This window comes from Micromonospora radicis (assembly GCF_003583405.1).
In the GTDB taxonomy this organism is placed as follows: domain Bacteria; phylum Actinomycetota; class Actinomycetes; order Mycobacteriales; family Micromonosporaceae; genus Micromonospora; species Micromonospora radicis.
Map to the genome: position 1 here is coordinate 1 of NZ_QXEC01000032.1, position 57,671 is coordinate 57,671.

Sequence of the window (57,671 nt, forward strand, 5' to 3'; positions counted from 1 at the left end):
GGCCCACGCCCGTAGTAAGCGCTACGGCGGCTATCTGGGTGTAGACCAGGGCGAGGAAGCCCTCCAGGTCCCGCCGATCGCCGTCGGTAAGGGGTGTGGTGCCGGGTAGCAGCGACGCGCTGACGGCGTCGGCGAACTCGATCGCGCTTACCGCATTCTCACGCGCGCCCACGCCCAGGTTCTCGTTCAGCCAGGTCCGATCTCCGAGCTGCTCGATGAACGACCGCAGGGCCGCCACGGGCACTCCGACGGTGTGGTGCACGTAGAGGTCCGGCAGGTCGCCGGGCGGTACCGGGGTGTAGGTCAACTGCATGGCCTCGGCGGCGATGATCCACCCGTCGTTCGGCCGGAACAGCTCCGTGATCGGGATCGCGTCGCGCTCACCCCGCCGCACCGCCGTGGAGAGATACTCCAGCCGGTTCAGTGACTTGCGGATCCGATCCAGCGCCGGCCCCCTCGGGTCGCCGCCCTGCTCACCGGGAATCTGGTTGATCGGACTGGTGACGAACTCCAGGATGCGCGACACCTGCATCTCGCCGCGCTGCTCGACAAACGGCTGGTACTGCTCGAAGCCCGGCGGCTGGTCCGACGCCACGAAGCGGCCCCTGTCCAGGGCCACCTCCACCCCGTCGTCGGCGTGTCGGGCCAGCGAGTCCACCAGGTCGAAGTCGACATCGTCCGAGCCATCCAGGAAGCCGCCGTGCACCTCGACCTCGAAGCCGGTGCGGCCGTACCGGCGGTCGGTGGGGGCGTCGATGAGGGCTTGCGCGGTGGAGGCCGATTCCATGGTCGGCCGGGGTGCCGCCCCACCCTCACGAATCTCCCGTCCCTGTGCGTCCAGCACCACCACCCGCACCGAACCGGCCGGTCCCAGATGCCGGCGCAGTTCCTGCCAGTTGCGGCCGAAGTCCATCAGCCGCTGGCCAGGCGGATTCTGCGGCTCGATCCACTGCAACGGTTCCTCGGCGTCGGTCGTGTGGTGCAGCGCAAACGCATGCCCCACACCACGCTGCTGCTGCCGGAGCACCAGGGCGGTGCTGCCCGGCCCGGCAGCGCGGACGGCCCGTTCGATCTCCCACCAGGAGTCCACTCGGGTCCAATCGGCTCCTGGCGCAAGCCGATCCCGGGCGCTTGCGGTGCCGATGGCCGAGTCGTCAATGGTGGTCGCCGCCGCGGCGGTCCCGCTCGGCCGGTCGTAGATCTTGCCCTGTAGCGCGGACAGCAGATCGACACACTGGCCCGGGTCGAGTTCCGGGCGTTCCTGCTGATCACGCCCGCGCGGTGCGTCGGCCACCTCGTCGACGCGACGCGAGAGCCCCGACCGGTCGAGCCGGACGGGCGGCCTCGGCCCGAACCGGCCCGCGAAGGTCGTACCGACCGGGTCAGCCGGGGCGGTCGGATCAGTGACCTGATCCCTCGACGGCGTAGCGGCCGGCTCCTGGATACGCGGCGGTGTGGCGTCCGCGGCGACGGGTTGCGACGTCGGCAACGCGCCGAGGTCCCTCGCCGTTGCCTCTGCCGCGACGACCCCCACCGGTTGGTGCGTGGTCGCCCCGGATGTGCTGACGGCGCGGGTAGCGTTGTCGGGCGTGCCGCTCGGCTGGCTCGGGGTGCCGCGTCCGTCCGGACTGGCCCAGGCACCGAGCTGAGTTGCGTTCTCGACGGCCGTCGGACCGGCAACGTCCGACGCCGGCTGGCCGAGGCTGCCGTTCTCCGTCACGCCCACCGGCTGCGGCCCCGCAGCGGTGGTGCTGCCGTCCTGACTCGCGCTGGTGGCGTCCCGTCCCAGCGCACCTGTCGTCTTCCCGGACTCGGGAGTCATCGCGCCCGGCGGCCGTGTCCCGCTGGCACTGCGGTTGCCGTCGCCAGTGGTGGGCGCCCCCGCCGGTGCCGCGCCGGCCGACGAGACCGGCACGGACTCAGCCGGCGAGGACGACGTCGGCACCGCATCAGCCGGCACCGCATCAGCCGGCGAGGACGACACCGGCCCGGACTCGACCGACGACGGCGCCTGGCCGGGCGGGGCTGGCGCGGGCTGCGCCGAGGTGGACTCCGCCGGTGTCGACGGCACCGGCGCGGATTCAGCGGACGAGGGTGTCGCCGGCGCGGAGTCGGCCGGGGCGGGCGTCACCGGGGTGACCGGTGCCACCGGAGGGTTTGTGGTGCTGGTCGGCGGCGGCACGGCCCGCTCCGGCGTGGCCGGCGGGGCGTACGCGGGCGGTTCGGTGTTCGACGTCGCCGACGTCGGCGGGCCGGGGTAGCTGGGCAGGACCTCGGGTGAGTACGCCGGCAGCTGCTCGGGCTCGGTGGAGGTTTGCGGCGAGGACTTGTCGGAGTCCGATTTCGTGCTGCCCGGCTTTGTCGGATCAAGCTTGCCCGGGTCCGATGCCCCGGGCGCTTCGGCCGGGTTCTTCGACCAGGACGGCGCGTACTTCTCGTTGAGTTTGTCGCCGAGCGCTCCACCGCCCATCTCGACGAGGGTGCCGGAAACGCCACCGATCAGCACCGCCGCGCCGACGGTCCAGCCTTCACCGGTCATCAGGCCGTAGAAGCCTTCGGTGAGGTACTCGACCATCGCGCCACCGACGATGGCACCGCCCACCCCGCCCGCGGCCAGCCAGGCGGCCTGGTTTCCGAACCCGGTCGGTGCCGGCGAGGGCGCGGCCGGCTTCGGCGCCGGCTTCGCCGGGGACGGCGGTGCGGCCTGCGGGCTCGGGGCCGGCTTGGGGCCCGGGGTGGGATCCGTCGGCGGCTTGACGTTCCTCGTCGGAGTCGGCGTCGGGTCGGGCTTGGGGGTCGGCGTCGGCTCAGGCGTCGGAGTCGGCTTGGGCTTGGGCGTCGGGGTCGGCGTCGGGGTCGGCTTGGGCTTCGGGGTCGACGTGAGGTCCTTCGGGCCGGTCAGCGGGGGCGGCGAACCGGGCTTGTTGAACAGTTTCGAGAAGAACGAGCCGAGGGCGTCCGGCCCCATCCCGAGTAGTGCGCCGAGCGAACCGATCGCCGCGCTCGCGCCGAGCAGGTTGGTGTCGAATTTCGGCCGGGTGCCCATGTCGATCTGCATGCGCTGCACGATCAGATCCAGCAGCACCTCCATCGCCACGCTGATGAGCTGGGCCAGCGTCACCGCGTACAGGATCCGGTTCAACAGGCTACGCATCAGCAGCTGCATCACCAGCCGGGCGACCGCCATGGCACGCAACGGCCCGGTCGGATCCAGCCAGGAGAACGCGGCCGCGATCATCATGTCGAGCATCATCTGGATCGCGCCACCGATGATCATCAGTTTGGCGTACTGCACCTCCATGCCCAGGTTCCGGTGGGTGTCGGCGAACTCTTTGGCCGTTTTCACCGCGGTTGGCAGGTAGGCCGGAGAACTGGACACATAGGGGTCGACCGAGCGGACGAAGGCGTCCACCGAGGGTCCGCGCGCTGACCGCCGCACGCTTTCCACCGCCGACCGCAGCAGTGAGTCGGCGCTGTTCAGGTCCCGGGACAGCTGGTCGTAGGTGTCCGACTGCCCGAACAGCTTATCCTCGTTGGAGGCGGGAAACTGTTCACCTGTCAGCCCGAGTAGAAGGTTCGACACTTCCTGCGAGGCCTCGACTGCCATGGCGCACTACCCCTGCCCTCGTCTTTCACCGCGGCGGTGCCCGGAGGCGGTCGGCAACCGATCGCATCCGGGCACCGGGATCTATCTCGAATTCCCAGTACCGAAGCGGGTGGCCTGGTCCATTGCGGCTTCCTCCTGCCGGTCGAGCACAGACCGCAACTTCTTCACCCGTTCCTCGTCGAGCGCCGGCATGTTGGCGAACTCCCGCAACGTCTGCCGGGCCGTCTCCGCCGACGGGTCGACCGCCTTCGCCACGGCGTCGTCGAGCTCGCCCCGCCGATGGGTGACCACCGGAAGGTTGCTGTCCAGACCACTGCGCAGTCGGGCAGACGTGTTCTCCAGGTGCGCGATGAAGTGCTGAAACGGCTCGGGAAGCGTCCCGTCCTTGCTCCACACGTCACTCATGGCGGCCTCCACCACGGCCGTTGAGGATGTCGTCGAGCCGGTCGTCGTTCATCATCCGGGCGGCCCGGGAGAACATCGCCTCGATGTCCAGACCGCCCTCGCGCGGGTCCATGGTGGCGAACGCGTCGGGCAGGACCGACCGGTACCGTTCCATGGCCTCCGCCGAAGCGCGGGTTCGTGCCGTCTCGATGGTCTCCACGATCAGGTTTCCCAACTCAGCGGCGGGCATGGTCCGGTACGCGGAGGTCGGGAACTTGATCGAGGTGACTGCCGAGCGGCCGTTCACGGTCACCGCGACCGCCCGGTTCTTCGACGTGACGGTCGTCTCGGCTCGGTCCGATTCGTCGCTGATCGCGGTCAGTGCGTCGCGCTGGCGGGCGAACTCCGCGTACGCCTGCTCGATCTGGTTGTGCAGCGGTGCGGTCATCCGTTATCTCCTTTTCAGACCCGGCCACGAGTGGCCCTGGTCGGTTCCTTTCGGGTCGGTGCGTAGGGCGAGCCCGACGTGACGGGCGCATCCGGCCGCCGGACCTCCGGCTCGACGTCGGCATCGGGCAGCGGTTCGCGTCCCAAGACGGCGGTGGCCTCACCGGAGTCGGTGCCCCAGACCTCCTCGTCCTCGGTAAGCCAGGTCTTGCGCTCCCGGTCCTCCTGCTGCTTGCCGCCGTGCGGCGAACCCATGCCGCCCATGGGTGGCATGAACGGGTAACCGCCGCCGAGGCCAAGCCCGGAACCGTCCGCCGACTTGGCGGCCAGGTCCTTTGCGGCCGTGTCGGCGCTCAGTTTCCCGAGGTCCTGATAGCTGTCGATGCCGTCCGGCGCGACTCCGATGAGGCCGCCGCCGTACGGCGTGGCCGACAGACCACCGATCTGCTCAATGACCTCCTCGCCCACTGCCTCTGGGCCACCGACGCCGATGACACCGGTCCCGCTGCCGCTACCGATGCCGCCCGGGCTGGCACCGACGCCACCCAGGCCGGGCGGCCGGATCACGCTGGGGTTGTTGCCCGTCCCCGGACTCGTGATGCCGCCGATCCCCCGCACCGGTGGCGGGACCGGGCTGTTGATCCCACCGACACCAGTGCCGGGCCCGGTGATCCCACCGATACCGCCGACCCCACCGGGGCCGTTGATCCCACCGATACCGCTGCCCGGACCGTTGATCCCACCAATGCCGCCGACCCCACCGGGGCCGTTGATCCCACCGATACCGCTGCCCGGACCGTTGATCCCACCAATGCCGCCGACCCCACCGGGGCCGTTGATCCCACCGATACCGCTGAACCCGACGCCGGGGGCGTTGACTTCGCCGATACCACCCCCGCCGCCGAGGGCCGGCGGTGGGGACCCCGCCAGCGAATTCGGGTCGAAGCCACCCCCACCGTCGAGGGTGGGCGGCGGAGAGGCGCCTCCGCCGCCGAGGTCGAGCGGCGGTGGGGCGCCGCCCAGGTTGAGCTCCGGCGGGTTGTTCAGGTTCAGGTTGTTCGGGTTTTCATTACCCGCCACGTCGAGATCCTGGACCCCGGTCGGGTTCCGCAACGAGATGCTTTCCAGCTTGGGCACCAGCTTGTTCGGCACCAGCGTCTCGGTGATCTTGTCGAGATCCGTCTTGATGCCCTTGACCCAGCGCAGCTTGGCCAGCGCGTCGATGGTCCGCCAGGAATCGCCGTGCAGGATGTCGACGGTACGGATGAGCTCCGGATCGTCAGCGTTCAGACTGAAATTGAATGTGACGTTCCAGTCGGTCAGCCCGAACGGCGTGCCATCCACCGACTTGGCACTGTCCCAACTGCCGTCGAGGCTGTTGAGCACCGCCTGGTAGACGCTGCGCTCGGAGGTGCGCTCCATCAGGTCCGGCCCGGTCTGCGGCGGCAGGGTCAGCCAGTTTCCGTAGATGATGCCGTCCGGGCCGATCCAGTTCGGCTTGCTGTACCAGGCCGCCCGCATCTCCTGGGAGAACTCACCGATGGCGTCGGCACCCTGTAGGAGCATGGTGCTCCAGGCACTCGGGCCCTGAAGACGTTTGTTTGTGAAATCGCCGTGCAGGTCCGTCAGGTCCCGGTGCAGGTTGTTCAGGTTCGTGTGGAACGCGTCGGCGGCGGATCCGGAAAACCCGGAGGCATCCGTGTTGATGTTGTCCATCTGCTGCTTGACCATCGCGCCGGTGCTCAGCAGCCACTGCTCCACCAGATGGAAGTTGTTTGCGGCATCCACGAAGGACTGTCGGTCGAACACCGGGTGCGAACGCTGTTCGAGCAACGGCCGAACGGCCTGATAGGAGCCGTGCGACCACTGCTGCCACTTCGGCAGGTACTCGTCCCGGTTGATGCGAACCTTGACGATGACGTTGTCGACAACGGTGGCCATGTTGGTTCTGACCCACCGGTAGAAGTGGATGACGTTCGGCTCGGTGTTGTAGCGCCACGGCTTGAGATCCCGGAAGGCCCCCTTGACATACGCGCTGTCGCGCCAGGTCGCTTCGTGCTCGATCCAGTTGACGCTCTGCACGTCCAGCCGATCGACCGGACCGTTGGGGCCACCGCCGAGGATCTCATTGATCGTCCGGTCCCAGTCCCACACCCCGTTGCCGCTGCTGGCCCCGGGGTTGTTCGCCCCGTTGCCGGTCGTCTCGTCTCCAGCAGGCACGCGCTACTTCCCCGTTCCCTCTTCGTCGATCTCGTAGAACGTCACGTGCTCCTGCAACTTCAGGGCGGTGACGTTGTTGATGTCCTCCAATGTGTCGTTCTCGGCCAGGAACGCGTCGAGGTCAAGCGCGTACTGGTCCATCCGATCCCGCAGCTTCATCAACCGGCTGAAAGCCGCCGGTGCTGCGGTCGACACCGACCTGGCCACAGCGGCGCCGGTGGCGAATTCCGGCGCCCCCGCAGCGACCCGGACGTTCTCCACGTCTGGCAGCAGGGCACGAGGGCCGAGGGAGTAGTCAGTGGTGGAGATCCGGTCATCCGCAGGCAGCGTGACGCCCGCGTCGTCGACGAACCTGGCGCCGTACATGACGTTGTCGCCGCCGACGGCCGCGTTCTTCAAGCGCAGACCAAGATTCTTGATCACCGCATGGTCGATGGTGATCGGGTTGCTCTCGCTCGGCATCGTCCCCTACCTGCCTTTCTGAAGGTGCCGACCGACGCTCAGCGCCCGCCGGAGAAGATGGCCACCCCGGTCTGCTGGCCCTGCTGGTACTTCTCCAGGATCGCGCCGAGGCTGGTACCGGCCTGGGCAAGGCTCAGCCGCATCTGCTCAAGCCCGGCGTTCCAGTTCGCCTGGGCGATGGTGTACTCCTCGACTGCGGCACCCGCGTTGGCCACGACGAAGTTGTTGACCGCGGTGTTGAGCTCCGCCATGGCGGAATCGATCTTGGTCTGGATCGAGTTGATCTCACTGATCGTGTCGAGCATCGTGTTGGGCCGTACGCTGAAATCAGTCACTGTCGTGCTCCTCGGTAAGTGGGATGGGGAATCGTTCAGGTCCAGCTGGCGGTCGGGGTGGTGTTGCCCGTGCCGGGCGGCGTCGGGCCGTTGCCGCTACCCAGCCAGTTCCCCGCGTCGATGAGAACGTCGTCCTCAGTGTTCTGGTTGCTGCTGGCGAACTGGGCCATGTTGTCCTGGAGGCCGGCAAGGGCGTTCTGCACCTTGCTCAGGCCGTCCATCCAGGACGAGATGCTGTTGCCAAACGTGGTCGCAGCCGCCCCGCTCCACCCACTGGACAGCATCGCCGCAGCGTTGCTGACCGCGGTGGCGGCGGAGTGATTCTCCGACTGCGCCGTCATGAAGGCGTTCAACAGGTCGGTAGTGGTTTTGGAATTGACGTCGATCGTCATCGTTACCTCCGGCCGTCGGATGTGACTTCTTGTTGGTGAACTAGCCCCGATGATTCGCCGGTGACGGCCGCTGGTTCGACCAGGCCCGCAGTTATCGACAAATGTTGATGGAGTGCGTGGTCTGGGTATGGTGGTGGGCCGTCTGTCGCGGCGGTGGGCGTGGTCTCCTGGGGTTCTCCGGTCGTGGGGTCGGGGGCTGACCGGGGTCAGCCGGGTGCGGGGATCGCCGCGATCCGGGTGAACGCGGCGGACAGTTGGGTGGCCCAGGGCCAGGTGGCCGGGATGCGGAGCCAGCGGCGGCGTTGGCCGTGGGTCAGGCGGGCGGCGGTGTGCAGCAGCCGGTAGCGCAGCCGTTTCGGTTCGGCGCGGGCGAGGTCGCCGTCGAGGGCGTGGATCTGCAGCCAGGCGATCAGGTCGGCGGCGATCGCGGCGGCAACACACCAGGCCTGGTTGATCGCGAACTCGCGGGACGGGAGTCGGCGCAGGCCGGTGTCCTTGGCGCAGCGGATCCGGTCCTCGACGCGGGCGTGGGCGCGGTGTCGGGCTTCGAGCCACTGCAGCGGGCCGACCTTCGTGTTCGTGACGAACGCGGTGTAGCGCCAGCCGTCACGTTCCTCGAACAGCGATAGTTGAGCGCCGGGATGGGGCCGTTCGCGGCGGACGATGACCCGCATCGTCTCCGGCCAGCCGGCCAGGGTGAGCAGGCCGGTCAACTCGGCCACCTCGGCTTTCTCGCGCACGCCGCCGTCAGCGGCCAGCGCCGGCGTCCACGCCGTGGCGGGCAGCGCATTGATGGCGGCGCGTTCGGCCTCGCCGACCGACCAGCCGATGGAGTACTCGACGGTGCGGCGGCGGGTGTTCTGGCCGGTGAGCCAGTCCAGCACGACGTGGGTGCCGGCCGCGCTGTCACCGCGAATCAGCAGATGTCGGCGGTGCTGCGCGGGGATCTGCGCGATCGCGTCGGCCAGCACGCTCAGATGGTCGGCGGCGGTGTTCGCCCCGGCGTTGCCCGGCCGCAGCTTGATGGCCAGTAGTTCGCTGGTGTTGTCGCAGGTCACCAGGATCGGGTGGAAGCCGTAGGTGTGCTTGTAGGTCGCCGCGGCGTTCTCCTTGTCGGAGTGCGCGATCAGGATCGTGGAGTCCACGTCCAGCACGACGACCCCGGCGCCGATGTCCCGCCCGGCGGCCCGGGCAGCCGGTGGACCGCCGAACATCTGCCACAGCCGGGCACGGACCTTCGCCCTCGCCACCGCGATGCGCCGCAGCCGCGCAGGACCGATCTCGTCCAGAGCCCGCCACACGGTCGTGTCCGAGGCGACCGGCCCGAACACCTCACCCTGATGCCGCAACACGTCGATGTCGCATAGCGCCTCACCACCGTCAGCGATCATCACCGCCAGATCGACCAGGACCCGGCCCCGGTCATGAACCGGGAAGACGCCGGGCCGCGCGAGCGCGGCCGACAGAGCGCCGGTCAGCCCGGCCCGATCTGCGAGCATCCGCAGCAACGCCGTGCCGACATGCGACACCACACCAGTTCCGTCCGCGGTGACCCGCAGATCCTTCGACCACACCGTAGACTGCACGCCGGAAGTGCCTCCCTCGCAGCGAAACCTGTAGATGTCGCAATCACAAGTTTGCCCTGCCAGAGAGGCACTTTCGTCTATTTACACGCCGAACGGGCCCGCCAGTTGATGATCACCTTGAATCACCCGGGCTAGGAGCCTCGGATGAGGGCAGGGTCGAGAGCAGGCCCCTCGGGCAGGAGCCGCAGCCACTCCGGCGCCACGACGACCGCCCCTGAGGGCTGGTAGCCGAGCGCCTCGGCGGCCTCGGCGCTGGGCACCGGGTAGCGCAGGCCGGCGTCGGTGACCAGGTACATGGGCCCGCCAGCCGCCTGACCGGGCCGCCCGGAGCGGACCAGCCCGCCAGCCGCCGGCGCCATCCGGACCGACTCGGCGCTGTCTGCCCCGGCCGGATCGGCCGGCAGCAGCCCACCCACCTGCGGCAGGTCCGCGACCACCTCGACCACGCCGGTCGGGTCCTGCCGGACACACCAGGTCCGTCCGTCGGTGGCCACCCCGACTGGTGGTGGCACCGCCGGCACCGCGTCCGGGAACAACCGCAGCTGCGACACCGGCACCTGGGCCAGGGCTGCCGGCCCGACCTGGATCGGCGTCACCGTCTCGCCGGGGTATGCCTGAGCGGTCCGGGGGTCGGCCGCCACGATCGCGTACCCGGTGGCGGTGAGCGGACTCAACCCGTCGGGCAGCAGCACGTAGTAGCGGTCCTCGGCACCGGCGAGGCGGACCACGAAAAGTTGGCCGATCCGGGTGTCCCGGCCCTGCACCCTCGGACCGGGATCGCCGAGACCCGACACCTCGACCGGGTCGATACCGGCACCGGCCGGCACGAGGTCGAGCCATCGGGGATCGACCTGCTCGGTGGGCCCGTCGTACCCGAACACCCGCGCCATCCAGGACGCGCCGAGACGGTACCGGTGGCCCTGCCAGATCAGGTGGCCGGCACGATCCGCCGCACCACTGTCGGGGCGTACCACCACCGCACGCTCCCCGAGCGGCTCGCCGGTACGCGTGGCCGACACGGTCAGGAACAGGCCGGATCGCTCGTCCGCACCCGCCGGGCCGACCGCACAGGACGTCCAGGACGCGTCGGCGAGCCCGTCGGCCGGCGGCAACGCGTCCGGTGCCGCCGCGATGCCGACCGGCAACCCCCGGGTCACGGTGGTCAGCGACCGGCTGGAGACCGACACCCGCGGCGGATCCTCGCCGAACAGCAGGCGTACCGACGCGTAGTTGAGCACCGGGCGGAGCTGGCCGCCGGCGTACACATACCGGCTACCGGTCTCCTTCTCCAGCACCAGCGTGCCGGGCTTGCGCCAGGCACTCGACCCGCCCGGTCGCAGGTAGCCGTAGACCCCGAAGCCGGCCACGAGGAGGCCGGCGATGAGCACGCCGCAGACGACACCGACGAGGGTGCGCCGATGCGGATTCTCCGACCGTTCCGGGTCGCCGGCCACCAGCGCGGAGGTCAACCGACCCAGCACGTACGACTGGGCCTGGACCTGGTCACGACGGGACTGCACGGCTCACCCACCCAAGCCCAGGGCGTACTCGTACAACCCGAAGACGGCGAGCAGCACCGGGATCGTCGCCACCGTCGCCACCGTCTGGGTCACATCGCCGATCCGCCCCCAATAGGGCATCAACCGCCGGTCGGGAAGCAGCCGGGCCGCGACGGCGAGCAGCCCGGCGAGGAGCAGCACACCGACCACCGCGTACGGGCGTGGTTCCGGGGGCGCGGCGATGAGCGCGCCGATCGTGGCGGCGCAGAGGCCGAGCGCCGCCGGAGCCCCCTGGGCCAGCCGATGCCACGCGCTTGTCATCGGGCGCAGCGAGAGCAGCCGGACCAACGCCACCAGCAGGGCCAGCGTCAGGGCGCCCCAGTGTGGGGTCAGGCCCAGCACGACAAGTCCCACCGCGGTCGGTACGGCCAGGCCGGTGTAGAGGGCGGTCATCGACCGGTCGGCCAGGGCCGCGCCGGCCAACACCGGCCCCCCGGGCTCGGGGTCGATGTCCTCCTGGAGGTGCTCCGGTTCGGTGGGCAGCGGCTTGAGTCGCAACCGGGCCATCCGGAACGCGGCCACCGGCACCACCGTGGCAGCCACCGTGCCCGCCACCGCGACCAACCCGGCCGCCGCAGTGACCGGGCTGCCGGCGAAGGCGACCACCGCCGCGCCCACCGCGCTCAACGCGGTCGCGGTCAACACTGCGGTGACGAAGAGCCGGGCGGCCCCCACGGCCAATCCGGTAACCAGCGCACCCACTCCGATGGTGACAGCGGCCGTGAACACCTGCGGTCCCTCCGCACGCAGCGCGCCGACCGGCAGGGTGACATCCGGCAGGCTGAGACCGGCCACGGCGGCGTATCCCACCGCCCCACTGCCCAGCACGATCGCCATCGACCGGTCCCCCACGGCCCGCCCGGCCGCCGCCGCGGCGGCGGTGAGCACCAGGGCGGCGAGACCGGCGGCGACCGCACGGTGCGCCGGGACCGCCGGGAGCCCCAGCGCCACCACCCCGACCAGCAGCAACAACACCAGACAGCCCAGCGCGGCCCACCGGGTCATCTCCGGTCGCCAGCGACCGCTGCGGGCCGCCATCCCGACGGCCACCCCGTCGATCAGATCATCGAAGGCGACCGGCGGGATCTGGTCGGCACGTGGTCGAAGGTGTACGACGTCGCCGTCGCGCAGGCCGACCGAGCTGACACTGCCGTTCTCGTCCAGGGCGGGGGCACCCAGGCGTTGCAGGACCCAGCCACCGTGTTGCAGGCCGGCGTCGGCCAGATTGTCACCGAGTTGGCCTAGCAGTACGGGTAGCAGGTCCGCGATGACCACCTGCTCCGGCACCGCCACGTCGATCTGCCGGTCCGGTCCACACACGACCAGGCGGCACATCTCGCCCGTCACCTCACCTGCCACGACGGGTACTTCGGGCGGGACCGGCCACCAGTTCACATCCGAACCAAGATTTGCTGACCCGATCCGGCCACTGCGCCGTAGTGGCGAGGGACGGATTTCCGCCCGCGCACAGAAAGGCGAACCCCATGGCGACCGTGATCTTCAAGCGGCCGGCCCGGCGCAGCGGACCGGAGACCCCGAGTGGCGAACTGAGCCTTCAGGAGCCGCCGGAACTTGCCGAGCAGCAGTCCAACGCCCTGCGCATGGTCCTGATGGTGCTACCGATGGCCCTGATGGGTGGCGTGATGGCGCTGATGTTCACCGGCGGGTCTTCCCGGGGCCCGATGAGCTGGATGATGTCCGGGATGATGGTCGTGGCCATGGGCGGCATGATGCTCGGCCAGATGGCTGGCGGTGGCGGTGACCGCAAGACACGCACCGGCGCGGAACGCCGCGACTACCTGCGGCACCTGGCCCAGCACCGGCGACGCGTCCGGCAACATGTCGAGCAGCAACGTGACGCGGCGCTCTGGCGGGACCCGGAGCCCGCCGCGCTGTGGTCACTGGCGATGACGTCGCGGCGCTGGGAACGTCGGCCCAGCCATCCCGACTTCCTGGAAGTCCGCATCGGCAGCGGCGAGCAGCGGCTCGGGGTACGGATCACCCCGTTGCAGACGAAGCCGATCGAGGATCTGGAGCCGCTTTCGGCCAAGTCGCTGCGCCGGTTCATCCGGGCCTACAGCAAGGTCCAGGACCTGCCGGTGGCGATCTTCCTGCCCGGCTTCGCCGAAATCCGCCTGGGTGGGGACGTCACCCAGGCGCGGGCGTTGGCCCGTGCCCTGGTCGCGCAACTTGTCACGCTGCACGCGCCCGAGGAGGTGACTGTCGCGCTCTGCGTCGGCACGGACGGCGCGGCAGCCTGGGAATGGGTCAAGTGGCTGCCACACCTGCAACACCCGAGCGAGCAGGACGCCGCCGGCCACGTCCGCCTGGTGGCCGACGGTGTCGATGGCATCGAACGCCAGCTCGGCGAGGATTTCACCCAACGCCCCCGCTTCGAACGCCAGTCCCGGGTCACCCGCGACGAACCGTACGTGGTGGTGATCCGCGACGGTGGTCGGCTGCCCAACGGTGCCCGATTCACCAACGGCGGCTACCGCAACGCACTGCTCATCGACCTGGACACCCCAACGCCCACCATCGACAAGCAGGTGCTCTGCCTGCATGTCGGGCAGGACACGTTGGAGATGGTCAGGCTCGACCGCATCGGCAGCCCGGTGCACACCCAGCTCGCCACGCCCGACTCCCTCGGTGTCCCGGCGGCCACCGCGCTGGCCCGGCTCCTCTCGCCGTACCGCCTCGCCCTCGCCACCGAGCCGGACCGGGAGGCGATGAGCACCGATTTCGACCTGCCGACCCTGCTCGGCATCCCCGATCCCCGGGCCCTGGACCTCGGTGAACTGTGGGGGAACCGTCCGGTCCAGCAGCGGCTGCGGGTGCCGATCGGGATCGACCGCCACGGCACCCCGATCGAGTTGGACATCAAGGAGTCGGCGCTGGGCGGCTCTGGACCGCACGGCATGCTCATCGGCGCCACCGGCTCCGGCAAGAGCGAGCTGCTGCGTACCCTCGTGCTGGCGTTGGCCACCACACACTCGTCGGAGACCCTGAATTTCGTCCTGGTCGACTTCAAGGGTGGCGCCACCTTCCTCGGCCTGGACGAACTTCCGCACACCTCCGCGGTGATCACCAACCTGGCCGACGAGGCGGCGCTTGTCGGCCGGATGCGCGACGCCCTACAGGGCGAACTGGTCCGCCGCCAGGAACTGCTGCGGGCCGTCGGCGGCTACAGCTCACTGCTGGAGTACGAGCGGGCGCGAGCCCAGGGCGCCGCACTGGACCCGCTGCCCACCCTGTTCATCGTGGTGGACGAGTTCAGCGAACTACTCGCCGCGCACCGGGACTTCATCGACCTCTTCGTCATGATCGGACGGCTCGGCCGGTCGCTGGGGGTGCATCTGCTGCTGGCCAGCCAGCGGGTCGACGACGGCCGGATCGGTCAGTTGGAGTCACACCTGTCGTACCGCATCGGGTTGCGCACCTTCTCGGCGTTGGAGTCCCGCTCGGTGATCGGTGTACCGGACGCCTACGAGCTACCCTCTGCGCCCGGCAACGGCTACCTACGTACCGACGTGTCGACGCTGGTCCGGTTCAAGGCGGCGTACGTGTCGGGCGCGTACCGGCCGAAGGCCGCCCGGGTGCGGCAGGAGGTCATCCAGCGGCAGGTGGTGCCGTACATCCTGGACCACGTACCGCACCGGCACGCTGAGCCGCTGCCCGCCGAACCCGCCACCGAGCTGCCGGACGAGGCAGAGGAGCAGAGCGTCAGCGTCATGTCGGTGCTGGTGTCGCAGCTGGCCAACCAGGGGCCGCCGGCCCACCAGGTCTGGCTGCCGCCGCTGGACGTCGCACCGACGCTCGACCAGCTCCTGCCGGCCCTGGAGCCGGATCCTCGGCGGGGCCTCAGCGCGGCGCAGTGGCCCGGCAACGGCCGGCTGATCGCCCCGGTCGGATACATCGACAAGCCGGCCGAGCAGGTCCGGGATCTGCTCGCCATCGACCTGTCCGGCGTCGGCGGGCACCTCGGGGTGGCCGGCGGACCGCAGAGCGGCAAGAGCACCCTGCTGCGCAGCGTCATCTGCTCCCTGGCCCTGACCCACAGCCCGAGCGAGGTGCAGTTCTACTGCCTCGATTTCGGTGGCGGCACCCTCGCTTCCATTGCCGAACTGCCACACGTGGGCAGTGTCGCCGGTCGGCTCGACGAGGACCGGGTGCGCCGCACCATCGCCGAGATCACCGCGTTGATCGCGCGGCGGGAGCGGATCTTCGCCGAACGCGGTATCGACGGGATGGCCACCTACCGGCGGCAGCGCGCCGCCGGACAGATCACCGACGACCCGTACGGCGATGTGTTCCTGGTCGTCGATGGCTGGTTCACCCTCCGTCAGGAGTTCGAGGCGGTCGATGTCGCGGTCCGGCAGATCACCGCGCGCGGCCTGAACTTCGGCGTGCACCTGCTGCTCACCGCCGCCCGCTGGTCGGAGGTGCACCACGGGATGCGCGACCAGATCGGCACCCGGCTGGAACTGCGGCTCGGCGACCCGGTGGACTCCACCATCGACCTACGGCTGGCCGCCACCGTGCCGCAGGTGCCGGGGCGTGGGTTGACGCCGGACAAGCTTCATTTCCTCGGCGCGTTGCCGCGCGTCGACGGCGTCACGGACGCCGACTCGGTCTCGGCTGGCGCCCGGGACCTCGCCGCCTCGGTGGCCGACTTCTGGACCGGACCTGCGGCCCCACCGGTACGCACCCTGCCGGCGGTGCTCGACGCGGCCAGCCTGCCGGAGCCCGAGGGCGACCTGCGGGTGGCGCTCGGGCTGGACGAGGAGCGGATGGCGCCGGTGTGGCACCACTTCGGCGAGGTGCCGCATCTGACGATCCTCGGCGACGCGGAGAGCGGCAAGTCGAATCTGCTGCGCCACCTGGCCCGGTCGATCGTCGCCCGGTTCAGCCCCGAAGAGGCGCGCATCCTGCTCGTCGACTACCGACGATCGCTGTTCGACGCCATTCCGGCGGAGTACCGGCTCGGCTACTCGGTCTCGGCGGACTCCACCCGCACCACCGTCGCCGACGCGCTCGCCGGCCTGAAGCCGCGGGTGCCCGGCGCGGACATCACCCCCGAACAGCTGCGTCGCCGGGACTGGTGGACCGGTCCGCGCCTGTTCGTGCTGGTGGACGACTACGAGATGCTCTCGGGCATGGACAGCCCGTTGCAGCCACTCGTCCCGCTCCTGCAGCAGGGCGCCGACATCGGCTTCCATCTGGTGCTGAGCCGTGGCGCGGCGAACCTGTCGCGGATGTCGATGGATCCGCTGATGCGGCGCCTCCAGGAGACCAACAGCCCGGACGTCGCGCTGTCCTGCCCACCGACCGAGGGTCCGCTGCTCGGCTCGACCAAGCCCCGCCATCTGCCGCCGGGGCGGGCGCTGCTCTGCACCCGCCGGGGCAGCAGACTGATCCAGACGGCGTGGTCCGAGCCGATCACGGCCACGGTGGGCGCCGCCGACGGGCCGACCGTAGGGTGAGGACCAGCGCGGCGAGCACGACCGCGCCACCAAGCAGCACGGAACCGGCCAACGCGGCGATCCGGATCGCCGGGTCCGTGCCCGGCGGGGCGGGCAGGCGCACCGGCTGGGCCTGCGGCGGCGGCACGGAACGTGCGGCGGAGGCCACACCGGAGACCGCGGCGTACGCGTCGACGGTGCCGACATCGCTGCTCACGACCGGCTCGGCGGTCGAGACGAGTCGGTCGCGGACCTGCGACCACCGCAGGCCGGGATGGTACGACCGGACGAGCGCCGCCGTTCCGGCCACGTACGCCGCGGCGACGGCGGCCCCGCCGACCCGGTAGTGCCCCGCACCGGCGGGGCCGATGCTGTGTCCGCCGGCGGCGGGAGCGGTCAGGTCCACCTCGTCCGTGCCGGCCGGCAGCCCGTCGGCACCGACCGCGGCCACGGCAAGCACCTGCGGGTAGGCAGCCGGATACGTCGCCCGCGCGGACTCGTCCGCACCGGTCACCGCGGCCACGACCAGGCTGTCGGCGGCGACGGCGGCATCCACCGCGGCCCGCAGGTCGCCACTGTCGGTCGAGGTGCCCGTGCCGACCAGGATGACCGTCGCCCGCTCGGCGGCGGCGGCGCGGATGCCGGCGGCCAGCGCACCAGGTGGGATCCGACCGTTGGCGTCCACCACCCGGATCGGCAGGACCGTCGCGGCCGGCGCCATCCCGGCCATCTCGCTACCCAGAGCCGGCCGGGCGGCCACGATCCCGGCGAGCGCGGTGCCCCGGCCGAGGCAGTCGTCGGTGGCCGGGGCACCGGTGAGCACGTCCCGACCGGGCCGCACCGCCCCGGCCAGGGCCGGTGCCGCGCGGCTCACGCCGGTGTCGACGATCGCGACCACCACCTCCTGCCCCTGGGTCAGTGGCCACACCAGCTGCGGTGCCATCCGGCCCTGCGGCCACGAGGTCGTGGCGACCTGAACTGGCGAGGCGCCAACGCAGGACCGGCCGTCGGGTGCCGGCAAGGGCGGCGGCGTCTCGGCAGCCGGCACCAAGACGGACCCACCCACCGTCATGATCAATGCCAGCATGCCCGCCGGCCCACTCAACCTCATGGACCTGACTACGGCCCGCGCCCGGACCTTGTTCACTCACCGTCCGCATCGCCGGGGCGGTGCCGGTGCCCCGGCGCGTCAACCGATCGTTGATCCATGGCCACTACTGTCGGCTATCTGACGTGCCGATCTTGGAGGGAGACCGTGGTGCACGACCGGAACCGCCGTCCCCTCGGCAGTACCACGGCGTTCGCCTGGCCTGATCTCGACAGGCACGAGGAGATCGACGACGTCACCCGGGCACTCGAACTGTTCCAGGACGCCGCTGCCACGGTGCCTGCCTACCGGGACTTCCTGAGCACCCACGGCCTGGACCCGGCAACCATCCGGACGGCCGAACAGTTCGCCGGGATCCCGCCCTTGTGCCGGGACACCTACCAGGACCGCTACCCGCTGCCGCAGCTGTGCCGTGGGGGTCGGCTGGACGGCTGCGACATGGTGGCCGTCTCCGCCAACGCCTCCGGGCAGAGCACGGCCTGGCCACGCTCGGTGCTGGACGAGATGGTGGTCAGTCAACGGTTCGAGCAGGTCATGCAGGGCAGCTTCCAGGCCGACCGACGACGCACCCTCGCCGTGGTCGGTTTCGCGATGGGAAGCTGTGTCAGCGGGATGTACACCGCCGCCTGCTGGCGACACCTCACCACGCTCGGCTACCCGCTCACGATCGCCACGCCCGGCGCCAACGTCGCCGAGATCCTGCGGGTGGTGACCGAGCTGGGGCCGCACTTCGAACAGGTCGTCCTGGCCGGGTGCCCCTCCTTCGTCAGCCTGCTCGTCGCCGCCGGCGCCGAGCAGGGGCTGGACTGGCCCCGATACTCGGTCCGGCTGATGCTGGCCGGCGAGCCGGTCGACGAGGAGTGGCGTGACCAGGTCTGTCGGACCGTGGGGATGACCGATCCGACAGTCGACTCGGCGTGGATGTACGGCACCGACGACGTCGGGGTGCTCGGCAACGAGACTCCGCTCAGCATCGCCATCCGTCGGTTCCTGGCCGGACACCCGCCAGCGGCACGGGAGCTGTTCGGCACCGGCCGGCTGCCCACGCTGGTGCAGTACGACCCCACGACCCGCTACCTTGAGGTGCAGGGGGGCCGCCTGTTGGTCAGCTACGACGGCGAGGTGCCGCTGATTCGTTACCACCTCGGCGCCACGGGCGGGATCGTGCCGTACCACCAGATGCTTGACTTCTGCCGCGAGTGGAACTTCGATCCATCGGCCGCGCTCCGGCCGACGCAGGCGACGCTGCCGAACGGCCGCGGCACCCCGCCGCGTGGCCTGGCGCCACTGCCGTTCGTCTACGTCTGCCAGCCCACGATCACCAGCTGACAGATGCCGTCAGGTCACGTCGAGTAGTCATCTCCGGAGATCGCAGTGGCGAGATCGACCCGGGAGGTGATGCCCAGCTTCGGGAAGATGCGGTACATGTGCGTGCGTACGGTCTGCACCGACACGAAGAGCTTCTCCGCGATCTCGGCATTGGTCAGCCCCTCGGCTGCCAGCATCGCGATCTGACGCTCCTGCGGGGTGAGCCGGCCCGACGTCACCCGGGGCCGACGCGGAGACTGCTCGCCGGAGGCGCGGAGCTCCCGTGCGGCCTGGTCACGCCATGGCGGCATGTCCAGGGCGTCGAACAGGTCCTGCGCGTTTCGCAGCGCCGCCCGAGATTCGGTGACCCGCCGGCCGCGCCGCAGCCACCTGCCGTAGGCCAGCAACGCCTTGGCCCGATGGATCGGCCACTCGTTGGTGATCTCACCGAGTGCCACCAGGTACGCCGCTCGCGGGTCGGTGGCCAACAGCGCCGTGGTGACGGCGGCGTTGACGACGAGGTGCGGCGAGCCCGAACGATCGGCCTGCGCCACCCACTCCTGGTGCAGCTCACGGACCCGATCGAGCCGCCGGGCGAGAACGGCCGACTCGGTCAGCTCCACCATCGCGTGTGGAGTCATCCGCGAGTGGTGGGCGATGTCCGACGGATCGAAGATGCGGATCAGGTGGTCGTAGGCGGCATCGAACCGACCGGCGGCGAGCGCGGCCGTCCCCCGCACCAGCTGCACCATCGCGAGCATCGGGTGCGCGGCGGCGCGCAGCAGGACGGCCTCGACCTCGGCCGCGATGCTCTCGGCCTCGGCCACCTCGCCCCGGCGGGCGGCCAGCATCGCCTCGGCGAGTCGGGCAACCTGGAAGGTCCGCACCGGACCGCTGCCCGGCACCAGCGCCTTGCACTCCGCGGCGGCGGATGCGGCCGCTCCGCTGCGCCCGAGCAACTGTGCGTTCCACGCCCGTCCGGCCAGGACCTGGGCGAGCAGCGCCAGATGGCCATCGGCACGCAGGAGGTCCATGGTGTCCGTCTCCCGCCGGAACGCCTCGGGCAGGGCACCCAGCACCGAGAAGACGGCGCTGGTGCGGACCAGTTCGTGGGTCATCCCGGCGTCGTCCCCCGCCTGCTTGCGGACCGTCCGCAACAGCTCGGCGTCCTGCTCCCCGGGCGCCAGCATCGTGAGCAGCAGGATCAGTCCGGAATCGTCCGCCGGAACCGGGAGTGACCGGGCCGCCCGCACCGCCGGTCGGCAGGTGTCGACGCTGGCGTCGGCCCACCACGCGGCGGTCGCCGCGACCATGAGGGCGACCATTGCCGCCTCGGTCGCACCCGCCGACTGGAAACGACGAGACGCGGTGGTGACCGTGGCGATGACCTCCGTGCCGAGCCAGTCACCTTCGGTGAGCTGCCGGTAGAGGCCGAGGTAGCTGCGGATCGACGCGTCGGACAGCAACCCCACCGACTCATTGGCCAGCCGAGACGCGTCCTCGTACGCACCGCTGGCGGTGCGTACGTGCGTCGCGGCGATCAGTCGACGACCCCGTACGGCCGCGTCGCTGGAGAGGCGGGCCGCGCGTTCCAGCGCTGCGGCTCCACTGGCCGGGGAGGCGCGTTGCAGCAGTCGCGTCGCGAGCCGCTCCAGTTCGTCCGCCATCGCGTCGTCGGTGCCCTCGCTCGCGTCGGCACGATGCCAGATGCGGCGTACCGGATCCGCGGCGACGACCTCGGCCAACGCCGCGTGGAACTCGCGCCGCCGCGCGGCGGGCTGGGCCTGTCGGATAGCGGACTGCACGAGCGGATGCCGGAACGACAGCCGACCGTCCACGACGGTCACCATGCCGCACGCCTCGGCGGGCGCGAGATCGATGAACCCGATGTCCATCCCGGTGACCCGCGCCGCCGCCGCAATCGACTCGGCGACACTGCCGCTGTCGTTGAGGGATGCCGCCACCAGCACCGCCTGGGTGGCCGGGGGCAGGTCGCCGACCTGGTCGCCGAAGGTGCGTTCGAGGTGCGCGGTAAGCGGCAGGACCGTGTGCGGGGCCGGATCCGCTGCCCGCTGATGCCTGGCCTTGGGCAGTTCCACCAGAGCCAACGGGTTTCCGGCGGCAAGCGTGAGCAACTGGCGCAGCGCGTCACCGGGCAGGTTGCCCACCCGCTGCCGGACCAGCGCGACCGCGTCGGGTTCGGGCAGCGGGCCGAGCCGGACCAGCGGTATTCCGATCGAGGTGAGCGGGTTGTCGGCCAGGTCGCGGTCGCGTCCGGCAGCGATCAGTGCCACCGGGTCGTGGGCCAGCCGACGGGCCACGAAGGCCAGCACGTCGCAGGTCGAACGGTCCAGCCAGTGGGCGTCGTCGACGGTCATCAGCACGGGTGCCTCGGCCGCGTACACCGTGATCAGTTCGAGCGTGGCCAGGCCGACCCGGAACTGGCTCTGCACGGCGTCGTCGGTCAGCCCGAACGCCGCGCCCAGGGCCGCACGCTGCGCGGGTCGCAACCGGTCGGCCAGGCCGAGGATCGGATGCAGGGCCTGATGCAGGCCGGCGTAGGGCAGGTGGGTCTCGGTAACCGAACCTACACATCGCAGCACGCGCATCCGATTCCTGACGGCACGGGCGGCGGCCGCAGCGAGCAGGGCCGATTTCCCGACGCCCGGGTCGCCGACGAACAACAACGCCGCGTCGCCACGCCCCGCCCGACCCAACACGCCATCGATGATCGAAAGTTCGCAGTCTCGTCCGACCAGCGTGTCGGCATCCGCTGCCGGCTGATGGTCGTCCGCCGGATCGGCCGCGTTCTGCGGATCGAGTGCCATGACCGCCTTTGCCAGATGGAAGTTCGAGAACCGGTGAAATTTCACCACACCGATCGACAGCCGATGGTGCCACGCCGCCTCCATTGATCGTTCGTTGATGTCACATTGATCAGCGGCTGCCACGGTACGGAGCGGTGCACACGCCGACGAGCAGGAGGAGGAGGAGGAGGCAGCGTGGCCGACCGGCAGCCGTTGCCACCCGTTCCTCAGCAGTTGGTCGCCGATCGCTACCGGCTGGTCCGGGCACTCGGCCAGGGCGGGATGGGTCGGGTCTGGCAGGCTCGCGACGAGGTCCTGCAACGGGACGTGGCCCTCAAGGAAGTGGTGCCGCCGGCCGGGCTCGGCGACGAGGAGCGCCGCGAGTTGCGCGAGCGGTCGATGCGCGAGGCACGGGCGGTGGCCCGGCTGGACCACACCAACATCGTCCGAGTCTTCGACGTGCTGCACACCGACGGCGATCCATGGATCGTGATGGAGCTGGTGCCGTCACGTTCGCTGAGCCGCGTGCTACAAGCCGACGGCCTCCTGCCGCCAAGCGAGGCCGCGCGGATCGGACTGGGCCTGCTCGACGCGCTGCGCGCCGCTCACCAGGCCGAGATCCTGCACCGTGACGTCAAGCCGGCCAACGTGCTGCTCGCCCAGGACGGCCGAGTGGTGCTCACCGACTTCGGGTTGGCCACCCTGCTCGGCGACCCACACATCACCCAGGCCGGCGTGGTGCTCGGCTCACCCTCGTTCCTCGCACCGGAATGCGTGACCGATGGCGCGGTCGGTCCCGCGGCCGACCTGTGGTCCCTCGGTGCCACGCTCTACGCTGCCGTCGAGGGACGCACCCCGTTCCCCCACCGGTCCCCGATCGCCACGCTGGCCGCCCTCGCCACGGAACAACCAGCACCGGCGCGGCGAGCCGGAGCCCTGCTGCCGCTGCTCGACGGGCTGCTGAGACGGGATCCAGACCAACGGATCCGGGCCGACGAGGCGGAGCAGTTGCTCCGCGCGGCCCGCTCCGCCGAAGACACCGCGGCAGCCCTCGGCGAGGCTCCCTCGCTGCCCCGCATCCCGCTACCGCCGCCCAGCGCCGGCCCGGTCGCCTCACCTTGGGCAGTTGCCTCTTCGGCACAGCCCGCCCAGCCCAGGCCCGATCCCCTACCGGCCGGCGAACCGGTCCCGACGGACGAACCAGTCCCGACGGACGCCGGGACTCAGGATGAGGTGGCTGGCGCGCCGGATGGCGCTGCCGAGAACGTGGGCCACGACGAGAGCCCCGGCAGCTCGGCGGAACCGTCGCCGCGCCGGCGACGCCGGAGCCTGCTGGCCGGGTCGCTCGGTGGTGCGGCGTTGGCGCTCGCCCTCGTCGCGGCGATGGGGACCGCGGCCAGTGAGCAAGCCGAACCGGTGACCGCCACCCCCTCGGGCGGGGCGGAGACGCCGGCCGCTCAGGTACTCCCGCCGCCCGGCGGGTGGCACTACGAACGGGACGACCCCGACTTCGTGCTGCTACTGCCCAATGGCTGGCAGGCGCAGCGCCGTGGCAACCGGACCGAGTTCCGCGACCCGGCAGGCGCTCGGCTGCTTGTCGTCACCACCCTTGGTGGGGCGCCCGCCGACCCGGTCGCCGTCCTACGCGTGGCCGAGACGGCCGCGCAGCGGCAGCACACCGACTACCAACGCATCCGCCTCACCAGGGTCAGCCACCAGGTCCGCGCCGCAGAATGGGAATGGACGTACACCGCCGGGGACGGCACGGCCACGCGCAGCTTGTCGCGTACCTTCACCACCGCCGACACGCGCGGGTTCACGATCGCCTGGACCGCCCCGGCCGCCCGGTGGCCGGATAGCGTGCCCACCTTCTCGCTGATCACTGACAGCTTCCAGGTCGTCCCGCCCGGAGCGAGGAACCCGGCCGCCTCCCCCAGCCGCCCGGCGTCGAACGAGGCCCGGCCCACGTCCCGGCCCGGCGGCACCGGTTCGAAACCGTCGGCCACCGTTCAGCCCGGCACCGCACCACCACCCACCACACCCGCTGCGCCCTCGCCGAGGGCGACCACCGCTGCGGCGGCCAGCAACCTGATCGTCGGGGTCGGCAGTGGCCGTTGCATCGACATCCCGGACGGAAACGCCAACACCCGCGCCGCCCTGCAGATCTGGGACTGTCAGCGCAAGCCGGGTCAGTTGTGGACCTTCGGCGCCGACGGAACCCTCCGCGCCCTGGGAAAGTGCCTGGCGGTCGCCGGTGGCTCGACCGCCAACGGAGCCCTGGTCCAACTCACCGCCTGCACCGCCGCAACAGCCCAGCGTTTCCACCTCAATGCCGCAGGCGACCTGGTGAACACCCAGGCCGACAAGTGTGTCGACGCGATCGACGGCAGCCAGGCGAACGGCACCCGGTTGCAGATCTGGGAGTGCAACGGAAACGACCACCAGAAGTGGCGTCGTGGGTGAGCTGATCCGCACACCTGGGCCCGACGGCCACGCCACGACCGGTTGTCGAATCGTCGACCCCTTGTTGATGCCAGGCTGCGACGGTGCAGCAGTGCGCAGCGACAAAAAGAAGGAGGCCGCATGACCGACCGGCTTCCGCTCAACTTCTCCGCCGGGCCAGCGGCGTTGCCGCCGCCGGTGCTGGCCCAGGCGCAAGAGGCGCTGGTGAACTTCCGCAACACCGGTGTGAGCGTCATGGAGGTCAGCCATCGCTCACCGGAGATCGAGGACCTGCTCGCCGAGACCGTGGAACGAAGCCAGCGGCTGCTGGGGTTGGGGGACGAACACGAGGTGCTGCTGCTTCAGGGCGGCGGTTCGCTCCAGTTCGTCATGGTGCCGCTGAACCTGTCCGGCGTCGGTGACCGAGTCGACTACGTGGACACGGGCTACTGGTCCAGCAAGGCGATTGCCGAGGCCAGGACCCTCGCAAGGGACGTGGCGGTGGTCGCCGACTCAGCCGGGGACGGCTATCGTTCCGTCCCCCCCGTCGAGAAGATCACCGCCCGACCCGATTCGCGGTATCTGCATCTGGTGACGAACAACACAGTGGAGGGTACCCAGTTCCGCCGGGCACCCCGGGTGTCGGTGCCAGTCGTCGCGGACATGAGCTCAGACCTCATGTCGGAGCCGTTCGCCGCGTCCGAGTATGACCTGGTCTACGCCCACGCGCAGAAGAACATCGGCATCGCCGGGCTGACGCTTGTGGTGCTGCGCCGGTCACTTCTGGCCGGGGTGCCCGACGGGCTGCCCGCCATCCTCAACTACCGGACCCACGCCACGCACCGCTCCAACTACCACACCCCACCGACCTTCGCGATCTACGTCACCTGCCAGATGCTGCGCTGGTTGGCGCAGGAGAACGGCGGTCTGGCCGGGACGGCAGAGCGGACCCGGCGCAAGGCCGAGCTGCTCTACGACTTCCTGGACACCACACCGTTCTACCGGTGCCCGGTCGAGCCCGACTCACGGTCTCGGATGAACGTGGTGTTCACCCCGACCTGCCCGGAGCTGCTCGGGCCGCTGCTGGACGCCGCGACGCGGGCCGACATCATCGGCCTGGCCGGACACCGGTCGGTCGGCGGCTGCCGGGCGAGCATCTTCAACGGGGTCTCGACGCAGGCGGTGCGGCAGCTCGTCGACTTCCTCCACGACTTCGCCCACGAACACGGCACTACGGCGTCCGCCACAGCACGGACCGAGCAAGGGGACCTCTGATGAAGGAAGGTAACGCCATCAGCGACGCCCACCAGGTGACGGCTTGGCCACCGATCCGCAATCTCGTCAGCGACATGCTCGCGATCTCGCAGCGCACCCACAACGGGTACGGCCTGTTGGAGTTCGACGTCACGACGCCTCTTGCCCGGATCGCCGAGCACAAGACGCGGATGCCGGACGGGATCTCCTTCACCGCCTTCCTCGCGTACTGCCTGGGGCACGCCATCGGCGAGCACCCGGGGGTGCACGCCTGCCGCCAGGGTGGCCGTCTGGTCGTCTTCGACGACGTCGACATCAGCACCCTGCTGGAGAAGACCAAGCCGGACGGCGCCCGGGTACCGGTGATCTACATCGTTCGGGCAGCCAACCGCAAGAGTCTCGCCGAGATCAACGAGGAGATCCGCCGGGCGGTCCGGGATGACCTCTACGACGACCCGGCCGTACGCCGCCGACGCCGGATTGTTCGGATGCCCGCTCTGCTTCGGCGCGGTGTGTGGTGGTGGATCCGCCGTGATCCGGTCCGCCGGAAGCGGCAGTGGGGCACGGCGGTGCTCTCCAACGTCGGCTCGGCCATCGACGCCCGCCCGTCCTGGGGCCTGGTGCAGTCGTTCCTGCCCTGCTCCGTGACGGTCGGTGGAATCTTCGAACGGGTGTGCTGGCGCAACGAACGCGCCGAGCCACGAAAGATGATGAGCGTCACCGTCGCCGTCGACCACGACATCGTCGACGGTGTGCCGGGCGGGCGGTTCGTGGCCCGTTTCGCTGAGCTGGTGGAGGCCGCCGCGGGCCTGGACGAGGAGTTCGGCACGTCGGCTGGGGACCGCGCCGAGGGGCAGAGCCGGTGAGCCCGCGTAGCCGCCGCCCGGTCCACCAGAAGCTCTCGGCGCTCAAGGCCGACCTGCTGGGATCGCACCGACGTCTGCTCGCCGCGCATCACGGCTTCGTTCGCTTCCGGGTGCTGCGACGGACATACACACTGGTGTCCGAGCCGGAGGCAGTCCACCGGATCCTGGTCACCAACGCGTCCTCGTACCGGCGGGGATTCCAGCATGGAAACCTCGCGCTCGGCATCGGCAACGGGCTGCTCACCAGCGACGGCGAGGTCTGGCAGCGCCAGCGGCGGTCGACTCGACCGGTCTTCGACCGCGCCCTGCTCGGCCGGGTCGTGAAGATCGCGTCCGCGATCAGCAGCGACGTGGTCGACCGCTGGCATGCCGCCGGGAGGCGCGGCGAGACGGTCGACGTGCTCGACGACATGCGGGAACTCTCGCTGCGGGTGATCAGCCAGGCGATGTTCGGCGAGGAGCTGCCGGATCAGGCCGGCCTCTTCGTGGCAACCACCCGGGCGAGCCTCGCGGTGGCCTTCCGCCGCAACATCATGCCGCTGTCGCCACCGTTCTGGGTACCCACCCGGAGGCACCGCAACCTTCGGCGCTGCCTGGCCGAGGTGGATCGGTTCGTGTACGCCCGGATCGCGGACCGGCTGGCCGACGACCGGGAACACGGCGACATGCTGGCCGGGCTCATCCGGGCCTTCGGTGACCGGCCCGACTCGATGCGCGAACTCCGAGACCAGATCGTCACGCTGTATTTCGCCGGCTTCGAGACCACCGCCTCGGCCCTGGCCTGGACCCTGCTGATGCTGGGCCGCAATCCCGAGGTGGCGGACCGGTTGCACGCCGAACTGGTCGCGGTGCTCGGTGACCGCACGCCGACCTACCGGGATCTCGCCGCCCTGCCGTACACCCGGCAGGTCCTCCAGGAGTCGATGCGGCTGCACCCGCCGGTCTACACCCTGCCCCGCACGGCCGCCGCGGACGAACAGATCGGCGATATCGACCTACGGCAGGGGGACAACGTCGTCGTGCCGATCCATGTCTCGCACGGCAGCGACACGGTCTGGGAGAAGCCCGCGCAGAGCTGCCCGGAGCGGTTCGCGCCAGGTCGACTGACTCCACAACAGCGCCGGGCGTACCTGCCGTTCGGCGTCGGTCCCCGCAAGTGCATCGGGGAGAGCTTCGCCATGGCGACGATGATGAGCGTGTTGGCGGTCGTTGGACGCCAGGTGCGCCTGCAGATGGTGGACGGGCACCCGGTCACGCCAGCCACCGAGGTGACCCAGTACCCCGGCGCCGGGCTGCCGATGCACGTACGCCCGGCGCCCCCGGCATGACCCCCACCGACGTCCGGAGCATCCTCGATCACCACGATCCGGCCCAGGTCGAACACTACGAGCGGACCTTCTACACCGCGTACGCCGGATTGGCCGACAATCGTCTTGTCCGGCTGATCTGGGACTTCGACCACGACCGGCGGCTGCTACGGACCCGCGTCCCCTACCGCGATCAGATCATCTACCAGTGGGCTGCGGCCGGCGCCGCGATGCCAGGCTGCTATCTGGCGGTGAACATCGATCCCCGCGGCAGGTTCCAGTCCGCGCGCTTCGGATTCGCGCCCGAACCGTTGGACCTCGACCACTGTTGCGAACTGCTCAACCTGATGACGCCAGCGCCACTCCCGGAGGCAGCCGGGCTGTTCCGCCGGCTACTTGACGAATTCGTCGCTCCAGACCTGCGGTCCCGGGGGTTTGCCGTTGCCTATGCCACGTGTACCCGACGCCTCGTCCAGCCCTACCTGCGGCTCGGCGCCCGGCGCGTCCACCACGTCAGCCTCCATGGCGAGGAACGCCATCTCATCCGGTTGTCACTCGACAGGCCGGCGCCGGGGCCTCAGACCAGTTCGTCATCGACGCGGCCGGATGGCGTACCCGCCGCCCGACACATCATGCGCTGACCGGTTCTGCTGTCATGGCCCGCAACGTGGCCCGCACCGACTCGGCGCGCGGGTGGGAAAGTCGGTTCAGGATGTCGAGCGCCCGGCTGAGGGATCGTCGGGCCTCGGTGGTCTCTCCCACCACGGTCAACCGCTCGCCGAGACCGACCAGCAGCCGGGCTGCGGCGTACTCATCGCCCAGCCGTCGGCAGAGGTGCACTGCGTGATCGTTCGCGGCGAGCGCCGCGGTCACGTCCCCACGCCCGACCTGGATGGTCGCCAGCGTGTGCCAGGCGGTCGCCTCCCGGTGGTTTCCGGCCTGGTCGAGATGTCGCACCGCGCGCAAGGCGTAGTCCAGTGCCGTGTCGTATCGGCCGAGTTGGCCGTAGACGTACGCGAAGTAGTCCGGCGGCACCGATCCGGGGCGGCATGCCTGCACGCGGTGGTAGAGCGACAGGGCCAGCTCGAACTGCTCGCGTTCCGCTGGCCGGCCCCGCCACTGCCGGGCCAGGGTGCGGTGGGCGTGCGCCTCGGTGAGCAGGTCGCCCGCGCCTGCGCAGAGGCGGATGGCCTCGCGCAGGTGCCGCTCGGCGTCCTCCGGGACATTCAGCATCGGCTCGGAGTGCACGTATCCCAACGCATGGTGCGCTATGCCCTGCAGGGTGGCGTCCTCCAGTCGTTCCGCCGCGGCCAGCGCCTGGTACAGCGTCATCTTCCAGTCTGCCCAGTACTCGTACGACCGCAGCATGCTCTCCATCGCCGAGACGAGGCTCCACACGTGCGTGTCGGCGCCGAGCGCGACCGCAAGGTTGATCATGGCGAGCAGGGTCCGCCGTTCGTTGGTCAGCCAGGTGGACGCACTCCCGCGTTCCGCAAAGGACTCGACGGTAACGTCCGGTACCGGCCGCAGGACCGGGGCTCTGGCGCGGTGGATCTGTTCCGGATCCCGCAAGGCCAGTGCGGCAAGGCTGCTGAAGAGATAGTGGTCCAACAGCCGCTGGCTGGACTCCCGCTGCGCCGCCGGCCCGTCGAGGTGGGCGAGTTCGGCCGAGTAGGAGCGCACCAGATCATGGATCCGGAACCGGCCAGGCTCACACTCCGATAGCAGGTTCGCCCGCGACAGCTCACCGAGCAGCGCCCGGCCCTGGCCCGGGTCGGCGCCGAGCAGGCTCGCGGCGGCGGCGGCACCGAAGGTATGGCCCGGGTGCAGGGCGAGCAGCCGGAACAGTCGCGCGGCATCCGCCCCCAACTGCTCGTACGACCAGGAGAAGACGGCGCGTAGGTCAGGGTCGCCGTCGGCCTGCTCGAAGGAGTCCAACCGGCGCACATTGAGTTCGGCGACGAGATGCCGCAGGGTGAACTGTGGATGTAACGCCGCCCGGGCCGCGAAGATCGCCAACGCGAGCGGAATGCCGGCGCAGAAGCTGATTACTTCCCGGACCGCATCCGGCTCGGCGGCCAACCGGCCCGGACCAAGGCGGTGATCCAGCACCGCTTCGGCCTCCTCGTCAGCGAGCAGGCCGAGGACGATCGGCAGCACCCCCTCCTGCACCACCAGGCCGACGAGTGGGTCCCTGCTGGTCACAATCGCCGCGCTGCCGGGAGCACCAGGCAACAACGGGCGGGCCGACTGCGCGTCGCGGGCGTTGTCGACAACGACAATCATCCGACGACCCGCGATCAGGCTCCGGTAGAGCGCCACCTGAGCCTCGAAGCTGGCCGGCAGCTGTTCCTCCGCCAGACCGAGGGCGTTGAGGAAGGACCGGATCGCGTCCTGCGGCTTGAGGGCGACCCCGGAGGGATCGAACGCTCGCATGTTGACGTAGAGCTGACCGTCGGGAAACACGGCGGCGAGCCGGTGCGCGCAGTGCACCGCCAGGGTCGTCTTGCCGATGCCGCCCATGCCACTGATCGCCACCAGCCGGGCCGTGGACGCCGAGCCGCCGAGGTAGCCCGTCACGCGATCGAGGGAGTCGCTCCGGCCGGCGAAGGTCGGCAGGTCGGCGGGAAGTTGCGCCGGACGGACCGGCACCGAGGTGACCGCTGGACGGCCACCGGACGGCGGTCGATCAGGCAGCGACGCCGGGACCACCGGCGCGGCACACAGGATCTCGTGGTGGGCGGCAGCCAGCGCAGGCCCCGGCCCGACCCCGAGTTCGTCGGCGAGCCGGCGCCGGAAGGCGTCGTACTGGGTCAGCGCCTCCGCCGGGCGATCAGCGGCGGCCAGCGTACGCAGCAGCGCTGCCTGGAGTGACTCGTCGAAGGGAGCCAGCGCCGTCGCGCCACGCAGCACCGGCAGGACCCGCTCCGAGTTGCCGGTGACGAGCGCGAGGTCAGCGGCGCGCAGCACCGCCGACACGTACTCGCCGTTGACCTCGGCGAAGATTGGTGCCTCCCGGATCACGTGGCTCACACTCGCGGCCACCTGGCCGTACCACAGCCCCAACCCCTTCATCAGCAGTTCCAGCGCGCCATCGGGATCGTCGGCAGCCGCCTCGGCGGCAGCGGCCAGTCGGCGACGGAACACCAACAGGTCGACCCGGTCGGCATCGAGGTTCAGCCGATAGCCTCCCGCGCAGCGCACCAGGGCATCGACGGGCAGTACCCGGCGCAGCCGGCTGATGTATCTCTGGATCACATTCACCACGGTCGACGGTGGGTGCTCGCCCCAGATCACATCGATGATCTCGGTCATCATGACCGGCCGTCCGGCACGGGCCAACAACACCGCGAGCAGCGCCTGCTGCTGCGGTGGCCCCAGTTCCACCTCAACCCCGTCGCGCCAGACACTCAACGGCCCAAGGATCAGGAACCGGTCGCCAGGATCGCCTGTCATCGTCTGCTCACCCCGAGACAGCCCGGTTCGGCACCATGCTGTCGTGTCGCTCGCTGGTCACCCGGTCACGATAGGTCGGACGGCAGCACGGTTCGTACGACACGTGACCTACGGCGAGGCTGAAACCGGGTCATTTCTTCAACCTTTTCTACTCTCCGTAGTCGTCGGCCACTATCGCCGCAGCCAATTCGGCGGCGACGGTGGCGTCGCTGCTCACCGGCCCGGGTGGGGTGGCCGGGGCGCCGTACGAGTACCGGCGCCCCGGCAAGCGTTAGCGGACGGTGTGGGTGAACCGGAACAAGTTCTCCGGGTCCCACTGACGCTTGAGGTCCACCAGGCGTTCGTATACCTCGGGCGGGTAGGCGGTCGCCACATGCTCCGGACCACCGTTGCCGGGGGTCAGGAAGTTGGCGAAGGTGCGATGGGTGTCCGTGTCCGCCACGACGGCGATGATGCTGCCGTGATACTCCGCGTGCCGCGGCACCTCGTCCGGCGCGGCGACGCTCGCCACGAAGAGCAGGAACGCGGCATCGCGATTGGCCACCGCGTTCGGCTCTTGCGGCGGCCGGCGCAGCGCACCGGCGAGATGACGGATCTCCACCATGGTGACCGGCACCGTGGCGGTCTCCCCGGCGAGCCCGACGATCCGGTCGAGCTGCGCCGGGGTCAGCTCCCGCAGCAACGCCGATCGCTCGCAGATCGGCAGCGGGGTGACCGGGTCGTTGTGGATCGACGCGACCGCCGCGTACGGCAACTCCGCCACCGTGTCCAGCAGGAGTGTCCCCGCGCGGCGCAGCGGAGCGACGAGCTGCTGCCCCGCCTCCTCGGTCCCAAGGTAGGCAATCCGCACATGGACCACCAGTTGGCCACGAAGGGGCTCCGGCAGTTCCTCCAGCGGCGGCAGCCGGACCAACGCCACCGAAGAGGTCAACTCGTCCGGCGTGTCCTCGATCCAGGATCGCCACGCCGGCAGCACCGCCGCCGCCTGCGCGCCGGGGAAGAACAGACCGCCACCGTAGAGCCGTGCCTGCGGGAAGAGCCGGAACTCGATGGCGGTCACCACACCGAAGTTCGCCTTGCCGCCGCGAACGGCCCAGAACAGATCGGGTTGCGAGGTCGAGGTGAGGGTGTGGAACTCACCGTCGGGGGTGACGATGTCGATGGCGGTGACATGGTCTGCGGCGTAGCCGTGGCTACGTCCCAGAAACGGGCTGTGCCCGCCGCCGAGGGTGTAGCCCACCACACCGACGGTGGGCGACGAGCCGTTGATCGGCGCGAGGCCGTACTTGGCCGCCTCGTCGATGACGCTCTGCCAGCGGACACCGGCCTCCACCCGGGCGGTGGCCCCCTCGGGATCCACCACCACCCCGGTCATCCGGCTGGTGTTGATCAGTACGCCTCGGTCGGCCGGTGCGCCCACACCGTGTCCCGTCGCCTGCACCGCCACCGGCAACCCGTGGCGTCGGGCGAAACGAACCGTCTCCCGCACATCGTCGACACCGAGCACGCCGACGGTCGCCGCCGGCTGCTGGGGCGTCAACAGGTTGTAGGTCGCGCGGTCGACGTCATAGTTGTGGTCGTCGGGCCGGGAAACCGAGCCGGCCACGGCGGCTCGGAGTTCCGCGACCTGTGCCGCGTCGAGCATGTCGAAAACAGTTGGGCCAGATTCCATACGGCCAGCGAAGCCAGCACAAGTCGACATCGGATCGACTTACGGTTGATGCCCGACACCACCGGGTCCCCCTGCGGTGCGCTCGCCGCGGTGCCAAAACCGGTGTGCCAGTCGTGCTGGCCGCCGTGCACGACGGCCGCCACGACTGGCGCGAGGCCGCCGGCCACGCCTTTCTCACCAGGCCCCAACTGATGAAGCCCGAGATACGGCACCGCATCGGCAGCACCACCAAGACGTTCGTCGCCACCACCGTGCTACAGCTCGTCGACCAGGGCCACCTCGGCCCGACGACCCGATCGGCACCTGGCTGCCCGACGTCGTGCCTGATGAACTCGGGCCAGGTCACCGTCCGGATACCGCTATACCACACGAGCAGCATACGAACGAAGATCAACCACCTACACGATCAACCTCCACTCTGCTGGGCGCACGGAAAAGGCTCAATGCCATGACTCTGCGCAGAGGATCGCGTCCTTTTTACCCTAGAATCATCCACCGTTAAGCGGTCCAGCGATGTCCTTGACGACGTCGATTCAGTACGCCCAGTAGGCGATTCACAGCGGAGGCAACCAAGACCGGCTCACTAAACCACCCGAGTTAAGGGTTCCAGCAGCGCCTCACACACCACTACATCGAGACAGGGCTATGAAAAGAGGGCTCCCGCAAGTCTCTGACCTGCGGAAACCCTCTCGCTGTCGGGACGGCCGGATTCGAACCGACGACCCCTTGACCCCCAGTCAAGTGCGCTACCAAGCTGCGCCACGTCCCGATGCCACCGTGGGCCGTTGCCCGCGACAGCCGCTACAGCTTAGCGCAGCATCTCCCTCCCGTCGCACAGCCCCTACCCCCGTCTGGCGCACTTGTCGATCACCCCACCATCGCTAGAGCATCCTAGGAGGGTGGGGCTCGGGTGGGTCGTCATGGGGACGTCCACCCGAGCCCTGAGGGGATCGGATCAGCCGTGTGCCTTGCCGCGGCCGCCGGGGCCGAGCTTCTTGCGGGGGCGTACCGAGATCTCGATGGGGCTGCCCTCGAAGCCGAACTCCTCGCGGAGCTTGCGCTCGACGAAACGCTGGTAGCCGGCGTCCAGCGGGCCGGTGGTGAAGAGCACGAACCGCGGCGGTGCGACACCCGCCTGGGTGGCGAACAGGATCCGCGGTGCCCGTCCCCCGCGTACCGGGTGGGGGGTGGCCTGGACGAGGGCGGTGAGCCACGCGTTGAGCTGCGCGGTGGGGATCCGGGTCTCCCAGCTGTCCAGCGCCCGGTGCAGGGCGGCGGCGAGCTTGTCGACGGCCCGGCCGGTCTTCGCGGACAGGTTCAGCCGGATCGCCCACGGGATCCGGCGCAGCTCCCGGTCGATCTCCTTGTCCAGGTAGTACCGGCGGTCGGCGTCGACCAGGTCCCACTTGTTGAAGGCGATCACCAGTGCCCGGCCGGCCTCGGTGACCATCGACAGGATCCGCTGGTCCTGTTCGCTGATCGGCTCGCTGGAGTCGAGCAGCACGACCGCCACCTCGGCGGCCTCGATCGCGGAGGCGGTACGCAGGCTGGCGTAGTACTCGGTGCCGCTGGCCTGGCCGACCCGTCGGCGCAGCCCGGCGGTGTCCACCAGTTGCCAGGTGTCGCCGCCGATGGTGACGAGGCTGTCCACCGGGTCGACGGTGGTGCCGGCGACCGAGTCGACGACCGCCCGTTCCTCGCCGGAGAAGCGGTTGAGCAGGCTGGACTTGCCGACGTTCGGCCGGCCGACCAGGGCCACCCGTCGTGGGCCGCGCGGGCGGTCCTCCACGATCTTCGGGGCTTCGGGCAGCGCGTCCATGATGGCGTCGAGCAGGTCACCGGAGCCGCGACCGTGCAGCGCCGACACCGGGCGGGGTTCACCGAGGCCGAGTGACCACAGCGCGGTGGCCTCCAGCTCGATGTTGGTGTTGTCGGCCTTGTTCGCGACCAGGATCACCGGTTTGGCGCTGCGCCGCAGCATCTTGACCGCCGCCTCGTCGACGTCGGTGGAGCCCACCGTCGCGTCGACCACGAACACCACCACGTCGGCGGTGGCCACCGCCGTCTCGGCCTGTGCGGCGATGGCCGCCGCCCGGTCCTTGGCGTCCGGCTCCCAGCCGCCGGTGTCCACCACGGTGAAGGTCCGGCCGGCCCACTGCGCGTCGTACGGGATGCGGTCGCGGGTCACCCCGGGTACGTCCTCGACGACCGCCTGTCGACGGCCGATGATTCGGTTGACCAGAGTGGACTTGCCGACGTTGGGGCGGCCGACCACGGCGACCACCGGCTGCGGACCGGTCGGCTCCTCGATGTCGAGGTCCGGTTCCCGTAGCTCTACCCAGCCGTCGTCGCTACTCATGCCACTGACCGTTCGGCGAGTAGCGCGTGCAGCCGGGCCACGACCTCGTCGATGCCCAGCTCGGTGGTGTCCAGCACCACGGCGTCGGGTGCCTGGGCCAGCGGGTCGGCCTTGCGCGACGAGTCCAGCTGGTCACGTCGGGCCAGGTCGGCGGCGGTGGCGGCGACGTCGGCGGCGTTCTCGGCGCTGCGCCGCGCGGCGCGCGCCGCCGCCGAGGCGGTGAGGTAGACCTTCAGGTCGGCGTCCGGGGCGACCACCGCGCCGATGTCGCGGCCCTCGACCACGATCCGACCCGCCTTGGCGATCATCTCCCGCTGCCGGGCCACCAGCAGCGCCCGCACCGCCGGTACGGCGGCGACCGCGGAGACCGCGGCGGTCACCTCGGATCCGCGGATCTCGGCCTCGACGTCCACGCCGTCGGCGGTCACGCCGTAGCCCGCTGGGTCGGTGCCGATAAGCAGGTCGACCTCGCCGGCGACCTTCGCCACCGCCGCGGCGTCGGTCAGGTCGACGCCGGAACGCAGCACCGCCCAGGTGATCGCCCGGTACATCGCGCCGGTGTCCAGGTACCGGGCGCCCAGGCTCGTGGCGAGCCGTCGGGAGACGGTGGACTTACCCGAACCGGACGGCCCGTCCACAGCGACCACGCAGCGCCCGGCCGGTACGTTTTCCTCCACCGTTGTCCTCCTCAGCCCGTACCTCACGATCCGCCGCCTTCGGCGGACGCGAGCGGTTGCCCACACGTGTTCAATGATGCCCGGCGGCGATGAGCGCGGCCCGCCGGGCCGCCAGGGAGCCTACCCCCAGCCGTACCCGCGACCGCGCGGTCAGTCACCCACCGCTTTGAAAAGGGCGGCGACCTCCGCGTTGGTCAGCCGCCGGGTGCGCCCGGCACGCAGGTCGCCGAGCCGGATCGGCCCGATCGCGGTACGCACCAGCCGGCTCACCGGGTGTCCGACCTCGGCGAGCAGCCGCCGTACGATGTGTTTGCGTCCTTCGTGCAGGCTCAGCTCGACCTGGGCGGTACGTCCCAGGCTGTCCACTACCCGGAAGCCGTCGACGCTGACCGGGCCGTCCTCCAGTTCGATCCCGGCGGCGAGCCGTTTGCCGAGGTTGCGGGGGATCGGGCCGGCCACCTCGCACAGGTAGGTCTTCTGCACGCCGTAGGAGGGGTGCATCAGCCGGTGCGCCAGGGTGCCGTCGTTGGTGAGCAGCAGCAGGCCCTCGCTGTCCGCGTCGAGCCGCCCGACGTGGTAGACGCGCTGCTCCACCCGGTTGCCGAGGAAGTCGGCCAGGGCGGTGCGGCCCTTCTCGTCGGCCATCGTGGAGACCACCCCACGCGGTTTGTTCATGGCCAGGTACACCAGTCGGGTGTCGGCCTGCAGCCGCTCGCCGTCGACGTGGATGACGGCGGTGGCCGGGTCGACCTTGTCGCCGAGCTGCGCCACCCGCCCGTTGACCGTCACCCGCCGCCGGAAGATCAGGTCCTCGCAGGCGCGCCGGGAGCCGACACCGGCGGCGGCGAGCACCTTCTGCAGGCGTTCGGGGCCGGTGTAGACCGGCGCGTCGGGGGACGGGGTGCGGTTATCGCGTGGCATCGGCAAGCTCTTCTACGTCGTCAGGGAGGAACGGGGCCAGCGGTGGCAGGTCGTCGAGGCTGTTCAGGCCGAGTTTCTCCAGGAACATCGTGGTCGTGCGGTACAGGTAAGCCCCGCTGTCGGATTCGGTGCCGCACTCCTCGACCAACCCCCGCGACACCAGGGTACGGATCACCCCGTCGCAGTTGACGCCCCGGATGGCGGAGATCCGTGACCGGGTCACCGGCTGTTTGTACGCCACCACCGCCAGGGTTTCCAGCGCGGCCTGGGTCAGCCGGACCGACTGCCCGTCCAGCACGAACCGTTCGACGTAACCGGCGTACTCCGGCCGGGTGTAGAGCCGCCACCCGCCGGCCGCCCGCCGCAGCTCGAACCCGTGTCCGGCGGCGGTGTAGGAGGCGGCGATGTCGTCGAGCATCGGGCCGATCCGTTCGGCGGGCTGCTCCAGCACCTGGGCCAGCACCAGCTCGCTGACCGGTTCGTCCACGACCAGCAGGATCGCCTCGAGCGCGCCGCGCAGTTCCGTGTCGTCGATCACCGGCGCCGGTTCGGGCTCCGCCCGCGCCCGCCCGCCGCGCTGCCGGTGTACCGGGGTGCCGGTACCCGCAGGTTCGGTCGGCCCTTCGGGATCGGTCGGTTCGCCGGCCGGGTCGGGGTGGAGATCGTGTCCGTCGGCCGTGGCCTCGCCGCGAACCTGTGCCGGCACCACCGCGGCGACCACCGAGGCGCTGTGCGCAGGATCACCCGACTCGACCGCCGCCCGGTCGTCGTTCCCACCGGAGTCACTCGCGCTCGGTGTGGCGTCGGTGGTTGTGCTGCCGGTACGACCCTGGCGGGGCAGTTCCGTACCAAGGTCGGCGGAGGCGGCCTCGGCAGCGGCGTCGGCGGCGGGTGCCCGGTCGTGGGCAGCGGCGGGGGCGGGGCGTTGCCAGGGGGGAATCCAGGCGGCTGCCTGCTCGGCCAGCGAATCCCGGCTTTCCTCGGTGCTCATCCGGCTTGCTCCTCCGTCGTTGCCGTCCCATCCGCCCCGTCGGCCGGCGCCGATCCGCCCGCCGCACCCGACCCGTCCGGCACACCCGACCCGACGGGTGGGTCCGACCCGGCCGGCGGGTCCGATCCGGCCGGCGCCGTCGGGGCCTCGGCCGCGTCGGCGGGGGCGCCGGCGTACTCGTCGATGGTCAGGGTCGGGCTGCCGTCGGCGGGGCCGGTCCAGCGTACGGTCAGCTCCTCCAGTGCCTGTTCCTGGACGAAGACGACCACGCCCTGCCGGTACAGCTCAAGCAGGGCGAGGAACCGGGCGACCACTTCCAGGGTGGCCTCGCAGTCGGCGCAGAGCAGGGAGAAGGTGGCGATGCCGGCGCGGCGTAGCCGCTCGGCGATGATGCCGGCGTGTTCGCGGACACTGACCCGGACCATGTGTACGTGCGCGATGGAGACCTCGGGGATCGGCTTCGGGGTCATCGCCTTCACGGCCAGCTTGAGCAGCCGTTGCGGGCCGATGCCGAGCACGAGGTCGGGCAGCGCCTCGGCGTAGCGGGGTTCCAGGGTGACCGCGCGGGGATAGCGGCGTCCGCCGACCTCTTCCAGGGCGGCGATGTGCGCGGCCGCTTCCTTGTACGCCTTGTACTGCAGCAGTCGGGCGAAGAGCAGGTCCCTGGCTTCGAGTAGCGCCAGGTCCTCCTCGTTCTCCACCTCGGCGGAGGGCAGCAGCCGGGCGGCCTTGAGGTCGAGCAGGGTGGCGGCGATGAGCAGGAACTCGCTGGCCTCGTCGAGGTCCCAGTCGTCGCCCATCGCCCGGATGTAGGCGATGAACTCGTCGGTGACCTGGTGCAGGGCGACTTCGGTGACGTCGAGCTTGTGCTTGCCGATCAGTTGCAGCAGCAGGTCGAACGGGCCGGTGAAGTTGGTCAGCCGTACGGTGAACCTGCCGCTGTCGCCCGGTTCTCCCTGCCCCACGGCGCCGTCGACTCCGTCCTCGGTGGCAGGGTCGGGCGCCGTCGGACCGGCCTCGGCGCCGTCGACCACGGGCGGGGCGTCCGCGGCGTCGGTCGGGTCCAGGGGCGGGGCGGTCACGCCGACGACCGTAGTCCACGGCCCGGACACGGCAGCGCGGAGCCTAGCGCTCTGCCTGCGCGGCGATCACCTCGCGGGCGAGCTGGCGGTAGTTGCGGGCGCCGGAGGAGGCCGGGTCGAGGGTGGTGATCGGGGCGCCGGCGACGGTGGACTCGGGGAACTTGACGGTCTTGGTGATCACCGTCTGGTACACCTTGTCGCCGAACGCCTCCACGACCCGTTGCAGCACCTGCCGGCAGTGGGTGGTGCGGCTGTCGTACATGGTGGCGAGGATGCCTTCGAGTTCCAGGTCGAAGTTGAGCCGCTCGCGGACCTTGTCGATGGTGTCCAGCAGCAGGGCCACGCCGCGCAGGCTGAAGAACTCGCACTCCAGCGGGATGAGTACGCCGTGTGCGACGGTCAGCGCGTTGATCGCCAGCAGGCCGAGGGACGGCTGGCAGTCGATCAGGATGTAGTCGTACTCCTTGCGGACGCTCTTGAGCACCCGCGCCAGGGCCATCTCCCGGGCAACCTCGTTGACGAGCTGTATCTCGGCGGCGGAGAGGTCGATGTTGGCGGGCAGCAGGTGCAGTCCGGCCACGTCGGTCTTGATCAGCACGTCCTCGGCGGTGACGTCGTCCTGCATCAGCAGGTTGTAGACCGACAGGTCCAGGTTGTGCGGGTTGACGCCCAGGCCCACGGAGAGGGCACCCTGCGGGTCGAAGTCGACCAGCAGCACCTTGCGACCGTACTCGGCCAGTGCGGCGCCGAGGTTGATGGTCGTGGTGGTCTTGCCGACCCCGCCCTTCTGGTTGGCCATCGCGATGATCCGGGCCGGTCCGTGCCGGTCGGTGGGCATCGGCTCGGGGATCGGCTTGCGCATCGTGTAGGCGGCCGGGTCGGCGGGGCCCAGGTCGCTACCGAGGGCGTTCTGCTGTTCGCGGAGCTCCGACGTCCAGGTCTCGGCACGGTCACCGTTGCCAGCCATGTCCTCGTTGCCCCCTCCCGACGACCATCCGGCGTCGGAGCCGCCCGACGTCCTTCGCGGCGCCGCTGCGCACCCCGGTCATCTCACCGCAAGGACCGCGCCGATGCCGACTGTACGCCACCGGCCAGCAGGGCGTTCGGCACCCGCTCGGCGTGTCGGCCGACGGCAGCGACCAGGGCGGTCATTGCCGGGCGCGCGGGTGGGCGGTGGCGTAGACCTCGCGCAGCCGGTCGACGGTGACCAGCGTGTAGACCTGGGTGGTGGTGACCGAGGCGTGACCGAGCAGTTCCTGCACCACCCGTACGTCGGCGCCGCCGTCGAGCAGGTGGGTGGCGTATGAGTGCCGCAGGGTGTGCGGGGAGACCGCGTGCGGCCCGTCGACGGGCAGCCCGGCGCGGATGGCGGCGCGGCGCAGGACGGTCCAGGCGCCCTGCCGGGTCAACGGTCCGCCGCGGGCGTTGAGGAACACCGCCGGGGTGCCCCGGCCGGCGGCGGCCAGCCCGGGTCGGGCGCGCACCAGGTAGTCGGTCAGGGCCCGCAGCGCGTACCCGCCGATCGGCACCAGCCGCTGCCGGCCGCCCTTGCCGCGCAGCAGCGCCACCCCGTCGGCGGCGTCCACGTCGTCCACGGCGGCGCCGACCGCCTCGGAGATGCGGGCGCCGGTGCCGTACAGGAACTCCAGCAGCGCCCGGTCGCGCAACGCCAACCCGGTGCCCTCGCCGGTGGTCTCCACCGGGCCGGCGCTCTCCAGCAGCCGGATCACGTCGGCCACCGGCAGGGCCCGGGGCAACCGGCGCGGTGGGACGGGTGGGCGCACGTCGCGGCTGGGGTCGGCGCCGGTCAGGCCCTCGCGCAGCGCGAAGCGGTGCAGGCCGCGTACGGCGCTGGCGGCGCGGGCGGCGGAGGAGGCGGCCAGCGGCGGATGCCCGTCCTCGCCGGTACGCAGCCGGGACAGGTGGCGTTCGACCTCGCCGGCCGAGACCGCCGCCAGGTCGTCCACCCCGGCGGCGGCCAGCGAGGTGAGGTAGCGGTCGAGGTCGCGGCGGTAGGAGGCGAGGGTGTTGGCGGCGAGTCCACGTTCGACGGTGAGGTGGTCGAGGTAGGCGCGCACCGCACGGTGCAGGGCCGGCGTGGGCTGATGGCCCGCGCCGGCCCCGTCCGCTGCGGCGGTCGGTGCGTGGCCGGTCAGGCCAGCACCTCGGCCAGTGGCAGGGCGGGCAGGTCGTGCGCCTCCGCGACCGGGCCGTAGACGACCTGTCCGTCGTGGGTGTTCAGGCCCAGCGCCAGCGCCGGATCGCGACGGGACGCCTCGCGCCAGCCGTGGTTGGCCAGCTCCAGCGCGTACGGCAGGGTGACGTTGGTCAACGCGTACGTGCTGGTGTTCGGTACCGCGCCGGGCATGTTCGCCACGCAGTAGAAGATCGAGTCGTGCACCTTGTACACCGGGTCGGCGTGCGTGGTGGGCCGGGAGTCCTCGAAGCAGCCGCCCTGGTCGATGGCGATGTCGACGAGCACGCTGCCGGGCTTCATCCGGGAGACCAGCTCGTTGGAGATCAGCTTCGGGGCCTTCGCACCGGGCACCAGCACCGCGCCGATGACCAGGTCCGCGTCCAGCACCGCCCGCTCGATCTCGTACGCGTTGGACGCGACGGTCTGCAGGTGGCCCCGGTAGATGGCGTCGGCCTGCCGCAACCGGGCCACGTTCTTGTCCAGCAGCAGCACTTCCGACTGCAGGCCGAGGGCGATCGCGGCGGCGTTCATGCCGGAGACCCCGGCGCCGATGACGACGGTCTTGGCGGCGTACACGCCGGAGACCCCGCCGGGCAGCACCCCCCGGCCACCACCGGTGCGCATCAGGTAGAAGGCGCCGACCTGCGGGGCGAGCCGACCGGCCACCTCGGACATCGGGGCCAGCAGCGGCAGCGACCGGTCGGGCAGTTCCACCGTCTCGTAGGCGATGCCGGTGACCTTGCGGTCGAGCAGCGCCTGGGTGCAGTCGCGGGAGGCGGCCAGGTGCAGGTAGGTGAAGAGCACCTGCCCGGCGCGCATCCGATGGTACTCCTCGGCGACCGGCTCCTTCACCTTGAGCACCAGCTCCGCGGTGCCCCACACCTCGTCGGCGGTGTCCAGGATCTTCGCGCCGGCGGCGGTGAACTCCTCGTCGGTGATGCTGGACCCGACGCCGGCGCCGGCCTCGACGAAGACCTGGTGACCGCCGCGGGTGAACTCGTTGACGCCCGCGGGAGTGATCGCCACGCGGTACTCGTGGTTCTTGACCTCGCGTGGGATGCCGACCTTCACGATGCAGACACCTCTCTTCGGGGACCGCGGCCCCGACTGCGCGGTGCCGTGCCGGCCCCTTTGCCGCCACGGTCAACCGGTCCCGTCGGCGGCAGTTTAGGCGGACCCGCAGGGCACCGGAGCCTGCACTGTGACACCCGGTGGCCGCGGACGTTGACGATGTGTCAGGTGTGACACCACACCGTCGGTGGACCATCACCTCCACCGTCAGGACAGTGTTCGCCCTTCATCGTCCCACTTCAGGCGTGCCGGTACCCGGCACGACAGAGTGGATCACTATTGTGACGCGTCATGACCACTCCTCCCGTTCAGCCCGGGTACCCCCAGGGCGTTTCTGACAAGAGCAAGGTCGTCGCGGGCGTCCTGGGCATCGTGCTCGGCGGCCTCGGCGCCGGTCGGTTCTACACCGGCCACATCAAGATCGCGGTACTGCAGCTCGTCGTGAGCCTCTGCACCCTCGGCTTCGGCGCCCTCTGGGGCCTCATCGACGGCATCATGATCCTGGTCAACGGTGGCACCGACGCCGAGGGACGACCGCTGCGCGACTGACCCCACCCGCATGCGGGGGCCGGGCGGCGATCCGCCCGGCCCCCGCATCACCTACCGGGTCCACCACCCGGGGCGCACCGGCCGCCCTTCCGCCGGCCGCCGGGCACGATCAGCGCGGCAGCGGGCTGTCCGCGCGGCGCAGCACCGACCAGCCGGCGTCGCGGGCCCGGGCCGCGGCGAGCAACCCGGCGACACAGGCCGCGTTGGTGATCTCACCGGCCAGCACCATGCCCACCGCCTCGTCCAGATCGATCCGGACGATCTGCAGGTCGGCCTCCTCGTCGTGCCGGTCGTGACGCTGCTCGACGGGCACCTCGGCCAGGTCTCGGGCCAGGAAGACCCGGACCAGCTCGTTCGTGAACCCGGGCGAGCTGTGCAGGTCGACCAGGACGTCATAGCGGCCGGCGGTCAGGTCGACCTCCTCGGCCAGCTCCCGGGCCGCGGTGACCGCCGGATCCTCACCGGCCACATCGGTCAACCCGGCCGGCAGCTCCCACAGCCGCCGGCCCACCGGCTGCCGGTACTGGCGGATCAGCACCACCTGACCGGCGTCGTCCAACGCCACCACCGCCACCGCGCCCACGTGGCGCACCAGATCCCGGATGGCGGTCCCCCCACCAGGCATGCTCACCTGCTCGGAGACCACCTCGAAGATCCGGCCGCGGTAGCGCACCTCCCGGGAACGCACCTCGTAGTGGTGCTCGACGCCGCTCACGACGCCGACGCGGCCGCGGCGGTGCCGTTGCGGGTGGCCCGCCCGGCGGTGTCGAGGTCGACCGGCAGCTGGTCGGCCTGCGAGTAGGCCACCGCCGCCTGCACGAAGGCGGCGAACAGCGGATGCGGCCGGGTCGGACGGCTCTTCAGTTCCGGATGCGCCTGGGTGGCCACGAAGAACGGGTGCAGCTCCCGGTCCAACTCGACGAACTCGACCAGCCGGCCGTCCGGCGAGGTACCGGAGATGTGCAGCCCGGCCTTGGTCAGCTGGTCACGGTAGGCGTTGTTCACCTCGTACCGGTGCCGGTGCCGCTCACTGACCTCGGTGCTGCCGTACGCCTCGGCGACGATCGACCCCTCGGCCAGGGTCGCCGGGTACGCACCCAGCCGCATGGTGCCACCCAGGTCGCCCTTGCCGGCGACGATGTCCTCCTGGTCGGCCATGGTGGCGATGACCGGGTGCACGGCCTGCTCGTCGAACTCCAACGAGTTGGCGCCGTCCAACCCGGCCACGTGCCGGGCCACCTCGATCGTCATGCACTGCAGGCCGAGGCAGAGCCCGAGCAGCGGGACACCGTTCTCCCGGGCGTACCGGGCGGTGCCGATCTTGCCCTCGATGCCGCGTACCCCGAACCCGCCCGGAATGACGATGCCGTCGACCCCGGCCAGCGCCGCCGCCGCACCCGCCGGGGTGACACAGTCGTCGCTGGGCACCCAACGCAGCTGCACCCGGGCCCGGTTGCCGAACCCGGCCGCCCGGATCGCCTCGCTGACCGACAGGTACGCGTCCGGCAGGTCGACGTACTTGCCGACCAGTGCCACGGTGATGGTGCGCTGCGGCTGGTGCACCCGCTGCAGCAGGTCGTCCCAGCCGTCCCAGTCCACATCACGGAAGGAGAGCCCGAGCCGGCGCACCACGTACGCGTCGAGCCCCTCCCGGTGCAGCACCTTCGGGATGTCGTAGATGCTGGGCGCGTCCGGGGCGGCGATGACCGCCTCGGCGTCGACGTCGCAGTACAACGACAGCTTGTGCTTGAGCTTGTCGGGGATCTCCCGGTCCGAACGGCAGACGATCGCGTCCGGTTGGATACCGATGTTGCGCAGCTGGGCCACCGAGTGCTGGGTGGGCTTGGTCTTCAGCTCACCGGAGGGCGCCAGGTACGGCACCAGCGACACGTGCAGGTAGAAGCAGTTGTCCCGGCCCAGGTCGTGACGCACCTGCCGGATCGCCTCCAGGAACGGCAGCGACTCGATGTCACCGACCGTGCCGCCCACCTCGGTGATCACCACGTCCGGGGTACGGCCGTCGTCGTCCGGGTCGGCCATGGCCAGGATCCGGGACTTGATCTCGTTGGTGATGTGCGGGATGACCTGAACCGTGTCGCCCAGGTACTCGCCGCGCCGCTCCTTGGCGATCACGTCGGAGTAGATCTGGCCGGTCGTGACGTTCGCCTTGCCGGACAGTGCCCGGTCCAGGAACCGCTCGTAGTGCCCGACGTCCAGGTCGGTCTCGGCGCCGTCCTCGGTGACGAACACCTCACCGTGCTGGAACGGGTTCATGGTGCCCGGGTCGACGTTGAGGTAGGGGTCGAGCTTCTGCATCACCACGCGAAGTCCCCGCGCGGTGAGCAGGTTGCCGAGGCTGGAGGCGGTCAGCCCCTTACCCAGCGAGGAGGCCACGCCCCCGGTGACGAAAATGTGCCTGGTCGTCCGTGCTGTTGGGGCCAAGGCCTGCTCCCGTGTCGTCCGTCGCGGTCGTGCAGACCGCCGAGCCGATCAGCGAAGTGATCACGCGATCCACGGGACTCCACGGTAACACCTCCCCTCGGGCACCCCGGTGCCGCACCCGAGGGGGCACCCCACCGGGTCACCCGGTCGCAACCTCCGCCGAGGATCGCAGCGTCCGACCACGCCCCCGACCGGGCCGCCGGCCCTCGTCCGTCGGGCTGCCGCCACCGTCACCCGGCACCACGACGTCGGCCGGCCGTGCGCCCTCGGCAGCCGCTGCCGTCGCGGCATCGTCGCCGACCGGCCCGGCGGCACCGTCGGCGCCCACCGACCCCGCGCCGCTGCACCGCGCCCCACCCGCCGCTACGGCGTCCTGCGGCCGGTCCGTGGCCGGTCGGGTCCGATCGGCGGCGTGGTCGAGCACCCGCAGCGCGGACAGCGCCGCCATCGGCACCACCACCGCCGCCGCCGCTCCGGCCACGTCCAACGCCGAGGCGCCCAGCACACCGCCGATCCCGGCGGCCACCCCGGTGCCCGCCATCGCCGCCCGGATCGCCGGGTAGATGCCGAACAGCCGCATCAGCCCGCCCCACGGCTGCAGCAACGCGAACCACACCAGCAGCGCCCCGACCACCGCCAGCACGGTCAGTGGGCTGTTGACCAGCGTGTCGAAGTTGGCCGCGCTGGACCGCTGCACGGTCAACCCGCCGGTGCCGTCACCGAGCGCGGCGAGGAACCGACCCAGGCTGCCCCGCTCGGCCGGCGCACGGTCCAGGTCCACCACGGCGAACCCGACCGTCACCGCCAACCCGGCCATCGCCGCCCACGCCAGCCGGGTCAGGGTCAACCAGCCACCCGCGCTGATCGCCGCGGCGACGCTCACCCCCGCGGTCAACGCGATCGCCCCGATCGAGTCGGCGCCTAGGTACGGGCTGCCGACCACCACCACGGCAGCCCCACCCACCGTCACCATCACCATCGGCCGCCAGCTCCGACGCACCTGCTGGGCCAGCCAACCCGCGGTCAACAACGCGGCGGCGACGAACACCCCGAGCCCGACCGTACCCAGTCCCGCGTACCGGCCCCCCTCCAACGCCGAGTAGCCGATCACCCCGTTGAGCTGCAACCGGGCCCCGGTGACCACATCCAGGCCGACCGCCAGCGTGGTCAGCCCGGCCACCGCGCCGAGTGGCCCCAGGGTGGTGCCGTACCCCGGTGCCAGCCGCACCAGCAACGTCGTCGCGGCCAGCAGCACAGCCGTCAGCGCCGCGAAGGACGCCGCCGGATAGGCGTTACGCCACCACGGCACGGCCTCGGCCAACAACGCCGCCGGAATCGCCAGCGCGGCGGCGACCAGCAGCACCTCCACCGTCGCCACCACCCGCCGCGACACCGGCTTCGGGCCGTGCGGGCCGGCGTGGCGCCGCGCCCGGCGCAGCAACGGCAGCACCGCCACCGCCAGCACCACCTGCACCACCGCCAGCAGCGTGAAGAAGTCCCCGGCCACCTCCCGCTGCGCGGCGGCCTCCCGGTCCGCGTCGGCCGGCTCCGCGATCGCCGCGGCCAGATCGTCCGGCCGGCCACCCACCGACTCGGCGGGCCGGCCCAGAAACGGCCGGTCCGGCATCGGCCGCCCCAGCACCGTCAACGCCGTCGGCGCGATATCGATCAACTGCAGGTAGCCGCGCCGGCCGGTGGTCGGCGACGTCAACCAGCCGTCCTCCCACCCCGGGCCGTCGGCGATGGCCAGGTGCAGCCGCGACGGCCGTTGCGTGTCGGAGACCCCGGCCACGATCACCAGCGAGTTCGGTGGCCGCGCCGCCAGCACCCGGGCGAGCTGCGCGTCGGCGGCGCGGGCCGCGGCGGCCCGCACCGACTCATCGGTGCCGGCGACCGTACCGAGGTCGACGATGCTGAGTACACAGGAGCCCAGCAGGCCGGCCGGATCCGCCGGCAGCGTCGGCTCGTACCGGTCGACCCGGCCGAACGGCCGCGCCGCCGCCACCGCCGCACCGGGGCCGACCGCCACCGAACACCGCACCGACTCCGACAACGCGCCGGGTACCGTGCCCCACGGCAACCGCTCCTGGTTGTGCAGGACGACACCCTCCTGCTCCGGCAGGTTCGCCCCGATCCGGTCGGGCTCCTCCACCGTCACCTCGGCCGGCGGACACTCCCCACCGGGCCGGGCACCGCTCCACCCGGCGAAGCTGCCCGCCCCCAGCGTCAACCAACCGTCCAGCGGGCAGGTGGGCCGGTACGCCGAACGCACCGACAGCGACCCGATCGACCCGTCCCGGGCCATCCGCCACAGCGTCGGGGTGCGTTCGGCGTCCACGTCGTCCCAGCGCAGCCCGGCCACCCCGACCAGCACCACGTAGTCGGCGCTGCGCTGTGGCGGTGGCGCCTGCGGCCCGGCCGCCAGCGCGGTGATGCCCAGCACCACCACGACCAGGGTGAGCAGGACCGGAGCGACTCGACGCAGCATCACCGACGTCCCGTCGACGGCGCGTCGGCGTCCGGCGTGGCCACCTCGGCGTAGAGCGCGACCAGTTGGGCGACGGTCTGCGCCTCGGTCGGCCACGTCGCCGCCCGCGCCGCGCCCCGCCGACCCAACTCGACCCGGCCCGGTTCGTCGTCCAGCAGCGCCCGCACCGCCGCGTCGAGCGCGTCGACGTCACCCGGCGGCACCAGCACAGCGGCGTCGCCGACCAGGTCGGGCAGCCCACCCACCGCAGTCGCCACCAGCGGTACGCCGACCCGCAGCGCCTCCTGCGCGAACAACTGCCGGGCCTCCCAGTCGCTGGTCACCACCGCCAGGTCCGCCCCCGCCAGCAGGTCCGCCACGTCGGTACGGTGCCCGAGCAGCGTCACCGGCGCGCGGGCGGCACTGATCCGGGCCGCCAACGGCAGGTATGCCGGGCCGCTGCCGGCGATCACCACGACCGGCGGTGGGGTGCGCTCTCGCCACCGGGCGGCGGCGTCGATCAGCACGTCGTAGCGTTTCTGCGGATGCAACCGGCCCACCGACAGGATCATCGGCTGTTCGGCGGTGACGGCGAACTCGGCGCGCACGGCCGCCCGGCGGCGTCGCGGCGCCGGCAACTCGGGCGCGGCCACCGGTGCCAGCCGGACATCCGCCGCACCCAGCGCCACGGCCCGCTCGACCAGGTCGGCGGAGGCACCCAGGCTCACCCGGGCGCCGCGCGCCACGACCCGCTCGACCAGCCGGGACAACCCGCCGCGTAGGCCACCGGCGAGCACCGCGTTGTGCCAGGTCACCACCAGTGGGACGGCCGGTCGGGCGAGCACCGCGACCAGCCCGGCCCGCAGCCCGTGCGCGTGCAACACCCGGACCTGCTCGGCGGCGAGTACCCGACGCAGCGCCCCGACCGCCCGGGCGTCGCCCGGGGTGGGACTGGCCGGAATCTCCACCGGCGTGAACCGGGCACCGGCGGCCACGAAGTCGAACTGGTCCTGCGTCGCCGCCGGCCCGCACACCAGCACCGGCTGCCCGGCGGCGGTCAACCCGCGGGTCAACGCCCGTACGTGTTGGCCGACCCCACCGGTACTGGAGGCCAGCAGCAGCACCACCGTGCCCGGTCCCGCGCCCCTCGACGCACTGTCCGCACTCACCGGGACACCGTCTCCTTCCCGTCGTCGCGTCCACCCCGTACGCGGGCCCGACGCAGCCGTCGTCGCAGCGCGGCCAGCACCGGACGCAGATCCTGCCGGTCGACCAGCCAGACCACGCCGAGGAACACGACGCCGACCAGGACTGCCGACAGCATGCCCTGCGTCAGGACCATCCACCGCGCCGGGGTGCCGTCCCCGGCGCCGGTCAACCGCAGCAGCGCCAGCGCCGCGCCGGCACCCGCCGTACCCGCCAGCAGCCCCGCCCCACCGGCGCGCGCGGCACCGGCCAACGCCACCGGCCCGGCGGCCCGCCGCACCGCCACCAGCAGCAGCGCGCCGAGCACCAGCATCCCCACCGAGTTCGCCAGCGCCACCGCGAGTACCCGGTCGGCCACCGGCAACAGCACCGACAGCGGCCACAGCGCCACCGGCACCACCAGCCAACCGGCGCTGATCGCGGCGGTGGCCGACCGCGTCGCGCCGCGGGCGTACAGGGCCCGGGACAGCACCGCGAACAGGCCGTAGCCGAGCAGCCCGGGAGCGTAGCCGGCGATGGCGGCAGCGGTGGCGGCGGCGTCCAGGGGGAAGAACCGCCCGATCGGGCCCGCCACCCCGATCAGCACCGCGATGCCGAGGAAGCTGAGCAGCAGTACGCCGCGCAGGGTTCCGGACAGCGTGCGGTGGTAGGTCCGCTCGTCGCCACCGGCGGCGGCCGCGGCGAGGGTGGGGTAGGCGGCGGTGGCCAGCGGCACCGCCAGCACCGCCCAGGGCAGCAGGTAGAAGGTCTGGGCCAGGTTGAACACCTGTGGTGCCGCGGTCAGCCCACCGGAGATCCGGTAGAGGATCACCGCCGTGGCCACCTGCTGGGCGGTGACGGTCACCACCCCGGCCACCGCCAGGCCCCCCACCCGGGCCCGCGCGTCGGCCGGGAACACGTACCCGTACCGTGGGCGCAGCCGCAGCCCCCGCAGCGGGATCAGCAGCGACAGCGACAGCACCACCACCCCGAGGGTGGTGCCCGCCGACAGGATCAGCTCCGCGCCACGGCCGGCCTGCGCCACGCTCGCCCCGGGCCCGGCGACACCGGCGAAGACCAGGTACACAACGATCACCGTGAGGCTGGACAGCAGCGGCGCGATCACCGGCCAGGCGAAGCGGCGGTGCGCCTGCAGCACTCCGGTGAACACGATGCCGACGCCGTAGAGCGGCAACTGCGGCGCGAAGACCCGCAGCATCCGGGCACCGGCGGCCAGTTCCTCCGGTGACCGGTTGTCGCCGATCAGCGCGATCACCGGGTCGGCGCACAGGGCCACCACCACCGCCAGCGGCACCAGCAGGGTCAGCGTCCAGGTCAGCAGGGCACCGGTGGTGGCCGCCACCGCCCGCCGGTCACCGGCCGCGACGGCGGCGGCCAGCAGCGGTACGACCAGGCTGGCCAGCGCCCCACCGGCCACGATCTCGAAGATGATGTTGGGGATGGTGTTGGCCAGGACGTACATCGCGCCCAGGTCGCTGTCCTGCACCACCCAGGTGAACACCGCGGTACGCCCGAACCCGGCGACCCGGCTGAGCACGGTGAGTACGGCGATGAGCGCGGCCGCTCCGGCCACCCGGCCGGCGCCGGCGAGGGGGGCCGGTCTGCTCACGTCAGTCGGCGCGGCGGCCCAGCGCGTCGAGTTCACGCAGCCCCGGGGTGTTCGCGATGACCTTCGTGAAGCTGACCTTCTCGCTGGCGGCGGTCAGGCCGGCGAGCACCGCGAGCAGGCCGGCGCGACCGACCGGGCCGGTCCGGGCCGCCAACGCCACGCCGAGCACCGCGCCGAGGGCGTTGGCGCCGCTGTCGCCGAGCATCACGTCCTCGTTCAGGTCGGCGGGCAGCACCCCGGCGGCGGCGCCGACCGCACCGGCGGCGATCCCACCGTGCCTGCCCCCGGTCAGCGGCGCACCGAGCAGCAGGGCGGACTTCGCCGCCCGGCCCGGCCGCAGGTCCAGCAGGTTGATCAGGTTGGCGGTGCCGGCCACCACGCCCGCGCCCAGCAGCACGTCCACGCCGCGGACCCACGGACCCTGCCGCCGCCGGCCACGGTGACCGGCCACGCCCGGATCGGCGGCCAGCAGCGTCGCGGCGCCGAGACCGGCCGCACCCACCCCGACGATCTTGACCAGGCCGGCGCTGACCCTCCCCTGCCGCAGCGCGGCGAGGTGCCCCTGGAAGCCCTTGTCCGCCTTCTGCTCCGGCCGGGCGCCGACCACGTCGTCGTAGAGGCCGACGGCACCGGCACCGAGACCGGCCAGCAGGCTCGCCGCCCCCGCCGGCACGCTGGCCGCCCCACCGGCCGCCGCCCCACCGGCCGCCACGGCGAGGGCCGGACCGGCGGCCAGGGTGACCGTACGGCCCCGGAAGTTGGTCCGCTGCAGCCCGGGCCCGGCCGGGGAGGTACGCACCTGCCGCAGCGCGTACCGGGCGGCAGCCGCCCCGATCCCCGCCACCAACAGCCGGCCGATGATGCTCACGCGCTCGCCTCGCTCCGCTCGCTCACCCGGTCCCCTTCTGCCAGTCGGGCACACATCGTCAAGCATCGGGCACCGGGTACGCCCGGTGACTCACTGGGGCAGTCTAGGCACCAGCGACGCGGCGTTGTCGCCGACGCCGTACTGGCCGGCCTTACGCTCGGTGAGCTGCTGCACCAACGCCAGCGTGGTGACCAGCTGGCCCTGCACGGTGTTGGCGTTGTCGACGGTCGAGATGGTCTGCGCGAGCACCGCGTCGCCGCGCACGAAGGCCACCAGGTTGCCGTCGGCCGAGCCGTTGCCGGCCACCACGATCCCACCGGTCCGGTCGAACTGCTCGGCGATCTTGACCACCGACTCGTCCTTCTTCGCCGAGTCCTTGTCCACGTACGGCGGCCCGCTGACGATCACCACCGCCTCCGCGGCAGCGGTGATCCGGTCCGTACTGGTCAGGTAGTTGGCGTTGCTGTACGCGGCCAGCACCGCCCGCCGGTCGGCCTCGGTGACCGGCTCGGCGCCGGCCGGCCGGTCCAGCAGCACGGTGGCCAGCAACGCGCTGGAGGTCTCCACGCCGTGGCCGTTGCCGGGCAGCCCGCCGGTCGGCGCGCCGGTCGGCCGCGCCGCGGTGACCGCCAACTCCAGCAGGTTGTTGTTGTTCTCCGGGTTGATGAACTTGTCCTGCAGGTCGACGCGTCCGGTGAGGTCCACCCCGGCGAGCTGCAGCATCTTGAGCACACCCTCGGCGTGGTCGCGGCCGGTCGGCGTGGTCAGCAGCAGCACCCGCTTGCCGGTCAGCGTGCCCGGCAGCATCACCTGGGCCATCTCGGCGGCGAACTCCTCCTCCAGCTCCAGCTCCCGCTGCATGTTCTGGACCGTCTGACGCATCTGCTGGTTGTCCTTGCGCAGCGAGTTGACGGTGTTGTTCAGCGAGTCCGCCACCGGGCCGTTGAGGGCCGCTGTGCCGACGACCAGGCCGATCGCCAAGGCGAGGAAGACCGCGGTCAGGGACACCACGTGGTACCGGAAGTTGATCACGCTTGCAGCCTCTTGATCGGTCGGGAGCTAGAAGAGCTGGCCGAGCTGGAACACAAAATTGTCCCACCACTCGGAGACCACACCCAGGTACGCCTTGCCGACGGTGGAGACGGCCACCGCCGAGGCCATGGCCGCGATCGCCGAGAGCACCAGCAACAACAGCGAGGAACCCGAGATGCCCTGCCGGTAGAGCCGGCTGACGCCCTTGGCGTCGACCAGCTTCCCACCGACCTTGAGCCGGGTCAGGAACGTCGAGGCCATGCCGCCGCGGCCCTTGTCCAGGAACTCCACCAGGGTGGCGTGCGTGCCCACCGCCACGATCAACGACGCACCCTTCTCGTCGGCCAGCAGCATGGCGAGATCCTCACTGGTGGCGGCGGCGGGGAAGGTCAGCGCCGGCACCCCCAGACCGTTGACCCGCGGCAGCCCGGGCGCCCGACCGTCCGGGTACGCGTGCACGATCACCTCGGCACCACACCGCAACGCGTCGTCGGTGACCGAATCCATGTCACCAATGATCATGTCCGGGGTGTAGCCCGCCTCGACCAACGCGTCGGCGCCCCCGTCGACACCGATCAGCACCGGCTTGAACTCCCGGATGTACGGGCGCAGCACATCCAGATCGGCCTTGTAGTCGTAGCCCCGGACCACGATCAGGCAGTGCCGGCCCTGGATCTCGGTGGCGATCTCCGGCACGCCGACGCCGTCGAGCAGCAGGTCGCGTTCCTGCCGCAGGTAGTCCATGGTGTTGGCGGCGAACGCCTCCAACTGCACCGACAGTCCCTCCCGGGCGTCGGTCATCGCCTTGGCCACACTCTCGGCGTCCTGCAGGCTGCCGTGCGCCACCGGCTCGTCACCCAGGTAGACCGTGTTGCCCTCGATCCGCACCGTGTCGCCCTCGCGGACCCGCTCGAAGATCCCCTCACCGAGGTCGTCCAGCAGCGGGATGCCCGCCGCGACCAGCACCTCCGGCCCGAGATTCGGATACCGGCCGGAGACCGACGGCTTGGCGTTGAGCACCGCACCGACACCGACCGCCACCAGCGAGTCGGCGGCGACCCGGTCCAGGTCGACATGGTCGATCACCGCAATGTCGCCGGGGCGGAGCCGGCCGACCAGCCGTTTCGTACGGCGATCGAGGCGCGTGGTGCCGAGGATTCGTCCCGGTTCCGCGTTCCGGGCCCGGCGCAACGTGGGTAGACGCATCGTGACCATCCTGGCATGTGAGGCAGGCGAATCTGTCGCGACATGCCTGAGCAGGGCCGCCTACCCAGGGAAGCACATACGGGCGAAGGCCGGTGTGCCTCCGCTCACAATCGGCGCCCTCACGACCGCCGTTCCCTGGCCGCGACGGCCAACAACTCCTCCGCGTGGGCGATACCCAGATCCGAATCCGGCAAACCCGCCAGCATCCGCGCCAACTCCCGCGCCCGCTCGGTGTCCTCCACCACCCGCACCCCACTGGTGGTCACCGCACCACCGGTGTCCTTCGCCACCACCAGATGCCGGTCGGCGAACGCCGCCACCTGCGGCAGGTGCGTCACCACCAACACCTGGTGGCTGCGCGCCAACCGCGCCAACCGCCGACCGATCTCCACCGCCGCCTGACCGCCGACCCCCGCGTCCACCTCGTCGAAGACCAGCGTGGGCGGCCCACCGGACCCGGCGAAGACCACCTCGATGGCCAACATCACCCGCGACAGCTCACCACCGGAGGCACCCCGCTGCAACGGCAACGACGGCGCACCCGGATGCGCCAGCAACCGCAACTCCACCTCGTCACCGCCGTCCGGCCCGACACCGACGTCCACCCCGTTGACCGGCAACGTCGGCTCCGCCCGACCAGCCGGCCGAGGCACCACCGCCACCTGCACCCGCGCGTGCGGCATCGCCAACCCGGCCAACTCGACCGTCACCTGCTCGGCGAAACGCACCGCTGCCTCCTGCCGGGACACCGACAACCGTCCGGCCAGCTCCGCCACCTCACCGGCCAGCCGCGACGCCTCCCGGTCCAACTCGTCGAGCAACTCGTCGGAGGTGTCCAACTCGGACAGCCGCGACCGGGCCCGGTCCGCCCACGCGATCACCCCGTCGACGTCGTCGGCGTACTTGCGGGTCACCGCCCGCAGCGCCGCCCGCCGCTCGTAGAGGCTCTGCAACCGCGCCGGATCGGCATCCAGCCCGGCCAGATACGTCGACAACTCCACGGACACGTCGGCGACCAACGTCGCCGCCTCCTCCAACCGGGCCGCCAACTCCGCCAGCGCCGGATCCGTACCGGACTGCGCCTCCAACGTCCGCCGCGCCGTACCCAGCAACGTCGACGCGTCCGGAGTGTCGTCGGTCGCCTCCAACCCACCCGCCACACACTGGTGGGCCACCTGCGCCGCGGTCCGCAGCCCCTCGGCATGCTCCAACCGCTGCGTCTCGGTCTTCAGCGCCTCGTCCTCACCCGGCTGCGGATCCACCCGGGTGATCTCGTCCAGGCCCAGCCGCAGCAGATCCGCCTCCTGGTGACGCTCCCGCGCGTTGCGCCGCCGGTCAGCCAGGTCGTCGACCACCCGCCGCCACTGCGCGTACGCCTCCCGGGTCGCGTCCAGCAGCTTCTCGTGCTCCGCACCGGCGAACCGGTCCAACGCCGCCCGCTGCTCGGCCGGCCGCAACAACCGCAGCTGATCGGACTGGCCGTGTACGGCCACCACCTGCTCGCCGACCTCACCGAGCGTCGACACCGGCATCGCCCGGCCACCCAGATGCGCCCGCGAGCGGCCCTCCACCGTGACCGTACGGCTCAACAACACCGCACCGTCCTCGTCGGGTTCCCCCCCGGCGTCGGTGATCCGGGCGTGCACCGTCTCGGCCACCCGACCGGACAGCCGCAACCGTCCCTCGACCACCGCCCGGCCCGGCTCGGCCCGCACCCGCCCGGCGTCGGCCCGGCCGCCGAACAGCAGGCCGAGACCGGTCACCACCATCGTCTTACCCGCACCGGTCTCGCCGGTGATGACGTTCATACCGCCGGTCAACGGCAGCGTGGTGTCCTCGATGACGCCCAGCCCGGTGATGCGCAGCTCCTCCAGCACAGCAACCGACAGTAGACGCGAGCCCCGACACTTGACCAGCCGGCGCGGCGGCACGCCTCACCGACGGTTGCCCCGCCACCCCTGCACCGGCAGGTCGAACTTGGCCACCAACCGGTCGGTGAACGGCCGGTCCCGCAGCCGTACGATCCGCACCGGCAACGCCCCACGGCGCACCGTGACCCGCGCCCCCGGCGGCAGGTCGTACACCCGCCGCCCGTCGCAGCACAGCACCGCCAGCGTGGTGTACGGATCCACCGTGATCACGAACGTCGACGTCGGCGCGGTCACCAGCGGCCGGCTGAACAACGCGTGCGCGCTGATCGGCACCAACAGCAACGCCTCGACCTCCGGCCACACCACCGGACCACCACCGGAGAAGGCGTACGCCGTCGACCCGGTCGGAGTGGCACACACCACCCCGTCACAGCCGTAACGCGACAACGGCCGCCCGTCGACGTCGACGAGCAACTCCAGCATCTGCGCCCGCTCGCCCTTCTCGACGCTGATCTCGTTGAGCGCCCACGACTCGATCGTCGGCCCGCCGTCGAACTCCGCGGTCACGTCCAGGGTCAACCGCTCGTCGACCGTGTAGTTGCGACTCACCACGTCCCGCACCGCGACATCGAGATCGTCGATCTCCGCCTCGGCCAGGAAACCGACCTTGCCCAGGTTGATCCCGAGCAGCGGCACCTTCGTCGGCCGGGCCAGCTCCGCGGCCCGCAGGAACGTGCCGTCCCCGCCGAGCGCGAACACGATCTCGGCCCCCTCGGCCGCCTCCGGCCCGGTCACCGGCAGCACACCCGGCAGATCGAGATCCTCGGCCTCCTCCGCCACCACCCGCACCACGAAACCGGCCGCGATCAGATCGGCCGCCACCGTACGCGCATGCTCCGTGCTACGCCGACGACCGGTATGGGTCACCAGCAGGGCAGTGCGCGTCACCGCGACGCCCACCCGGTCCGAGCCCCCGCCGACACTCCGATGGATCGCACGCTGCGCTCACTCACCCGGCCATCTCCTCCGTCACCTCGTCCGGCGTCCCACCGGCCGCCGTCGGGCCCTGCGGGCCGGCAGCCACCACGTCCCGCACCCGCTGCGGATCGGCCGGCGGCGCATCCCGGCGTAACCATACGAAGAACTCCACATTGCCGCTCGGCCCGGGCAGCGGGCTGGCCGCCAGGTCCATCAACCCCAGCCGCAGCGTCGCCGCCGCCGCGGCGACGTCGAGTACCGCCTCGGCCCGCAGCGCCGGATCCCGCACCACCCCGCCGGCACCGACCCGCTCCCGACCGACCTCGAACTGCGGTTTGACCATCAGCGCCAGGTCACCGTCGGCCCGGGTACAGGCCGCCAGCGCCGGCAGCACCAGCCGCAACGAGATGAACGACAGGTCGGCGACGGTCAGGTCGACCGGACCGTCGATCACCTCCGGCGTCAACGTCCGTACGTTGGTGCGCTCGAGAACCCGGACCCGCTCGTCGTTGCGCAGCGACCAGGCCAGCTGCCCGTAGCCGACATCGACCGCGACCACCTCGGCCGCCGCCGCGCGCAGCAGCACGTCGGTGAAACCCCCGGTGGAGGCACCGGCGTCGAGGCAACGCCGACCGGCAACGGTCAACCCACCCGGGGCGAACGCGGCCAGCGCACCGGCCAACTTGTGCCCGCCCCGCGAGACGTACTCGGAGCCGGGATCCGCGCCGGTGACCAGCAGTGGATCGGCGGGGTCGACCATCGCCGCGGCCTTGCGGGCCGGTACCCCGCGCAACTGGACCCGACCCGCCTCCACCAACGCCGCCGCCTGCTCCCGAGACCGGGCCAGACCGCGGCGGACGAGTTCGGCGTCCAACCGGTTTCGACGTGCCATGGGTGGACGGCCTCCTCAGGCCTGGTCGATGGTGGCCAGCGTTTCCCGCAACGTCTGGTACGCGGCCTCGTACTGGGCGATCTGGTCCGCCGGAGCCAGGGTCGCGGCGTTGACCATCGCCTGCACGGCCGCCGCCACCGCCGGGTGTCCACCCTCCTCGGCCTGGTCGTCCGACCAGCTCGGCGGCGGACCCGGGCGCGCGCCCGACCCCAGGCCCGCAGCCGCACCCGCCGGCGGGCCCGGACGCGACCCCGGCGGAGGACCGGGGCGGGGCCCCGGCAGTGGTCCGTGCCCGTTCACGCCGCGCCGTCCGTCCGCGGCCGACCCGACGCCTTTCCGGGCCGGGCCACCTGGTCTTCGGTACGGGCCACCGTCCCGGCGGTCCGCTTCGCGACCGCCTTCTTGGCCACGGCCTTCTTGGCCACGGCCTTCTTCGCGACCGCCTTCTTCGCGACCGCCTTCTTCGTCGGCGCCGCCTCAGCTGGCGGTGCGGCCGCCGCCGTCGCCGGCGTACCCACCGACGCACCGCCGCCAGACGCACGGGCCACCACCGGCTCACCCGGCGCCGCCCGCAGTTGG

General features: G+C 71.3%; 43 protein-coding genes, 1 tRNA gene and 1 pseudogene (1 of these 45 running past the window's edge). 9 read left to right on the forward strand and 36 right to left on the reverse strand.

The window, feature by feature from the left end; genetic code table 11:
* The 10 genes from D2L64_RS27395 to eccD form a co-directional block, all read right to left on the reverse strand.
* The coding region (locus D2L64_RS27395; RefSeq protein ID WP_456080981.1) for a WXG100-like domain-containing protein at positions 1-3,607 on the reverse strand (3,607 nt) is incomplete at its 3' end.
* Positions 3,608-3,688: 81 nt separating this feature from the next.
* Entirely contained in the window at positions 3,689-4,012 is a 324-nt protein-coding gene (locus tag D2L64_RS23910) for a hypothetical protein (RefSeq protein ID WP_147376297.1), read from the reverse strand.
* The gene (locus tag D2L64_RS23915) at positions 4,005-4,439 is read right to left on the reverse strand and encodes a YbaB/EbfC family nucleoid-associated protein (RefSeq protein ID WP_119579456.1); all 435 of its coding nucleotides are present in this window, start codon (positions 4,437-4,439) and stop codon (positions 4,005-4,007) included. The genes D2L64_RS23910 and D2L64_RS23915 overlap by 8 nt, the downstream gene beginning before the upstream one ends.
* A gap of 14 nt (positions 4,440-4,453) precedes the next feature.
* Entirely contained in the window at positions 4,454-6,592 is a 2,139-nt protein-coding gene (locus D2L64_RS23920) for a hypothetical protein (protein ID WP_147376298.1), read from the reverse strand.
* Between the two features lie 69 nt (positions 6,593-6,661).
* Positions 6,662-7,120 (reverse strand): YggN family protein, encoded by a 459-nt coding sequence (locus D2L64_RS23925; RefSeq protein WP_119579458.1) that lies wholly within the window; start codon positions 7,118-7,120, stop codon positions 6,662-6,664.
* Positions 7,121-7,158: 38 nt separating this feature from the next.
* Complete coding sequence (locus D2L64_RS23930) at positions 7,159-7,455, reverse strand: WXG100 family type VII secretion target (RefSeq protein ID WP_147376299.1); 297 nt, start codon at positions 7,453-7,455, stop codon at positions 7,159-7,161.
* 35 nt (positions 7,456-7,490) lie between these two features.
* Positions 7,491-7,847 (reverse strand): WXG100 family type VII secretion target, encoded by a 357-nt coding sequence (locus D2L64_RS23935; protein ID WP_119579460.1) that lies wholly within the window; start codon positions 7,845-7,847, stop codon positions 7,491-7,493.
* Positions 7,848-8,053: 206 nt separating this feature from the next.
* Positions 8,054-9,433 carry an IS1380 family transposase gene (locus tag D2L64_RS23940; RefSeq protein WP_119579461.1) on the reverse strand — a complete coding sequence of 460 codons (1,380 nt, stop codon included), beginning with the start codon at positions 9,431-9,433 and terminating at the stop codon, positions 8,054-8,056.
* A gap of 131 nt (positions 9,434-9,564) precedes the next feature.
* On the reverse strand, positions 9,565-10,953 hold the full coding sequence (gene eccB, locus D2L64_RS23945) for a type VII secretion protein EccB (RefSeq protein WP_119579462.1): 1,389 nt from the start codon (positions 10,951-10,953) through the stop codon (positions 9,565-9,567).
* Between the two features lie 3 nt (positions 10,954-10,956).
* Entirely contained in the window at positions 10,957-12,351 is a 1,395-nt protein-coding gene (gene eccD, locus D2L64_RS23950; RefSeq protein WP_147376300.1) for a type VII secretion integral membrane protein EccD, read from the reverse strand.
* Between the two features lie 125 nt (positions 12,352-12,476).
* Here eccD and eccCa point away from each other — a divergent pair, with 125 nt between their 5' ends.
* A complete protein-coding gene (gene eccCa / locus D2L64_RS23955; RefSeq protein ID WP_119579464.1) occupies positions 12,477-16,475 on the forward strand; it encodes a type VII secretion protein EccCa in 3,999 nt (1,332 codons plus the stop codon).
* Here the strand turns inward: eccCa and D2L64_RS23960 are convergent.
* Positions 16,432-17,397, reverse strand: a complete 966-nt coding sequence (locus D2L64_RS23960; RefSeq protein WP_158603541.1) for a S8 family serine peptidase — start codon at positions 17,395-17,397, stop codon at positions 16,432-16,434. The two genes, eccCa and D2L64_RS23960, sit on opposite strands and share 44 nt — an antisense overlap.
* Before the next feature lie 315 nt (positions 17,398-17,712).
* Between D2L64_RS23960 and D2L64_RS23965 the strand changes: the two genes are divergently transcribed.
* Positions 17,713-18,891 carry a phenylacetate--CoA ligase family protein gene (locus D2L64_RS23965; RefSeq protein ID WP_147376301.1) on the forward strand — a complete coding sequence of 393 codons (1,179 nt, stop codon included), beginning with the start codon at positions 17,713-17,715 and terminating at the stop codon, positions 18,889-18,891.
* A gap of 14 nt (positions 18,892-18,905) precedes the next feature.
* Here the strand turns inward: D2L64_RS23965 and D2L64_RS23970 are convergent, their stop codons facing one another.
* The gene (locus D2L64_RS23970) at positions 18,906-21,782 is read right to left on the reverse strand and encodes a helix-turn-helix transcriptional regulator (protein WP_119579467.1); all 2,877 of its coding nucleotides are present in this window, start codon (positions 21,780-21,782) and stop codon (positions 18,906-18,908) included.
* Positions 21,783-21,872: 90 nt separating this feature from the next.
* On the opposite strand from D2L64_RS23970, the gene D2L64_RS23975 reads away from it, so the two are divergent.
* From D2L64_RS23975 to D2L64_RS23995, 5 genes are all read left to right on the forward strand, one after another.
* Positions 21,873-24,140 carry a protein kinase domain-containing protein gene (locus D2L64_RS23975; RefSeq protein WP_119579468.1) on the forward strand — a complete coding sequence of 756 codons (2,268 nt, stop codon included), beginning with the start codon at positions 21,873-21,875 and terminating at the stop codon, positions 24,138-24,140.
* A gap of 120 nt (positions 24,141-24,260) precedes the next feature.
* Positions 24,261-25,394: a 3-phosphoserine/phosphohydroxythreonine transaminase gene (gene serC, locus D2L64_RS23980; RefSeq protein WP_119579469.1), complete on the forward strand. Its 1,134-nt coding sequence runs from the start codon at positions 24,261-24,263 to the stop codon at positions 25,392-25,394.
* On the forward strand, positions 25,394-26,239 hold the full coding sequence (locus tag D2L64_RS23985) for a 2-oxo acid dehydrogenase subunit E2 (RefSeq protein ID WP_119579470.1): 846 nt from the start codon (positions 25,394-25,396) through the stop codon (positions 26,237-26,239). Before serC ends, D2L64_RS23985 begins: the two co-directional genes overlap by 1 nt.
* Positions 26,236-27,567: a cytochrome P450 gene (locus D2L64_RS23990; protein WP_119579471.1), complete on the forward strand. Its 1,332-nt coding sequence runs from the start codon at positions 26,236-26,238 to the stop codon at positions 27,565-27,567. Before D2L64_RS23985 ends, D2L64_RS23990 begins: the two co-directional genes overlap by 4 nt.
* On the forward strand, positions 27,564-28,187 hold the full coding sequence (locus D2L64_RS23995; protein WP_119579472.1) for a hypothetical protein: 624 nt from the start codon (positions 27,564-27,566) through the stop codon (positions 28,185-28,187). The genes D2L64_RS23990 and D2L64_RS23995 overlap by 4 nt, the downstream gene beginning before the upstream one ends.
* Here D2L64_RS23995 and D2L64_RS24000 read toward each other — a convergent pair.
* Positions 28,177-31,002 carry an AfsR/SARP family transcriptional regulator gene (locus D2L64_RS24000; protein ID WP_119579473.1) on the reverse strand — a complete coding sequence of 942 codons (2,826 nt, stop codon included), beginning with the start codon at positions 31,000-31,002 and terminating at the stop codon, positions 28,177-28,179. The two genes, D2L64_RS23995 and D2L64_RS24000, sit on opposite strands and share 11 nt — an antisense overlap.
* Before the next feature lie 271 nt (positions 31,003-31,273).
* Entirely contained in the window at positions 31,274-32,647 is a 1,374-nt protein-coding gene (locus D2L64_RS28340) for an FAD-binding oxidoreductase (RefSeq protein WP_119579474.1), read from the reverse strand.
* A 20-nt stretch (positions 32,648-32,667) separates the two neighbouring features.
* On the opposite strand from D2L64_RS28340, the pseudogene D2L64_RS28085 reads away from it, so the two are divergent.
* Positions 32,668-33,054 (forward strand): annotated as a pseudogene (locus D2L64_RS28085) (serine hydrolase domain-containing protein); the annotation flags it as partial.
* 315 nt (positions 33,055-33,369) lie between these two features.
* Here the strand turns inward: D2L64_RS28085 and D2L64_RS24015 are convergent.
* The 9 genes from D2L64_RS24015 to ald all read right to left on the reverse strand — a co-directional run bounded on the left by D2L64_RS24015 (position 33,370) and on the right by ald (position 41,972).
* Positions 33,370-33,443 (reverse strand) — tRNA-Pro (locus tag D2L64_RS24015).
* 186 nt (positions 33,444-33,629) lie between these two features.
* Positions 33,630-35,033 carry a ribosome biogenesis GTPase Der gene (gene der, locus D2L64_RS24020; protein WP_119579475.1) on the reverse strand — a complete coding sequence of 468 codons (1,404 nt, stop codon included), beginning with the start codon at positions 35,031-35,033 and terminating at the stop codon, positions 33,630-33,632.
* Entirely contained in the window at positions 35,030-35,710 is a 681-nt protein-coding gene (gene cmk / locus D2L64_RS24025) for a (d)CMP kinase (protein ID WP_119579476.1), read from the reverse strand. Before cmk ends, der begins: the two co-directional genes overlap by 4 nt.
* Before the next feature lie 150 nt (positions 35,711-35,860).
* Complete coding sequence (locus tag D2L64_RS24030) at positions 35,861-36,631, reverse strand: pseudouridine synthase (protein WP_119579477.1); 771 nt, start codon at positions 36,629-36,631, stop codon at positions 35,861-35,863.
* Positions 36,618-37,622 carry an SMC-Scp complex subunit ScpB gene (scpB, locus tag D2L64_RS24035; protein ID WP_199714740.1) on the reverse strand — a complete coding sequence of 335 codons (1,005 nt, stop codon included), beginning with the start codon at positions 37,620-37,622 and terminating at the stop codon, positions 36,618-36,620. The genes D2L64_RS24030 and scpB overlap by 14 nt, the downstream gene beginning before the upstream one ends.
* Positions 37,619-38,704 carry a segregation and condensation protein A gene (locus D2L64_RS24040; protein ID WP_407663185.1) on the reverse strand — a complete coding sequence of 362 codons (1,086 nt, stop codon included), beginning with the start codon at positions 38,702-38,704 and terminating at the stop codon, positions 37,619-37,621. The genes scpB and D2L64_RS24040 overlap by 4 nt, the downstream gene beginning before the upstream one ends.
* Positions 38,705-38,747: 43 nt before the next feature.
* Complete coding sequence (locus D2L64_RS24045) at positions 38,748-39,671, reverse strand: ParA family protein (RefSeq protein WP_119579479.1); 924 nt, start codon at positions 39,669-39,671, stop codon at positions 38,748-38,750.
* 181 nt (positions 39,672-39,852) lie between these two features.
* Positions 39,853-40,860, reverse strand: coding sequence for a tyrosine recombinase (locus D2L64_RS24050; protein ID WP_119579494.1), 1,008 nt, complete (start codon positions 40,858-40,860; stop codon positions 39,853-39,855).
* Entirely contained in the window at positions 40,857-41,972 is a 1,116-nt protein-coding gene (ald, locus tag D2L64_RS24055; protein ID WP_119579480.1) for an alanine dehydrogenase, read from the reverse strand. Before ald ends, D2L64_RS24050 begins: the two co-directional genes overlap by 4 nt.
* A 291-nt stretch (positions 41,973-42,263) precedes the next feature.
* Between ald and D2L64_RS24060 the strand changes: the two genes are divergently transcribed.
* Positions 42,264-42,521, forward strand: coding sequence for a TM2 domain-containing protein (locus D2L64_RS24060; protein ID WP_119579481.1), 258 nt, complete (start codon positions 42,264-42,266; stop codon positions 42,519-42,521).
* Positions 42,522-42,630: 109 nt separating this feature from the next.
* On the opposite strand, the gene D2L64_RS24065 is transcribed toward D2L64_RS24060, so the two are convergent.
* The 13 genes from D2L64_RS24065 to D2L64_RS24125 all read right to left on the reverse strand — a co-directional run.
* The gene (locus D2L64_RS24065) at positions 42,631-43,236 is read right to left on the reverse strand and encodes an NUDIX domain-containing protein (protein ID WP_119579482.1); all 606 of its coding nucleotides are present in this window, start codon (positions 43,234-43,236) and stop codon (positions 42,631-42,633) included.
* Entirely contained in the window at positions 43,233-44,963 is a 1,731-nt protein-coding gene (locus tag D2L64_RS24070) for a CTP synthase (protein WP_119579483.1), read from the reverse strand. The genes D2L64_RS24065 and D2L64_RS24070 overlap by 4 nt, the downstream gene beginning before the upstream one ends.
* Before the next feature lie 139 nt (positions 44,964-45,102).
* Positions 45,103-47,451 carry a hypothetical protein gene (locus D2L64_RS24075; RefSeq protein WP_119579484.1) on the reverse strand — a complete coding sequence of 783 codons (2,349 nt, stop codon included), beginning with the start codon at positions 47,449-47,451 and terminating at the stop codon, positions 45,103-45,105.
* Complete coding sequence (locus tag D2L64_RS24080) at positions 47,451-48,599, reverse strand: glycosyltransferase family 4 protein (protein WP_119579485.1); 1,149 nt, start codon at positions 48,597-48,599, stop codon at positions 47,451-47,453. The genes D2L64_RS24075 and D2L64_RS24080 overlap by 1 nt, the downstream gene beginning before the upstream one ends.
* Entirely contained in the window at positions 48,596-50,245 is a 1,650-nt protein-coding gene (murJ, locus tag D2L64_RS24085) for a murein biosynthesis integral membrane protein MurJ (RefSeq protein WP_119579495.1), read from the reverse strand. The genes D2L64_RS24080 and murJ overlap by 4 nt, the downstream gene beginning before the upstream one ends.
* 1 nt (position 50,246) lies before the next feature.
* Positions 50,247-51,113 carry a hypothetical protein gene (locus tag D2L64_RS24090; RefSeq protein ID WP_119579486.1) on the reverse strand — a complete coding sequence of 289 codons (867 nt, stop codon included), beginning with the start codon at positions 51,111-51,113 and terminating at the stop codon, positions 50,247-50,249.
* Between the two features lie 90 nt (positions 51,114-51,203).
* Positions 51,204-52,145, reverse strand: coding sequence for a copper transporter (locus tag D2L64_RS24095; protein WP_119579487.1), 942 nt, complete (start codon positions 52,143-52,145; stop codon positions 51,204-51,206).
* Positions 52,146-52,172: 27 nt separating this feature from the next.
* A complete protein-coding gene (steA, locus tag D2L64_RS24100; RefSeq protein WP_119579496.1) occupies positions 52,173-53,351 on the reverse strand; it encodes a putative cytokinetic ring protein SteA in 1,179 nt (392 codons plus the stop codon).
* 119 nt (positions 53,352-53,470) lie between these two features.
* A complete protein-coding gene (recN, locus tag D2L64_RS24105) occupies positions 53,471-55,228 on the reverse strand; it encodes a DNA repair protein RecN (RefSeq protein ID WP_119579488.1) in 1,758 nt (585 codons plus the stop codon).
* Between the two features lie 57 nt (positions 55,229-55,285).
* Positions 55,286-56,170: an NAD kinase gene (locus D2L64_RS24110; protein WP_119579497.1), complete on the reverse strand. Its 885-nt coding sequence runs from the start codon at positions 56,168-56,170 to the stop codon at positions 55,286-55,288.
* A gap of 61 nt (positions 56,171-56,231) precedes the next feature.
* Positions 56,232-57,092 (reverse strand): TlyA family RNA methyltransferase, encoded by an 861-nt coding sequence (locus D2L64_RS24115; protein WP_119579489.1) that lies wholly within the window; start codon positions 57,090-57,092, stop codon positions 56,232-56,234.
* A 15-nt stretch (positions 57,093-57,107) separates the two neighbouring features.
* On the reverse strand, positions 57,108-57,374 hold the full coding sequence (locus tag D2L64_RS24120; RefSeq protein ID WP_119579498.1) for a hypothetical protein: 267 nt from the start codon (positions 57,372-57,374) through the stop codon (positions 57,108-57,110).
* A 14-nt stretch (positions 57,375-57,388) separates the two neighbouring features.
* Positions 57,389-57,671, reverse strand: partial view of a phasin family protein gene (locus tag D2L64_RS24125; protein ID WP_119579490.1) — the 3' portion only. 281 nt of this gene lie beyond the right edge of the window; 283 of the gene's 564 nt are visible here — the last part of the coding sequence; its start codon lies beyond the right edge, outside the window — the gene reads right to left on this strand; the stop codon is at positions 57,389-57,391.

Excerpts from the sequence above, each read along its gene's own strand:
- D2L64_RS23910 (WP_147376297.1), bottom strand. The coding sequence starts at position 4,012 with ATGAGTGACGTGTGGAGCAAGGACGGGACGCTTCCCGAGCCGTTTCAG.
- D2L64_RS23915 (WP_119579456.1), bottom strand. The coding sequence starts at position 4,439 with ATGACCGCACCGCTGCACAACCAGATCGAGCAGGCGTACGCGGAGTTC.
- D2L64_RS23925 (WP_119579458.1), bottom strand. The coding sequence starts at position 7,120 with ATGCCGAGCGAGAGCAACCCGATCACCATCGACCATGCGGTGATCAAG.
- D2L64_RS23935 (WP_119579460.1), bottom strand. The coding sequence starts at position 7,847 with ATGACGATCGACGTCAATTCCAAAACCACTACCGACCTGTTGAACGCC.
- eccCa (WP_119579464.1), top strand. The coding sequence starts at position 12,477 with ATGGCGACCGTGATCTTCAAGCGGCCGGCCCGGCGCAGCGGACCGGAG.
- D2L64_RS23960 (WP_158603541.1), bottom strand. The coding sequence starts at position 17,397 with ATGGCACCGCAGCTGGTGTGGCCACTGACCCAGGGGCAGGAGGTGGTG.
- D2L64_RS23970 (WP_119579467.1), bottom strand. The coding sequence starts at position 21,782 with ATGGAGGCGGCGTGGCACCATCGGCTGTCGATCGGTGTGGTGAAATTT.
- serC (WP_119579469.1), top strand. The coding sequence starts at position 24,261 with ATGACCGACCGGCTTCCGCTCAACTTCTCCGCCGGGCCAGCGGCGTTG.
- D2L64_RS23985 (WP_119579470.1), top strand. The coding sequence starts at position 25,394 with ATGAAGGAAGGTAACGCCATCAGCGACGCCCACCAGGTGACGGCTTGG.
- D2L64_RS23995 (WP_119579472.1), top strand. The coding sequence starts at position 27,564 with ATGACCCCCACCGACGTCCGGAGCATCCTCGATCACCACGATCCGGCC.
- D2L64_RS24000 (WP_119579473.1), bottom strand. The coding sequence starts at position 31,002 with ATGACAGGCGATCCTGGCGACCGGTTCCTGATCCTTGGGCCGTTGAGT.
- D2L64_RS28340 (WP_119579474.1), bottom strand. The coding sequence starts at position 32,647 with ATGCTCGACGCGGCACAGGTCGCGGAACTCCGAGCCGCCGTGGCCGGC.
- der (WP_119579475.1), bottom strand. The coding sequence starts at position 35,033 with ATGAGTAGCGACGACGGCTGGGTAGAGCTACGGGAACCGGACCTCGAC.
- D2L64_RS24030 (WP_119579477.1), bottom strand. The coding sequence starts at position 36,631 with ATGCCACGCGATAACCGCACCCCGTCCCCCGACGCGCCGGTCTACACC.
- scpB (WP_199714740.1), bottom strand. The coding sequence starts at position 37,622 with ATGAGCACCGAGGAAAGCCGGGATTCGCTGGCCGAGCAGGCAGCCGCC.
- D2L64_RS24045 (WP_119579479.1), bottom strand. The coding sequence starts at position 39,671 with ATGGCTGGCAACGGTGACCGTGCCGAGACCTGGACGTCGGAGCTCCGC.
- D2L64_RS24060 (WP_119579481.1), top strand. The coding sequence starts at position 42,264 with ATGACCACTCCTCCCGTTCAGCCCGGGTACCCCCAGGGCGTTTCTGAC.
- D2L64_RS24075 (WP_119579484.1), bottom strand. The coding sequence starts at position 47,451 with ATGCTGCGTCGAGTCGCTCCGGTCCTGCTCACCCTGGTCGTGGTGGTG.
- steA (WP_119579496.1), bottom strand. The coding sequence starts at position 53,351 with ATGCGTCTACCCACGTTGCGCCGGGCCCGGAACGCGGAACCGGGACGA.
- D2L64_RS24115 (WP_119579489.1), bottom strand. The coding sequence starts at position 57,092 with ATGGCACGTCGAAACCGGTTGGACGCCGAACTCGTCCGCCGCGGTCTG.